The 55,708-nt window shown below is 63.2% G+C and carries 61 protein-coding genes and 1 tRNA gene (1 of these 62 cut by a window edge); 5 read left to right on the top strand and 57 right to left on the bottom strand.

Going from position 1 to position 55,708, the window contains the following annotated elements; genetic code table 11:
* Positions 1–1,038 carry the 3' portion of a diaminopimelate decarboxylase gene (lysA, locus tag AC3FJ6_RS23835; RefSeq protein ID WP_153949096.1) on the top strand. The gene continues 225 nt to the left of window position 1, outside the view, so only the last 1,038 of its 1,263 coding nucleotides appear in the window; the start codon falls outside the window, past its left edge; the stop codon is at positions 1,036–1,038.
* Between the two features lie 60 nt (positions 1,039–1,098).
* Here the strand turns inward: lysA and msrQ are convergent, their stop codons facing one another.
* The 8 genes from msrQ to AC3FJ6_RS23795 form a co-directional block, all read right to left on the bottom strand.
* Positions 1,099–1,800: a protein-methionine-sulfoxide reductase heme-binding subunit MsrQ gene (msrQ, locus tag AC3FJ6_RS23830; protein ID WP_488774000.1), complete on the bottom strand. Its 702-nt coding sequence runs from the start codon at positions 1,798–1,800 to the stop codon at positions 1,099–1,101.
* Positions 1,800–2,810: a protein-methionine-sulfoxide reductase catalytic subunit MsrP gene (msrP, locus tag AC3FJ6_RS23825; protein WP_488773999.1), complete on the bottom strand. Its 1,011-nt coding sequence runs from the start codon at positions 2,808–2,810 to the stop codon at positions 1,800–1,802. Before msrP ends, msrQ begins: the two co-directional genes overlap by 1 nt.
* Positions 2,811–2,917: 107 nt before the next feature.
* A complete protein-coding gene (locus AC3FJ6_RS23820; protein ID WP_488774059.1) occupies positions 2,918–3,748 on the bottom strand; it encodes an anti-sigma factor family protein in 831 nt (276 codons plus the stop codon).
* Entirely contained in the window at positions 3,748–4,281 is a 534-nt protein-coding gene (locus AC3FJ6_RS23815; RefSeq protein WP_488773998.1) for an RNA polymerase sigma factor, read from the bottom strand. Before AC3FJ6_RS23815 ends, AC3FJ6_RS23820 begins: the two co-directional genes overlap by 1 nt.
* 34 nt (positions 4,282–4,315) lie before the next feature.
* Entirely contained in the window at positions 4,316–4,741 is a 426-nt protein-coding gene (locus AC3FJ6_RS23810) for a COG4315 family predicted lipoprotein (RefSeq protein ID WP_400396963.1), read from the bottom strand.
* 197 nt (positions 4,742–4,938) lie between these two features.
* The gene (gene ccsB, locus AC3FJ6_RS23805) at positions 4,939–6,162 is read right to left on the bottom strand and encodes a c-type cytochrome biogenesis protein CcsB (RefSeq protein ID WP_488773997.1); all 1,224 of its coding nucleotides are present in this window, start codon (positions 6,160–6,162) and stop codon (positions 4,939–4,941) included.
* A 106-nt stretch (positions 6,163–6,268) separates the two neighbouring features.
* Positions 6,269–8,521, bottom strand: a complete 2,253-nt coding sequence (locus AC3FJ6_RS23800) for a cytochrome c biogenesis protein ResB (RefSeq protein WP_488773996.1) — start codon at positions 8,519–8,521, stop codon at positions 6,269–6,271.
* Between the two features lie 195 nt (positions 8,522–8,716).
* Entirely contained in the window at positions 8,717–9,376 is a 660-nt protein-coding gene (locus AC3FJ6_RS23795; protein ID WP_153949088.1) for a c-type cytochrome, read from the bottom strand.
* A 328-nt stretch (positions 9,377–9,704) separates the two neighbouring features.
* Here AC3FJ6_RS23795 and yihA point away from each other — a divergent pair, with 328 nt between their 5' ends.
* From yihA to AC3FJ6_RS23780, 3 genes are all read left to right on the top strand, one after another.
* Complete coding sequence (gene yihA, locus AC3FJ6_RS23790; RefSeq protein WP_400394735.1) at positions 9,705–10,388, top strand: ribosome biogenesis GTP-binding protein YihA/YsxC; 684 nt, start codon at positions 9,705–9,707, stop codon at positions 10,386–10,388.
* 286 nt (positions 10,389–10,674) lie between these two features.
* Positions 10,675–11,673 carry a porphobilinogen synthase gene (gene hemB, locus AC3FJ6_RS23785; RefSeq protein WP_153949086.1) on the top strand — a complete coding sequence of 333 codons (999 nt, stop codon included), beginning with the start codon at positions 10,675–10,677 and terminating at the stop codon, positions 11,671–11,673.
* A gap of 17 nt (positions 11,674–11,690) precedes the next feature.
* Positions 11,691–12,971: a magnesium transporter CorA family protein gene (locus AC3FJ6_RS23780; RefSeq protein ID WP_488773995.1), complete on the top strand. Its 1,281-nt coding sequence runs from the start codon at positions 11,691–11,693 to the stop codon at positions 12,969–12,971.
* 33 nt (positions 12,972–13,004) lie between these two features.
* Here AC3FJ6_RS23780 and dsbD read toward each other — a convergent pair whose 3' ends face one another.
* The 36 genes from dsbD to recQ form a co-directional block, all read right to left on the bottom strand.
* Positions 13,005–14,888, bottom strand: a complete 1,884-nt coding sequence (gene dsbD / locus AC3FJ6_RS23775; RefSeq protein ID WP_488773994.1) for a protein-disulfide reductase DsbD — start codon at positions 14,886–14,888, stop codon at positions 13,005–13,007.
* A 140-nt stretch (positions 14,889–15,028) separates the two neighbouring features.
* Positions 15,029–15,409 carry a divalent-cation tolerance protein CutA gene (gene cutA / locus AC3FJ6_RS23770; protein ID WP_488773993.1) on the bottom strand — a complete coding sequence of 127 codons (381 nt, stop codon included), beginning with the start codon at positions 15,407–15,409 and terminating at the stop codon, positions 15,029–15,031.
* A 100-nt stretch (positions 15,410–15,509) separates the two neighbouring features.
* On the bottom strand, positions 15,510–15,905 hold the full coding sequence (gene rplQ / locus AC3FJ6_RS23765) for a 50S ribosomal protein L17 (RefSeq protein ID WP_008642987.1): 396 nt from the start codon (positions 15,903–15,905) through the stop codon (positions 15,510–15,512).
* 157 nt (positions 15,906–16,062) lie between these two features.
* On the bottom strand, positions 16,063–17,043 hold the full coding sequence (locus AC3FJ6_RS23760) for a DNA-directed RNA polymerase subunit alpha (RefSeq protein WP_066731234.1): 981 nt from the start codon (positions 17,041–17,043) through the stop codon (positions 16,063–16,065).
* A 175-nt stretch (positions 17,044–17,218) separates the two neighbouring features.
* Positions 17,219–17,842, bottom strand: coding sequence for a 30S ribosomal protein S4 (gene rpsD, locus AC3FJ6_RS23755; protein ID WP_215528726.1), 624 nt, complete (start codon positions 17,840–17,842; stop codon positions 17,219–17,221).
* Positions 17,843–18,124: 282 nt separating this feature from the next.
* Positions 18,125–18,526 carry a 30S ribosomal protein S11 gene (gene rpsK, locus AC3FJ6_RS23750; protein WP_066731240.1) on the bottom strand — a complete coding sequence of 134 codons (402 nt, stop codon included), beginning with the start codon at positions 18,524–18,526 and terminating at the stop codon, positions 18,125–18,127.
* Positions 18,527–18,550: 24 nt separating this feature from the next.
* Entirely contained in the window at positions 18,551–18,916 is a 366-nt protein-coding gene (gene rpsM, locus AC3FJ6_RS23745) for a 30S ribosomal protein S13 (RefSeq protein ID WP_011299299.1), read from the bottom strand.
* Positions 18,917–18,935: 19 nt separating this feature from the next.
* Positions 18,936–19,052 (bottom strand): 50S ribosomal protein L36, encoded by a 117-nt coding sequence (rpmJ, locus tag AC3FJ6_RS23740; protein WP_008642959.1) that lies wholly within the window; start codon positions 19,050–19,052, stop codon positions 18,936–18,938.
* A gap of 31 nt (positions 19,053–19,083) precedes the next feature.
* Positions 19,084–19,302 carry a translation initiation factor IF-1 gene (infA, locus tag AC3FJ6_RS23735; protein ID WP_019451035.1) on the bottom strand — a complete coding sequence of 73 codons (219 nt, stop codon included), beginning with the start codon at positions 19,300–19,302 and terminating at the stop codon, positions 19,084–19,086.
* A 30-nt stretch (positions 19,303–19,332) separates the two neighbouring features.
* Entirely contained in the window at positions 19,333–20,676 is a 1,344-nt protein-coding gene (gene secY, locus AC3FJ6_RS23730; protein ID WP_092602192.1) for a preprotein translocase subunit SecY, read from the bottom strand.
* A 49-nt stretch (positions 20,677–20,725) separates the two neighbouring features.
* Positions 20,726–21,160, bottom strand: a complete 435-nt coding sequence (gene rplO / locus AC3FJ6_RS23725) for a 50S ribosomal protein L15 (protein ID WP_008642954.1) — start codon at positions 21,158–21,160, stop codon at positions 20,726–20,728.
* 19 nt (positions 21,161–21,179) lie between these two features.
* Complete coding sequence (gene rpmD / locus AC3FJ6_RS23720) at positions 21,180–21,362, bottom strand: 50S ribosomal protein L30 (RefSeq protein WP_008642953.1); 183 nt, start codon at positions 21,360–21,362, stop codon at positions 21,180–21,182.
* A gap of 10 nt (positions 21,363–21,372) precedes the next feature.
* Positions 21,373–21,891, bottom strand: coding sequence for a 30S ribosomal protein S5 (gene rpsE, locus AC3FJ6_RS23715; protein WP_066731242.1), 519 nt, complete (start codon positions 21,889–21,891; stop codon positions 21,373–21,375).
* A 21-nt stretch (positions 21,892–21,912) separates the two neighbouring features.
* Entirely contained in the window at positions 21,913–22,269 is a 357-nt protein-coding gene (gene rplR, locus AC3FJ6_RS23710; RefSeq protein WP_066731243.1) for a 50S ribosomal protein L18, read from the bottom strand.
* 11 nt (positions 22,270–22,280) lie between these two features.
* On the bottom strand, positions 22,281–22,814 hold the full coding sequence (gene rplF, locus AC3FJ6_RS23705) for a 50S ribosomal protein L6 (RefSeq protein WP_066731245.1): 534 nt from the start codon (positions 22,812–22,814) through the stop codon (positions 22,281–22,283).
* A 9-nt stretch (positions 22,815–22,823) separates the two neighbouring features.
* Entirely contained in the window at positions 22,824–23,219 is a 396-nt protein-coding gene (gene rpsH, locus AC3FJ6_RS23700) for a 30S ribosomal protein S8 (protein ID WP_019451029.1), read from the bottom strand.
* A gap of 27 nt (positions 23,220–23,246) precedes the next feature.
* A complete protein-coding gene (gene rpsN, locus AC3FJ6_RS23695) occupies positions 23,247–23,552 on the bottom strand; it encodes a 30S ribosomal protein S14 (protein ID WP_008642942.1) in 306 nt (101 codons plus the stop codon).
* A 9-nt stretch (positions 23,553–23,561) separates the two neighbouring features.
* Positions 23,562–24,104 (bottom strand): 50S ribosomal protein L5, encoded by a 543-nt coding sequence (gene rplE, locus AC3FJ6_RS23690; RefSeq protein ID WP_008642941.1) that lies wholly within the window; start codon positions 24,102–24,104, stop codon positions 23,562–23,564.
* 25 nt (positions 24,105–24,129) lie between these two features.
* Entirely contained in the window at positions 24,130–24,438 is a 309-nt protein-coding gene (gene rplX, locus AC3FJ6_RS23685) for a 50S ribosomal protein L24 (protein ID WP_066731247.1), read from the bottom strand.
* A gap of 9 nt (positions 24,439–24,447) precedes the next feature.
* Positions 24,448–24,816: a 50S ribosomal protein L14 gene (rplN, locus tag AC3FJ6_RS23680; protein ID WP_006576237.1), complete on the bottom strand. Its 369-nt coding sequence runs from the start codon at positions 24,814–24,816 to the stop codon at positions 24,448–24,450.
* A gap of 271 nt (positions 24,817–25,087) precedes the next feature.
* A complete protein-coding gene (gene rpsQ / locus AC3FJ6_RS23675; protein WP_066731249.1) occupies positions 25,088–25,366 on the bottom strand; it encodes a 30S ribosomal protein S17 in 279 nt (92 codons plus the stop codon).
* Complete coding sequence (rpmC, locus tag AC3FJ6_RS23670; protein ID WP_039007569.1) at positions 25,363–25,557, bottom strand: 50S ribosomal protein L29; 195 nt, start codon at positions 25,555–25,557, stop codon at positions 25,363–25,365. Before rpmC ends, rpsQ begins: the two co-directional genes overlap by 4 nt.
* Positions 25,558–25,567: 10 nt before the next feature.
* Positions 25,568–25,984, bottom strand: a complete 417-nt coding sequence (gene rplP, locus AC3FJ6_RS23665) for a 50S ribosomal protein L16 (protein WP_006576240.1) — start codon at positions 25,982–25,984, stop codon at positions 25,568–25,570.
* Positions 25,985–25,986: 2 nt separating this feature from the next.
* Complete coding sequence (gene rpsC, locus AC3FJ6_RS23660; RefSeq protein ID WP_092602196.1) at positions 25,987–26,784, bottom strand: 30S ribosomal protein S3; 798 nt, start codon at positions 26,782–26,784, stop codon at positions 25,987–25,989.
* Between the two features lie 9 nt (positions 26,785–26,793).
* A complete protein-coding gene (gene rplV, locus AC3FJ6_RS23655; protein WP_092602198.1) occupies positions 26,794–27,123 on the bottom strand; it encodes a 50S ribosomal protein L22 in 330 nt (109 codons plus the stop codon).
* Positions 27,124–27,132: 9 nt separating this feature from the next.
* Positions 27,133–27,408, bottom strand: a complete 276-nt coding sequence (rpsS, locus tag AC3FJ6_RS23650) for a 30S ribosomal protein S19 (RefSeq protein WP_092602200.1) — start codon at positions 27,406–27,408, stop codon at positions 27,133–27,135.
* 22 nt (positions 27,409–27,430) lie between these two features.
* The gene (gene rplB, locus AC3FJ6_RS23645) at positions 27,431–28,261 is read right to left on the bottom strand and encodes a 50S ribosomal protein L2 (protein ID WP_092602202.1); all 831 of its coding nucleotides are present in this window, start codon (positions 28,259–28,261) and stop codon (positions 27,431–27,433) included.
* A gap of 2 nt (positions 28,262–28,263) precedes the next feature.
* A complete protein-coding gene (gene rplW, locus AC3FJ6_RS23640; RefSeq protein ID WP_061956557.1) occupies positions 28,264–28,578 on the bottom strand; it encodes a 50S ribosomal protein L23 in 315 nt (104 codons plus the stop codon).
* A complete protein-coding gene (gene rplD, locus AC3FJ6_RS23635) occupies positions 28,575–29,195 on the bottom strand; it encodes a 50S ribosomal protein L4 (RefSeq protein ID WP_092602204.1) in 621 nt (206 codons plus the stop codon). Before rplD ends, rplW begins: the two co-directional genes overlap by 4 nt.
* Positions 29,196–29,207: 12 nt before the next feature.
* Complete coding sequence (rplC, locus tag AC3FJ6_RS23630) at positions 29,208–29,852, bottom strand: 50S ribosomal protein L3 (RefSeq protein ID WP_066731279.1); 645 nt, start codon at positions 29,850–29,852, stop codon at positions 29,208–29,210.
* 458 nt (positions 29,853–30,310) lie between these two features.
* On the bottom strand, positions 30,311–30,619 hold the full coding sequence (gene rpsJ, locus AC3FJ6_RS23625) for a 30S ribosomal protein S10 (protein ID WP_006160488.1): 309 nt from the start codon (positions 30,617–30,619) through the stop codon (positions 30,311–30,313).
* 79 nt (positions 30,620–30,698) lie between these two features.
* Positions 30,699–31,889 carry an elongation factor Tu gene (gene tuf, locus AC3FJ6_RS23620; protein ID WP_029051586.1) on the bottom strand — a complete coding sequence of 397 codons (1,191 nt, stop codon included), beginning with the start codon at positions 31,887–31,889 and terminating at the stop codon, positions 30,699–30,701.
* 78 nt (positions 31,890–31,967) lie between these two features.
* Positions 31,968–34,076 carry an elongation factor G gene (gene fusA / locus AC3FJ6_RS23615; RefSeq protein WP_400393460.1) on the bottom strand — a complete coding sequence of 703 codons (2,109 nt, stop codon included), beginning with the start codon at positions 34,074–34,076 and terminating at the stop codon, positions 31,968–31,970.
* A 118-nt stretch (positions 34,077–34,194) separates the two neighbouring features.
* Complete coding sequence (rpsG, locus tag AC3FJ6_RS23610; protein WP_066734316.1) at positions 34,195–34,665, bottom strand: 30S ribosomal protein S7; 471 nt, start codon at positions 34,663–34,665, stop codon at positions 34,195–34,197.
* A 209-nt stretch (positions 34,666–34,874) separates the two neighbouring features.
* On the bottom strand, positions 34,875–35,252 hold the full coding sequence (rpsL, locus tag AC3FJ6_RS23605) for a 30S ribosomal protein S12 (RefSeq protein WP_010810460.1): 378 nt from the start codon (positions 35,250–35,252) through the stop codon (positions 34,875–34,877).
* Between the two features lie 328 nt (positions 35,253–35,580).
* Positions 35,581–37,431, bottom strand: coding sequence for a DNA helicase RecQ (gene recQ, locus AC3FJ6_RS23600; protein WP_488773992.1), 1,851 nt, complete (start codon positions 37,429–37,431; stop codon positions 35,581–35,583).
* 202 nt (positions 37,432–37,633) lie between these two features.
* Here recQ and pdxR point away from each other — a divergent pair, with 202 nt between their 5' ends.
* Positions 37,634–39,169, top strand: coding sequence for a MocR-like pyridoxine biosynthesis transcription factor PdxR (pdxR, locus tag AC3FJ6_RS23595; protein ID WP_488773991.1), 1,536 nt, complete (start codon positions 37,634–37,636; stop codon positions 39,167–39,169).
* On the opposite strand, the gene AC3FJ6_RS23590 is transcribed toward pdxR, so the two are convergent.
* The 13 genes from AC3FJ6_RS23590 to tuf (AC3FJ6_RS23530) form a co-directional block, all read right to left on the bottom strand.
* Positions 39,166–39,540 carry a c-type cytochrome gene (locus AC3FJ6_RS23590; protein WP_488773990.1) on the bottom strand — a complete coding sequence of 125 codons (375 nt, stop codon included), beginning with the start codon at positions 39,538–39,540 and terminating at the stop codon, positions 39,166–39,168. The genes pdxR and AC3FJ6_RS23590 overlap by 4 nt on opposite strands.
* Positions 39,541–39,551: 11 nt before the next feature.
* Entirely contained in the window at positions 39,552–41,111 is a 1,560-nt protein-coding gene (locus tag AC3FJ6_RS23585; RefSeq protein ID WP_488773989.1) for a cytochrome D1 domain-containing protein, read from the bottom strand.
* Positions 41,112–41,424: 313 nt separating this feature from the next.
* The gene (locus AC3FJ6_RS23580) at positions 41,425–41,910 is read right to left on the bottom strand and encodes a hypothetical protein (RefSeq protein WP_488773988.1); all 486 of its coding nucleotides are present in this window, start codon (positions 41,908–41,910) and stop codon (positions 41,425–41,427) included.
* 25 nt (positions 41,911–41,935) lie between these two features.
* Positions 41,936–46,177 (bottom strand): DNA-directed RNA polymerase subunit beta', encoded by a 4,242-nt coding sequence (rpoC, locus tag AC3FJ6_RS23575; protein ID WP_092603747.1) that lies wholly within the window; start codon positions 46,175–46,177, stop codon positions 41,936–41,938.
* A 117-nt stretch (positions 46,178–46,294) separates the two neighbouring features.
* The gene (gene rpoB / locus AC3FJ6_RS23570; RefSeq protein ID WP_400392774.1) at positions 46,295–50,401 is read right to left on the bottom strand and encodes a DNA-directed RNA polymerase subunit beta; all 4,107 of its coding nucleotides are present in this window, start codon (positions 50,399–50,401) and stop codon (positions 46,295–46,297) included.
* A gap of 437 nt (positions 50,402–50,838) precedes the next feature.
* The gene (rplL, locus tag AC3FJ6_RS23565) at positions 50,839–51,213 is read right to left on the bottom strand and encodes a 50S ribosomal protein L7/L12 (protein WP_029051590.1); all 375 of its coding nucleotides are present in this window, start codon (positions 51,211–51,213) and stop codon (positions 50,839–50,841) included.
* 60 nt (positions 51,214–51,273) lie between these two features.
* On the bottom strand, positions 51,274–51,795 hold the full coding sequence (gene rplJ, locus AC3FJ6_RS23560) for a 50S ribosomal protein L10 (RefSeq protein ID WP_029051589.1): 522 nt from the start codon (positions 51,793–51,795) through the stop codon (positions 51,274–51,276).
* Between the two features lie 368 nt (positions 51,796–52,163).
* Positions 52,164–52,859, bottom strand: a complete 696-nt coding sequence (gene rplA, locus AC3FJ6_RS23555; protein ID WP_029051588.1) for a 50S ribosomal protein L1 — start codon at positions 52,857–52,859, stop codon at positions 52,164–52,166.
* On the bottom strand, positions 52,860–53,291 hold the full coding sequence (gene rplK, locus AC3FJ6_RS23550) for a 50S ribosomal protein L11 (protein WP_010810467.1): 432 nt from the start codon (positions 53,289–53,291) through the stop codon (positions 52,860–52,862). It abuts the gene before it with no gap.
* A 164-nt stretch (positions 53,292–53,455) separates the two neighbouring features.
* Positions 53,456–54,037, bottom strand: coding sequence for a transcription termination/antitermination protein NusG (nusG, locus tag AC3FJ6_RS23545; protein ID WP_008649197.1), 582 nt, complete (start codon positions 54,035–54,037; stop codon positions 53,456–53,458).
* A gap of 10 nt (positions 54,038–54,047) precedes the next feature.
* Positions 54,048–54,428 carry a preprotein translocase subunit SecE gene (gene secE / locus AC3FJ6_RS23540; RefSeq protein ID WP_029051587.1) on the bottom strand — a complete coding sequence of 127 codons (381 nt, stop codon included), beginning with the start codon at positions 54,426–54,428 and terminating at the stop codon, positions 54,048–54,050.
* Positions 54,429–54,487: 59 nt separating this feature from the next.
* Positions 54,488–54,563 (bottom strand) — tRNA-Trp (locus tag AC3FJ6_RS23535).
* 88 nt (positions 54,564–54,651) lie between these two features.
* Positions 54,652–55,708: elongation factor Tu (gene tuf, locus AC3FJ6_RS23530; protein ID WP_488773987.1), on the bottom strand; the 1,057-nt coding region annotated here is incomplete at its 5' end.

Genomic DNA, 55,708 nt, shown 5'->3' with positions numbered 1-55,708 from the left:
CTGGGCGCCGGCTTCGACATCGTGTCGGGCGGCGAGCTGCTGCGCGTGATTGCCGCCGGCGGCGACCCGCGCAAGGTGGTGTTTTCGGGCGTGGCCAAGAGCGAAGCCGACATGGCGCTGGCGCTCGAGCACGACGTGCGCGGCTTCAACGTGGAATCGATTCCGGAACTGGATCGCCTGAACGCGGTGGCCGGCCGCCTGGGCAAGCGCGCCCGCGTGTCCCTGCGCATCAACCCCGACGTCGACGCGAAGACCCACCCCTATATCTCAACCGGCCTCAAGGGCAACAAGTTCGGCGTGGCGTTCGAGGACGTGCTTTCCACCTACCGCGCCGCCGCCGCGCTGCCGCACCTTGAAGTGACCGGCATCGATTGCCATATCGGATCGCAGATCACCGAAGTGGCGCCATACCTGGAGGCGCTGGACAAGGTGCTCGACGTGGTGGAATCGCTCGAGGCCGAGGGCATCAAGCTCGAACATATCGACGTAGGGGGCGGCCTGGGCATCACCTATGACGACGAGACCCCGCCGGACATCACCGGCTTTGCCACGACGCTGATCGATCGCGTGGCCGCACGCGGCCACGGCCATCGCGAAGTGCTGTTCGAGCCGGGCCGTTCGCTGGTGGGCAACGCCGGCGCGCTGCTGACGCGCGTGGAATTCCTGAAGCCCGGCGCGGCCAAGAACTTCTGCATCGTCGATGCGGCAATGAACGACCTGGCCCGACCGGCCATGTACGAGGCCTACCATCGCATCGAGCCGGTGGCGCCGCGTGCCGACACTGCCGTCACGTATGACGTGGTGGGTCCGGTATGCGAATCGGGCGACTGGCTCGGCCGCGACCGCGCGCTGGCGGTGCAGCCCGGCGACCTGCTGGCCGTGATGTCGGCCGGCGCCTACGGCTTCGTGATGAGTTCGAACTACAACACGCGCGGCCGCGCGGCCGAAGTGATGGTCGATGGCGACACGGTGCACCTGGTGCGCGAGCGCGAACTGCCGGCGGACCTGTTCCGCACCGAGCGCCTGCTGAAGGATTGACCGCGCCAGCGCAAGCCGAAAAATAAGGAAAGGGCGACATCGTTGGTGTCGCCCTTTTTTCTATTGCGTGGCCACGGCGGCGGCGCGCGGCTTGCGCAACCACCACCAGATCCGCATGGCCAGCAGCACGAATACCGCGGCCGCGTAGATCGAAACTTCTCCAAAATCGTGCTTGCCGGCCTTGTGCCACCAGTAGTGCAGGATGGCCAGCACGGCGATGGCGTAGATCGACCGATGCAGCGCCTGCCAACGCTTGCCGCCAAGCCAGCGGACCATGGCATTGGTCGACGTGACGGCCAGCGGAATCATCAGCATGAACGCCGCAAACCCCATCGTGATAAATGGCCGTTTGCCGATGTCCTTGATCATGTAAGCCACGTCAAACCCGCGGTCCACGGCCAGCCAGAGCAGGAAATGCTGCACCGCGTAGAAGAACGTGAACAGACCCAGCATCCGGCGCAGGCGCAGCAGCCAGTGCCAGCCCGTGAGCCGGCGCAGCGGCGTGATGGCCAGCGTCACGCAGAGCATGACGAGCGTCCACGTCCCCGTGGACCGGGTCACGAATTCCAGTGGATTGGCGCCGAACTGCGAGGTCGCCCCGAGATACATCAGCCGCAGGAACGGCAGCAGCGCCAGCAGCCAGACCAGCCCCTTCAGCGTCTTCACGCGCGCAGGCGCAAGCATGGCAAGACCGCCGGGCCCGGGCCGGCTGCCCCGGGGCGTGCGTGCCTGCGCCGCCGCGCGCGGATCGCGCTCGGCCATCAGAAGTTCTTCCTCAAATCCATGCCCTGGTAGAGCGATGCCACCTGCGCGCCGTAGCCGTTGAACGGCAGCGTCTTGCGCTTGGGCGCGAATAGCGCGGAGAACCCGCCGCCGCCCTTGTCTTCGCCGATGCGGCGTTCGGTGGCCTGGCTCCAGCGCGCGTGATCGACGTCGGGGTTCACGTTCGAATAGAAGCCGTACTCGTTGGCGGCGGCCAGGTTCCAGCTGGTGGGCGGCTGCTTGTCGACGAAGCGGATCTTCACGATTGACTTGGCGCTCTTGAAGCCGTATTTCCACGGCAGAACCATCCGCACCGGCGCGCCGTTCTGGTTCGGCAGCACCTCGCCATAGAGGCCGAACGTCAGCAGCGCCAGCGGATGCATCGCCTCGTCCATGCGCAGGCCCTCGCTATACGGCCAGTCGAGCACGCCGCTGCTCAGGCCGGGCATCTGCTTCTTGTCCGCCAGCGTGATGAATTGCACGAACTTCGCCCCCGGCTGCGGTTCGACGCGCTTGATCAGCTCGGCCAGCGGATAGCCGATCCACGGAATCACCATCGACCAGCCTTCCACGCAGCGCAGGCGGTAGACGCGTTCTTCCATCGGCGCGATCTTCAGCAGTTCGTCCAGGTCGTACACCTTGGGATGCTTGACCAGCCCTTCCACGGCCACCTGCCACGGGCGCGGCCGCAGCGTGCCGGCGTTGCGGGCCGGGTCGGACTTGTCGGTGCCGAACTCGTAGAAGTTGTTGTAGGTCGTGACGTCCGTGTACGGCGTACGTTTTTCGGTCACGGCATAGGCGTTGTTGAGCGTGGCGGGCAGCTTCGGCAGCTTGCCTGGCGCTTCCTGGGCGAAAGCCTGGCGCGAGAACCACGGCGAAGCCAGGCCCGCTGCAGCAGCGGCACCGCCCATCGTCAGCAGGCGCCGGCGCGACCGATACAACGGTTCGGGCGTGATTTCCGACGCGGCGACATCGTCACCGCGCAACCATTTGGGGGAAGGAATCAGCATGTTTCACAGCGTTGGGTAGGACTTGCAGCATTGGACATCAAAAGCGGCGGGAAGGTGCGGAGCCGACCCGGATATCGACCGGCCAGACGGAAGGTCATGTGCCCGGGCTATCCCCGCTGGTATTGCTGGTAGACCACCTGGGCCAGTGCCAGCAGCCGATCGCGCTCCAGCGGACCCGCCAGGGCGAAGCCGAGATCGCGATCGACCCAGTAGAACGCCATGGTGGGGTGTCCGGCGGGATTTCGCGCCGGCGTGCGCGGCGGCAGCCGTTCGAGCCGGAATGCGGTGTCGGGCGTGCCCTGCGCCATGCGGCGCAGTTGCAGGGACACGCGCGTGCCAGCGTCGTCCTCGTACATCAGGATGGCCATCGGGCCGCCCTCCGAAGCGCCAAGGCGCCCCCCAATCAGCCGGAATCCCTGCGGGTGGAGGTCGGGCACCTGCAACGATGCACCGAGCCGTTTCGACAGCCAGGCAACCAGATGGGCCTCGTCGCTGGCGGGCACTTCGACGACGTGCCTGACCTCGGGCGCATAGACCACATAGCTGGCCAGCGCCTCGCGCGCAAAACGCTCCATCGGCGCGACGGCCACGGCATCGGCCCCGACATGATCGCGGGCGTACCAGCCGCCGGCGGCACCCGCCACCAGCGCACACAGGCTGGCAGCCAACGCCAGCGGCCACGCCAGGCGCGCCGTGGTCGCGCGGCCGCCCTGGCCGTGCAGTTCGCGCGGCAGCGCCGCCAGCGGCACGGCCTCGTTCAGCACGCCATCCAGTCCGGCGTGCAGCGCGGCGGCCTGCTGCCGCCAGGCTTCCACCTTGCTCGCCGCCTCGGCATCGGCCGCCAGGAAGGCCTCGACCGCGGCGCGGCGCGGACCGTGCAACTGGCCATCGGCATAGGCGTGAAGATCGGCTTCGCTCACCGGCGTCTGGGGGCTCATCATTTCACCCGTTGCAGCACATTCGGCGCCGCAACGTCCTTCGCGCCGCCGTCGAGCAGGCGGCGCATCTGTTCACGGGCACGGCTCAGGCGTGACATCACCGTGCCGGCCGGGATTTCAAGCACCTGGGCCGCTTCCGCATACGAAAACTGCTCCAGGCTGACCAGCAGCAATACGGCCCGCTGGGCCTCCGGCAAGGCGGCCAGCGCCCTGATCAGGTCGCGCCGCAGGCCGGGGTCGTCGCCGGGCGCCGCCACGTCCGGCGGTTCGTCGGTCACGCTTACCAGATCCGCGCGGCGCAGCCCGTTCAGGCGCAACCGGTGCATCAGCGTCAGCAACCAGGGCAGCAGGCCGTCGGCACCGTCGCCCCAGAGCGATCCGGGACGCAGGCGGAATCGCCAACGGTAGCGCAGGGCCCGCTCCAGCGTGTCCTGCACCAGATCGTCGGCCAGCACGGCGTCGCCGGTCAGGCCGCGCGCGTGGCGCCGCAGCCGCGGCGCCAGCGCCACCAGTTGGCGCTCGAATCCATCCATGCCCGGGTTGCCTTGCGTTCAGGCGCCCGAAAAATCAGGGCTTCGCCACGTGCCAGACGTTGTTGAGGTTGTCGCCAGTGCGGTCGCCCGGCTTGGCATCTTTGGCAAAGCGGTACAGCGGCATGCCCTTGTAGGCGTACTGGCGCGTACCGTCGTCACGCGTGATGACCGAGTAGCTGCCCGACGCCGTCTTGCCCGGCTCCGCCAGCAGCGGCGGCCAGTTGGTGGCGCACATGCCGTTGCAGACGCTCTTGCCGCCGTTGGCGGGGTCGCGATCGAACGTGTAGAGCGTCAGGCCCTGCGGATCGGTCAACACGCCGTTGGTCACCTTGACGGTCGGCGGCATTTCGCCGGCCCCACCCATGCCCATGCTGGAACAGCCGGCCAGCAGGACCGTTGCGGCGCCAGCGGCGATAACGAGCGGGCGAAGTACGGATGCAGCAGTGTGACGAGTATTCATCTTCAGGTCTCCTTCTCCGGGGCGGTGCCGACCGTCGGCACCGTGTCCCTTCAGTAAACACCGGATGTGACGTCCTTATTCCCTTTGGACCGAAAAAAAGTGGCGCCTTCTCGCTTCACGTGCAGTTTAAGCCTCATTGAAAAACAAAAAGCCTGTCGCAAGGACAGGCTTTTGGAATCCCGGAGACGGCTGGCGAATCAGAGTTCGCCGTAGCTATGCAGGCCGGACAGGAACATGTTCACCCCCAGGAACGCAAAGGTGGTGACCAGGAGGCCGACCAGCGCCCACCAGGCTGCCACCGTACCGCGCAGCCCCTTCATCAGCCGCATGTGCAGCCATGCCGCGTAGTTCAGCCAGACGATCAGCGCCCAGGTTTCCTTCGGGTCCCAGCTCCAGTAGCCGCCCCATGCCTCGGCCGCCCACAGCGCGCCAAGGATCGTGGCGATCGTGAAGAAGGCAAAACCCACGGCGATGGCCTTGTACATCACATCATCGAGCAGCTCCAGCGACGGCAGCCGCTCCGCCAGGATGCCCCGCTGCTTGAGCAGGTACGCCACGGACACCATCGCCGCCAGCGCGAACGTGCCATAGCCGATGAAGTTGGCCGGGACGTGGATCTTCATCCACCAGCTTTGCAGTGCCGGCACCAGCGGCTGGATCTCCTGCGCGTTGCGGGTGACCGTGTACCAGAGCAGGAAGCCCACCGCCGCGGACACCACCAGCATCACGAACGGCCCCAACGCCCGCGTGGCGTAGCGGCGCTCGTAGTACAGGTAGAACAGCGACGTGATCAGCGTGAAGAGAACAAAGACCTCGTAGAGGTTCGAGATAGGAATATGGCCAATATCGGCGCCGATCAGGTACGACTCGTACCAGCGCACCATCAGGCCCGTAAAGCCCAGCACCACGGCCGCCCAGCACAGCTTGCTGCCAAGGCTCGACCCGGTGTCCGACCGCGAGGCAAAGCCGACCCAGTAGAACATCGTCGACAGGAAGACCAGGGCGCTCATCCACAGGATGGCCGACTGGCTCGACAGGAAGTACTTGAGGAAGAACGCCTGCTCGGCGCGCGCCAGGTTGCCCTGGTACATCTGGATGGCAAGCAGCGACAGCACCGCGATGCCGACCATCAGCGGCCGCACTGCCTTCCAGTGCCAGCCAAGCAGCGCGAACGTGGGGACGGCGGCAATCAGCACGGCCTTGTCGTACACGTTCATCCAGTGGCCATAGCGCGTCAGCGCAAAGCCGGCGCCCAACACCAGCAGCACGGCAAACGCCCATTCAACCCAGGTCAGGCGGCGCAGAAAGGACGGTTCGAGGAAATCGGCTTCGAGCTGCACCGGGTCGTGCGACACATTGCCGGCTGCGGCATTTTGTCGCTGCCTCAGGCCCGAGGAGGCGTGGTTGAGATTGGAGGACATGGCATTCCTGCTCTGCGGTGCGATGCACCTGTAATGTCTGCGGTATCAACGTGGCGCGGCAGGCCGGGATTCTTCTACTTCCGGCCGCCGGAAAGCCCTCTTTCTACTATAGCGACGGCCTCTGCCTATCATCGGGCCCTGATGCATCGGATTGCGGTGCCGGCGGCGGCATCGGCGAGGCGCCATCCGCTGGCACCGGCGTCACTTCCGCGCCCACGGCACGGCCGACATCGTCGCGCAATGTGACGAATTCCTTCTCGAAATCCATCGTGCGGCGCTGCGTCGACATGGCCATCAGCACATGGCTGCCAGCGGAGTTTCCGGCGTCGTCAGATGGCTTGTCCTTGATCCAGATCCAGACGCGGCGTTCGCGGATATAGAACATCGCGAACACGCCCAGCACCAGCAGCAGGCAGCCAAGATACACGATGTTCTTGCCCGGCGCACGGGTCATCTGGAACACGCTGGCCTTGACCTCCTGGAAGTCGTCGAGCTGCAGAAATACGGGTGCCGCGTAGAAGAAACTGTCCGACAGCGCGTTGATGGCCTGCTGCAGGAACTGGCCGCTCTGGGCGTCGTTGGGGATCACGGGCAGCTTGTCCTGCTCGCGTGCCAGTTGCCACAGTTCCCACATCGATCCATTGAGAATCTTCAGCAGGACGTCGGCCGCCTTCTGCTGCTCGCTCTGCGGCACCGACTTTTCGAGGAAGGCCGCGATCGCGGTGAAGCCTCCGGGGGGCGCATCGGCCGACGCGCGCGTGGCGCCGGCAAACAGGTCCATGGCCCGCTGGGCGCTTTCGGCCAGTTGCTTGCGCAGCGTTGCCTTGTCGTCGCCGGGCATCGACACCGCCGCAAAGCGACGCGCCGCCTCGCCGCGCATGGCACTGCTTTGCAGCGCGGCGCGCAGGCGCATCCAGTCGGCCACGCTGCGCTGGTCGTCGGCGGGAATACGCAGGTAGCGGAACTGTTCGCTCGGCGAATCGCGCATGCCGGCCAGGAACACGGTCTGGCCGTCGAGTTGCACCGGCAGCATGTAGTTGTTGAACTCGCGCGCCTGGCCGGTGCGGTCGCGCAGCTTGTACTGGACCGACGGGCCGACATTGCGCAGGTTCTTGTCCTTGTCCAGGCTGGCCGCCGCACCCAGATGCTGCTCCAGCGCACCCAGCGACGACTTGCGCGCCACCCCGCGCACATCGGCCTTGCCCGACGCATCGGTCACGGTCTCGACGTTGATTTGCCGGAAATCGCTGAATTCGACGGTCAGGCTGTCCTGGTCGGCAGCCGTGCCGGTGCCGGTCAGCGCCACATTGCCACCCACCGTGCCCGCGATCGGGAAAGTGCCATGGCTGGTGCCCGTCATCGGATAGCCGACGAACTTCAGTTTCGAGCCGCCGTCCTCGAAGCTGGACTGGTAGATGGCCACGCCATCGACGATCAGCGGTTCGTTCACCTTGATCGTCGCCTCGGTGCGCTTGCCCGTGGCACGATCGGTCACGACCACATCCGACGCGAACAGCTTGGGCATGCCGGTGGAGTAGTAGTCGACCGTGAACTTCTTGAGCATGATCGTGAACGGCAGGTCCTGCACCAGCGCGCCATCGGCGATGTTCAGGATGGCCGTGGAGACGGTGGCTCCCTCCGGCACGAACGCATTGCCGCGGAATCCCGGGTTGGCGGGCGACAGCCGGTGCCTGGCAGGAATCTCGCTGATGATGGCGTTGCCGGCGATCGGCGTCTTGCCACCGAACCACATCTGGGCGCGGATCAGCATGTCGCCGTCCAGCAGGCCACCCACGCAGATCACGACGATGGCCGTGTGCGCCAGGATGTAGCCCAGCTTGTTGGCAGCGCCCGCCTTGGCGGCCAGCAGCGTCGCGCCGTCATGTTCCACCGGCTTGACGCGGTATCCGCGGTTGCGCAGCAGCGCACCCAGGCGGCCTGCCGCTTCCGCACGGCCGCGCGGCGCCTCATATTCGCCGCGATGATGGAACGCCCGCAGGCTGCGCTCGCGCACATGATCCTTCCACGACCGCATGTCGACGATCATCTTCGGGGCGTTGCGCGCAATACACAACGACGTGGAGATCACCAGGAATGCCAGGATCAGCAGGAACCACCACGAGCTGTACACCTTCTGCAGCGACAGCGCGTGGAACAGGTCCGCCCAGAACGGCCCGAACTGGTTCACGTAGTTCGGGTACGGTTCGTTCTGCTTGAGCACGGTGCCGATGATGCTGGCGATCGCAATCACCGTCAGCAGCGTGATCGCGAAGCGCATCGAGGACAGCAGCTCGACGGCATCGCGCAGCACGCGGTGTTGGGTCTTCAGGTGCAGCCCTGAAGTGGATGGGGTCGACATGTGCGGTAAAGCCTGAAAGCCGTGTGGCGCCAATAGGGTTGGCGCCAGGGTTGCGCGCCGATGTGACGCGATGTGGTGCCGCTCAAAATGAAAAAGGGTGGACATGCTTGGCAAGCAGGCCACCCTCTTCGATTGTTGCCCACGCGTCCGGTTCATCCCCCGAGGGATGCGCCGGACATGCAGGCCTGATACGACTTAACGGACGCCGGCGACGTAATCCGCCACCGCCTTGATCTCGGCATCCGACATCCTGGCGGTAATCGTGCTCATGACCGAATTGTTCTTTCGGGTGCCCTGGCGGAACGCCACCAGTTGCGCTTCGGTGTACTCGGAATACTGGCCTCCAATGCGCGGATACTGGGCCGGAATGCCGGCGCCGGTCGGCCCGTGGCAGCCTGCACAGGCCGGCACGCCCTTGGCGGCGATCCCCCCGCGGTAGATCTTCTGGCCTTCCTCGATCGTCGCCTTGTTCTTGGCCGTGGCAGGCTTGAGCTGCTGCTTGGCCAGGTAGGCGCCGATGTCCTTCATGTCCTGGTCGCTCAGCGCCTGGGCGTACAGCGACATGATGGGGTTGTCACGCGACTTGGCCTTGAAATCGGCGAGCTGCTTGTGAACGTAATCGCCCTGCTGGCCAGCCAGCTTGGGATTGACGGCAGCCGTGCTGTTGCCGGCGGTGCCGTGGCAGGAGAAGCATGCCGGGACATTGCGATCGGGAACACCTTGCGTGTAAAGCGTCTCGCCCTTGGCGGGATCCGCCTTGGCGGCGGCCTGCTCTGCGGCAGATACCAGCCCTGTCATTGCGCCCAGCGGAACTGCCAGCGCCATGACTCCCAAAAGTTTCGCAATGCGGTTCATCCTTACACCTTGTCAGATTTTGTTATGAACACCGTAATGCATGCCGGTCGCCTTTGTCCCCTGCCGGCGGTGAGGAAGCGCCATGGGGCAGGAGCTGGAAACGCGTATGCGCGACGTCCTATTCTTGATCGGGGACAATATTCCCGACCCAATTTCAGAGTTCGCCGATGACATCCGGCAAGGATGCCACACGTCACCCGCTCAGGAGACCGTAAACCGGGTTATTGTACAATAAATCGCTTTCCGGATTGACTTAGGTCAGTGTCTGTGGCGACGTCTGCACTGGCCCCTTGCCAGCGCCCTGTCCGCCGGCTCCAAGTAATCACGCATGTCCCTTCTACAGCAGGCCCGTTTCTTCAATACCGTCAACCATCTGCGCGACCTGCCGGCCACGGCAGTGCCCGAGGTGGCGTTCGCCGGGCGTTCCAACGCCGGCAAGTCGACGGCGATCAACACGCTGTGCAGCCAGAAACGGCTGGCATTCTCGTCCCGCACGCCGGGCCGCACGCAGCATATCAACTTCTTCACCGTGGCCCCGGTCAAGGCGCCGGACCCGCTCGGATTCCTGGTGGACCTGCCGGGCTATGGCTACGCCGAGGTCTCCGGCAGCGCCAAGTACCACTGGCAGGGCCTGCTGTCGGACTACGTCCAGAGCCGCACCCAGCTGGCCGGCCTGATCCTCATGATGGACGCGCGCCGCCCGTTTACGGACCTCGATTGCCAGATGGTCGAGTGGTTCCTGCCCACCGGCAAGCCGATCCACGTGCTGCTGACCAAGGCCGACAAGTTGACCAATAGCGAAAATGCCACGGCATTGCGCGAAACAAAGCGGATGCTGGCCGACTATGCGGCCCAGATGGACAATCCGCCGGCCATGACCGCGCAGCTGTTCTCAAGCCTGAAGCGGCGCGGCATCGAGGAAGCCCAGCGCGTGGTGGCGGGATGGCTGGCGCTGCCCGAAGCGCAGCCGCCCGAGGCACCCGAGGCGCCGGCTGGCGCCCCGCAGGCGTAGGTACGCCCGACTTCCACGCATCCGCATCCGGACCGGCCAAAAAAAAGCCCCGTTGCAAGCAACGGGGACGAACTTTCCCACCGGTTCAGGGCGGGTACCCGCTCAGGGAGGAGTAGCGGGGGACACCGCGCTGCGCGAAGCAACACAGAGTGTCCGCGAGTATGATAGCGGGCAAGCACAAAAGTTCTTTCTTCTTTTGGCGCAAGCGTTTCTTCATTGCCCGCAGCCCGCTGCGGTGACGTGTGCCACGCATCCGTCCACGACTTTCTCCTCCCCCGATTCCGCCATGTCCACGTTTCCCGAGTACCGTCCCCGCCGCATGCGTCGCGATGACTTCTCGCGCCGCATGATGCGCGAGAACCGCCTGTCGCCCGATAACCTGATTTATCCGGTGTTCATTCTGGACGGCCAGAACAGGCGCGAATCCGTGGCGTCGATGCCCGGTGTGGAGCGCGTGTCGGTGGACCTGCTGCTGCCGGTGGCCGAAGACTGCGTGAAGCTGGGCATCCCGGTGATCGCCCTGTTCCCGGTCATCGATCCGTCGCTCAAGACGCCCGATGGCATCGAGGCCACGCGCGCGGAAGGCCTGGTGCCCCGCGCCGTGCGCGCGCTGAAGGACCGCTTCCCCGAACTCGGGGTACTGACCGACGTGGCGCTCGACCCGTACACCAGCCACGGCCAGGACGGCGTGCTGGACGACAACGGCTATGTGATCAACGACATCACCGTCGACATCCTGGTCAGGCAGGCGCTGGTGCAGGCCGAAGCAGGCGTCGATATCGTCGCGCCGTCCGACATGATGGACGGCCGCATCGGCGCCGTGCGCGCCGCGCTGGAAGAGGCCAACCACATCCACACGCGCATCATGGCCTACTCGGCCAAGTACGCGTCGGCCTTCTACGGCCCGTTCCGCGATGCAGTCGGCTCGGCCGCCAATCTGGGCAAGGGCAACAAGATGACCTACCAGATGGACCCGTCCAACACCGACGAGGCGCTGCGCGAAGTCGGCCAGGACATCATGGAAGGCGCCGACATGGTGATGGTGAAGCCGGGCATGCCGTACCTGGACATCGTGCGCCGCGTGAAGGACGAGTTTCGCTACCCGACCTACGTCTACCAGGTCAGTGGCGAATACGCGATGCTGAAGGCCGCCGCCCAGAACGGCTGGCTGGACCACGACAAGGTCATGATGGAATCGCTGCTGGCATTCCGCCGCGCCGGCGCCGACGGCATCCTCACGTACTTCGCCCGCGATGCCGCGCGCCTGCTGAAGGCCGCCGGCTGACCGGCCGACGCTGCCGCATGCAACTACTGGGCTTCTCGGCCAGCCAGGTACACCCGCTCGCGACGCTCGACGCCGCACGGGACTTTCTTTCCGGCAACGCCGCCGCGCGCTTTGTCTGGGCCGACTTTGCCACCGAGGAGGTGTCGCCCGCGCCCGGCGCGTGGCGCGACCGCCTGGTGGCCCTGACCGGCGCGCCCATCCTCGACCTGCATCTGGCCGATGCCACCAACCCTGCGCATCCGTCGTTCTTCGACACGACCAATGCGTATGACATGGTGATCTTCCGCAAGCTGACCTTCGAGACCAGCCGCCAGTTTGCCGAGGCCGATGCCGCGCAGGCCGGCGGCGACACGGCCGCGCCGGGTACGATGGCCGCCACCCCGGTGGCCCCGGCTAGCGGCACCGCCACGCCGCCGCAGACCGGCCCGGAAGCGGCACCGATGCCCGCCCCGCGCAAGGCCTCGCGCAAGTACGCGCCGGGCTTCCTGCCCGCGCTGGCGCGCATCGACACGCAGCCGGTGGCCTTTTTCGTATTCGACAATGTGCTGATCACGGTGCGGCCATCGCCGTCTCGCACCATCGACCAGGTCCGGCAGCGGCTGCTGGATACCTGCGGCGCGCCGCAATCCGCGCCGGCACGCGCCAACGGCGCGGCGTCGCTGATGCATGGCGTTCGCCCGCCCACGCGCCCGGAAGACCTGATGCTGCGGCTACTGAACGCCATGGTGGACCGCTACCTCGACCTGCGAACGCCGCTGACGCGTCAGCTGGACCGCTGGCAGCGCGCCCTGCTGAGCGCCCGGCAGAGCTTCTCGAGCTGGGAAGGGCTGCTCGACGCACGTAACCAGCTGCGCCGGCTTGAAAACCTGAGCGAGGAACAGCGCGACGCGTTGCAGGAATTCCGCGACAGCCTGCTGGACAACCGCTACAGCGCTGGCGACGGCGATCCCGGCGCGGCCAGCCGCGATGAGGTGCTGCTCGTGCGGCTGACCGACCTGATGGAGCACATCATGCGGGTTCTCGCGCACGCGCGGCGGTTGGAGGATTCGATCGAATCGGCCGTGCAGATCCACTTCTCGGCCGTGGCGCACCGCACCAACCGCACCATGCGGGCGCTGACGATCATCACGGCCCTGTTTATGCCGCTCACGCTGATTACGGGCGTGTTCGGCATGAACTTCGCCCGCATGCCGTGGCTGCAGGAGCCGAACGGGTTCTGGTGGTCGATCGGCTTGATGGGCGGGGTGGTGGCCGCCATCGGTGGCATCTGGGCGCTGGGACGCTGGCTGGACCGATAGTCTCCGCCCGATCCGGCGCCCCGGGGTGCGGACTCAGGTCTGCGGCGCCTTGCCGAACGCGCGCTCCAGGCTGTCCAGGAAGCGGTTCGCCGACTGATAGCCGATCACGCGGACCGGGCGCTCGCGGCCGTCCGATCCGAACAGGATGATGCCCGGCGGGCCAAACAGGCCGAAGCGCTTGAGCAGCGCCTTGTCGTCGGCGTTATTGGCCGTCACGTCGGCCTGCAGCAGCACCACGTTGGCCAGACGCGCCCTGACCTTGGCGTCGGGGAACGTCAGCTTTTCCATCTCCTTGCAGGAGACGCACCAGTCAGCATAGAAATCCAGCAGCACCGGGCGGCCCACTGCCGCGGCCTGTGCCACGCGCGCGTCCAGTTCGGCAACGCTTCGCACGCGTTCGAAACGCACGGCTGCGTCCTTGCCGGCGGTCCCTGTCGCCGACGGCCCCGGGAAGCTGCCGAGATGGGACAGCGGCTGGAGCGGATCGCGTCCACCGGAAGCCACCCCGACGATCTGGATGGCGCCCGCCAGCGCGGCAACCAGGCCCAGGCCCTTGCCCAGGCGCAGCAACCCGCGCGGGTCAGGGCCGAGCGAGTCGAACGCGCCAAGATACACGGCCGCGACGATCAGCAGGGCCGCCCACGCGATCATCACCACCCACGCCGGCAGCACCGGGGTCACCATCCAGATCGCCACGCCAAGCAGCAGGAAGCCGAAGAATCGCTTGGTTGCCTCCATCCATTTGCCCGCGCGCGGCAGCAGGTTGCCTGCGCCGACGCCCACCAGCAACAACGGCACGCCCATGCCCAGCGCCATGGCCAGCAGCGCCGCGCCGCCGGTCAGGGCATCGCCGGTCTGGGCGATATAGGCCAGCGCGCCAGCCAGGGGGGCGGTCACGCACGGCCCGACGATCAGCGCCGAAATCGCGCCCATCGCCACGGCGCCAGCCACCTGGCCACCCTGCCTGCGGTTGGAAGACTGGGTCAGCCGGGTCTGCCAGTGCTGCGGCAGCTGCAGTTCGTAGAGACCGAACATCGACAGCGCCAGCCCGATCATCAGCAACGCGAACAGGCCCAGCACCCAGGGCGTCTGCAGCGCGGCGGACAGGCCTTCGCCGGCCAGTCCCGCAGCCACGCCCACGGCGGTATAGACCACGGCCATGCCCAGTACATAGGCCAGCGACACGACGAAAGCGCGGCCCCGGGTCACGTGCTCGCCGACCACGATGGACGACAAGATGGGCACCATCGGCAACACGCAAGGGGTGAAGGTCAGCAGCAGCCCGAGTCCGAAGAACAGCGCGCCGATCAGCGGCAGATTGCGGCTGGCCAGCGCGCCGGCAATACGGTCGTTCTCGTCGATTTGCGGACCACGAACGGCGGGTGTCTTGGGCGGCTCGCTGGCCGGACTGTCCGCCTGGGCCTCGGCGGGCGTCGACCGTGCGGGCGCGCCGCGATCGCCAAAAAGATTGCCCAACGCCGACCCGCCTACCTTGTAGACGCTTTCCATCGGCGGGTAGCACAGGCCCTTGTCCGCGCAGCCCTGCGAGGTCACCACCAGCGTCCAGCGGCCATCGGCCGGCGCCTGTTCGACAGGCACCTTGACGACGACGGCGCCGCGGTAGGTTTCCATGTCCTTGCCGAAGGTCTCGTCGAAATGCACCTTGCCCTGCGGCATGGCCGGGGTACCAAGCTTCACGCCGGCCGGCTGTGCGGCAAAGGCAAATCGCTCGCGGTACAGGTAGTAGCCGTCGGCCACCTCGAACCGGACTTCAATGGTCTGGGGATCGACCTGCCTGGCGGCAAACCTGAACGCCTGTTCTGGCGGCAGGAAGTCGTCTTCCGACGCCGCGCGGGCGCTGCCCCAGGTCACCAGACACACGAGGAAGATCAGGGCGATTGCGACGATATGTCGCAATCCCGAACGCACCGACGGACGTCCGCCCCGCGCCGCACCGGGCCGTTGTCCGATGGCTGGCGTGGCACCCTCAAGCCACGTTCCGTTCCCGCTGATCCCCGTCGTTCCCATGAGTTGTTCCGATACTTGTTGTTCTGGCTTCAAGGCTGGCTTGCGGCACCGCTGGCTTCCGCCCGGACCCAGGCCAGATAGGCGGGCAGCCCCGCCACCAGCGGCCACGCAATCAGTTCCGGCACGTCGTAGGGGTGCTCGGCTCGGATCACGGCTTCCAGCGCCGCGTACTGGCGCTGCGTGGTCTTGATCAGCAGCGGCCATTCCTGCGCCTGCTCGAGCTTGCCTTGCCACCAGTACTCGGACTGGCACGGTGCCAGCCGGTTCACGCAGGCCGCAACCCGGGCTTCCAGGACGGCCCGCGCCACCCGCGCCGCGGACGCCTCGTCGGGCAGGTTGGTCATCGCCATCCAGACCGATTCTGCCGGGTCCGGGCGCGTCGCGCTATGGGAGGAGTCTGAACTTGTCATGCGTGGATCGGGGCACAAAACAAAAGAGCCAGGCAAAAGCCTGGCTCGATTGTAGTGCCGTGTCCGATAACCCGTCAGCGGGGACGGGTTCGGTCATCACTTATTCCGCAGCTTCTTCAGCCGGGGCTTCGGTGATTTCCGGACGGTCCACCAGCTCGACCAGCGCCATCGGCGCGTTGTCGCCCTGACGGAAGCCGAACTTCAGGATACGGGTGTAGCCGCCCGGACGGGTGGCGTAACGCGGGCCCAGTTCGGTGAACAGCTTGGTGACCATGTCGCGGTCGCGCAGACGGGCGAAAGCCAGACGGCGGTTGGCAACGGTGTCCTTCTTGGCCAGCGTGATGAGCGGCTCGACAACCTTGCGCAGTTCCTTGGCCTTGGGCAGGGTGGTCTTGATCAGCTCGTGCTGGAACAGCGAGTTGGACATGTTGCGCAGCATCGCGAGACGGTGCGACGAGGTGCGGTTCAGTTTCCGCAGACCATGACGGTGACGCATGATGATTCCTTTTGATTACAGTGTTTGACCAGCTCTTCTATCGCCTTGGCCGCTGGAAGCGGGCTCGGGCGCGGGCCGGTAGTGCTACGGTGCCACGGGCGGAATTGCCTGTGGCGCGTTGACAGTGGAGCCGCCTTTCGGCAGCTCCACCCGCCAATTACTTCTCCAGACCTGCGGGCGGCCAGTTCTCGAGCTTCATGCCGAGCGTCAGGCCACGCGAAGCCAGGACTTCCTTGATCTCGTTGAGCGACTTGCGACCCAGGTTCGGGGTCTTGAGCAGTTCGTTCTCGGTACGCTGGATCAGGTCGCCGATGTAGTAGATGTTTTCGGCCTTCAGGCAGTTGGCCGAACGCACCGTCAGCTCGAGGTCGTCCACCGGGCGCAGCAGGATCGGATCGATCTGCGGAGCGCGGCTCGAAGCTGCCTCGGCGGCCGATTCGGTGCCTTCCAGCGCGGCAAACACCGACAGCTGGTCTACCAGGATACGGGCCGACTGGCGAATCGCTTCCTCCGGCGAGATCACGCCGTCGGTTTCGATGTTCATCACCAGCTTGTCCAGATCGGTACGCTGTTCCACACGCGCCGATTCCACGGCGTACGAAACGCGGCGGACCGGCGAGAACGAGGCGTCCAGCACGATGCGGCCGATCACCTTGCCCGATTCGTCGCCGAACTTGCGCACGTTGCCCGGCACATAACCACGGCCTTGCTCGACCTTGATCTGCATGTCCAGCTTGCCGCCTGCGGACAGGTGGGCAATGACGTGACCCGGGTTGATGATCTCGACATCGTGCGGCAGCTCGATATCGGCTGCCGTGACCACGCCTTCGCCATCCTTGCGCAGCGACACCGTGACTTCGTCGCGGTTGTGCAGCTTGAAGACCACGCCCTTCAGGTTGAGGAGCAGGTTGACGACGTCTTCCTGAACGCCATCGATGGTGGAATACTCGTGGACGACCCCAGCGATCGTGACTTCAGTCGGCGCATAGCCGACCATCGACGACAGCAGGACGCGACGCAGCGCGTTACCAAGCGTATGCCCGTAACCGCGTTCAAACGGCTCCATCACGACTTTGGCGTGGTGGTCGCCCAGCGGTTCGACGGCGATGATTTTTGGCTTGAGGAGTGCTGTTTGCATTAGGTTGTCCTTTTCAATACCCTCGGCTCGTTACACCGATAAGGCTGACGTTTGGAACCTGAAAAAACCCATCGTATGATGGGCAATAAGCCCGGCGCGCCGCGTGGCGCGCCGGGCTGAAAGCGAAGCCTTGTGGATAAGGCAAGCGATGAACCGTTCGAATCTCGGTCCGCGATTAACGCGAATACAGTTCGACGATCAGGCTTTCGTTGATGTCGCCCGAAATATCGGCGCGATCCGGAGCCTGCTTGAACGTGCCTTCGAACTTCTTCGAATCCACGGCCACCCAGGTCGGGAAGCCCGACTGTTCGGCCAGCGACAGGGCCTCGGCGATACGGACCTGCTTCTTCGACTGTTCGCGGATCGACACGATGTCACCAGCCTTGACCTGGGCCGACGGCACGTTCAGCGGCTGACCGTTCACCAGGATCGCCTTGTGCGAAACCAGCTGGCGCGCTTCGGCGCGGGTCGAGCCGAAGCCCATGCGGTACACGACGTTGTCCAGGCGCGATTCCAGCAGTTGCAGCAGCTTCTCGCCGGTGTTGCCCTTGCGGCGGTCGGCTTCAGCGAAGTAGCGGCGGAACTGACGCTCCAGCACGCCATAGATGCGCTTGACCTTCTGCTTTTCGCGCAGCTGGTTGCCGTAGTCGGACGTACGGGCACCCGAGGTGCGGCCGTGCTGACCCGGCTTGCTGTCCAGCTTGCACTTGTCGGCCAGCGAGCGACGGGCGCTCTTCAGGAACAGATCGGTGCCTTCGCGGCGGGAAAGTTTGGCCTTCGGGCCGGTATAACGTGCCACTTTATCTTCCTTTGATCGATCACGGCGCCATCAGGACGCGCCGCGAGTCCGTCACCTGTCGTGACGGACGGTGGGCTTATGGTTCTTCATCCGCAATGACCACGGCCACGCGGAGGCAACGCAAAAGCATGATGAATATCGTCCTCGCCGAGGCGGAAGCCTCAAGACGCGGACGCAAAACGAAAGCCCGCCGCAAAAACTTGCAGCAGGCCAACGCGGGATACTACCACACTCCGGAGATACGGGGTAAGACCCTGATCGTATCCCCGGCAAGCCTGGCGCTTAGATACGGCGGCGCTTCGGCGGACGGCAGCCGTTGTGCGGCACCGGCGTCACGTCTTCGATCACCGAAATCTTGATGCCCAGCGCGTTCAGCGCACGGACAGCCGATTCGCGACCCGGGCCCGGGCCCTTGATGCGCACTTCCAGGTTCTTGATACCCTGGTCTTGCGCAACGCGGCCGGCGTTTTCGGCGGCAACCTGGGCTGCGAACGGGGTCGACTTGCGCGAACCCTTGAAGCCCTGGCCACCAGCGGTCGCCCACGACAGGGCGTTGCCCTGACGGTCGGTGATCGTGATGATGGTGTTGTTGAACGAAGCGTGGACGTGCGCAATGCCGTCGGCAACGTTCTTCTTGACCTTCTTACGCGCGCGCTGGGCGGCGTTATTCGGACCTTTTGCCATTCGTCTATTCCTCTGCCTTCGGCTTTACTTCTTCAGTGCCACGCCGGCCTTGCGCGGACCCTTACGGGTACGGGCGTTGGTGCGGGTACGCTGGCCGCGGAGCGGCAGACCTTTGCGGTGACGCATGCCACGATAGCAACCAAGGTCCATCAGACGCTTGATGTTCATCGTGGTTTCACGACGCAGGTCACCCTCGACCGTGACCTTGCCCACTTCGTCACGAAGCTTTTCCAGGTCGGCGTCGGTCAGATCCTTGACCTTCTTGTCAAACGGTACACCGGTGGCCTCGCAAATCTTGCGGGCGCGCGAGCGGCCGACACCATAAATAGCCGTCAGGCCGATTTCGGTGTGCTTGTGGTTCGGGATGTTAACCCCTGCGATACGTGCCATTCGTCAATCCTCTTTCCGATTAGCCTTGGCGTTGCTTGTGGCGGGGATCCGACGAGCAGATCACGCGCACGACACCGTTGCGCTTGATGATTTTGCAGTTGCGGCAAATGCGCTTAACAGAAGCCAGCACTTTCATGATTTTCCTCTTCCTTCAATTCCAGTTCGCTTCACTTCGTCCGGAAGACGATACGTGCGCGAGACAGATCATATGGAGTCAGCTCAACCGTCACCTTGTCACCCGGAAGAATCCGGATGTAGTTCATTCGCATCTTGCCGGAGATGTGGCCGAGTACTACGTGGCCGTTCTCCAGTTTGATGCGGAACGTCGCGTTGGGGAGATTTTCCAGGACCTCCCCGTGCATCTGGATGACGTCGTCTTTTGCCATACCTGGTGCCCGCCCCGACCCCAGCTTTCCTTAGCGCAAGGTCAGGTTACCCTTGAAATTCGCCTTCTTCAGCAGCGACTCGTACTGCTGCGACATGACATAGGACTGTACCTGTGCCATGAAGTCCATCGTGACGACCACGATGATCAGCAGCGAGGTTCCGCCGAAATAGAACGGAACGTTCCAGCGCAGCACCAGGAATTCCGGCAACAGGCAGACCAGTGTGATGTAAATCGCACCAGCCAGCGTCAGGCGCACCAGGATCTTGTCGATATAGCGCGTCGTTTGCTCGCCCGGACGGATGCCCGGAATGAAGGCTCCACTTTTCTTCAGGTTGTCTGCCACTTCCCGGCTGTTATAGACCAGAGCCGTATAGAAGAAGCAGAAAAATACAATCGCAGTCGCATACAGCAGGATGTAGACCGGCTGGCCCGGCGACAGCGTGGCAGCCAGGTCCTTGATGAACCGGCCAACCGCACCCGTCGAGTCAGACGTGAACCAGCCTGCAATCGTCGCCGGGAACAGGATGATCGACGATGCAAAGATCGGCGGAATCACCCCTGCCATGTTCAGCTTCAGCGGCAGGTGCGACGACTGACCGCCGTACACCTTGTTGCCGACCTGACGCTTGGCATAGTTCACCAGGATCTTGCGCTGGCCACGCTCGATAAACACCACGGCGTAGGTCACACCAGCCACGATCGCCACGATCAGGATCGCCGCGATGATGCTCATGGAACCCGTACGGACCAGTTCGAACAGTCCGCCGATCGCATTGGGCAGGCCCGCCGCGATACCACCGAAGATGATGATCGAAATACCGTTGCCCAGACCGCGCTCGGTAATCTGCTCACCCAGCCACATCAGGAACATCGTGCCGGTCACCAGCGTGATTACCGCCGTGGCCCGGAACATCAGACCCGGATCGATAACCAGCCCTGGCTGCGACTCCAGCGCCACCGCAATCGACAACGCCTGGAACGTGGCCAGAACCACGGTGCCGTAGCGTGTGTACTGCGTAATCTTACGTTGCCCTGCCTGCCCTTCCTTCTTCAACGACTCCAGCTGCGGCAGCACGATCGTCAGCAATTGCATGATGATCGACGCCGAGATGTACGGCATGATGCCGAGCGCGAAGACGGTAAAGCGCGACAGCGCACCGCCCGAGAACAGGTTGAACATCCCGAGGATGCCACCCGACTGACTCTGGAAAAGCTTCGCAAGCTGATCCGGATCGATTCCCGGCACCGGAATATGTGCACCGATGCGGTAGACGATCAGGGCCAGCACCAGGAACATCAGCCGGCGCTTGAGATCGCCGTACTTCGCCGTATTCCTGGCCTGCGCGCTTGCATTGGGTTTCGCCGTGGCCAAACGATGCTCCGACTGTGACTTCGCCTATGCTGCGAATGCTACTGCGTAATTACGCTTCGATCTGGCCGCCAGCGGCTTCGATCGCAGCCTTGGCGCCAGCGGTGGCACCCAGACCCTTGATCGTCACCTTGCGGGACAGTTCACCGGCCTTGATGACCTTCGCGCTCTTGACCAGCTCGCCCACCAGGCCAGCTTGCTTCAGGACCAGCAGGTCCACTTCGGCAGCTTCCAGGCGTTCGATGTCGCGCAGGGTCACTTCAGCGGTGAAGGCCTTGGTCAGCGAGGTAAAACCACGCTTCGGCAGGCGACGATACAGCGGCATTTGACCGCCTTCGAAGCCAACCTTGTGGAAGCCGCCCGAACGCGACTTCTGACCCTTGTGACCACGACCAGCCGTCTTGCCCAGGCCGGAGCCGATACCGCGGCCGACGCGACGCTTGGCGTGCTTCGAACCGTCGGCCGGTTTCAGGTTGTTCAGTTGCATGTTGCTCTCCGAGTCCCGATCAGGCCAGAACCTTGACCAGGTACGAGACCTTGTTGATCATGCCGCGCACGGCGGGCGTGTCCTGCAGCTCCGAAACGGAGTTCAGGCGACGCAGGCCCAGGCCACGTACGGTGGCGCGATGATCCTCGCGCGTACCGATCAGGCTACGCACGAGTTGCACTTTTACGGTTTTCTGCGACATTTCGTTCACCTTAGCCGAGGATGTCTTCGACCGACTTGCCACGCTTGGCGGCGATCTCGCCCGGCGTGCTCATCTTGGTCAGACCATCGATGGTGGCGCGAACCATGTTGTACGGGTTCGTCGAACCGTGCGACTTGGTCACAACGTTCGTCACACCCATCACTTCGAAGATCGCGCGCATCGGACCACCGGCGATCACGCCGGTACCTTCCTTGGCGGGCATCATCAGCACCTTGGCGGCGCCGTGACGGCCAACAACTTCGTGCTGCAGCGTGCCGTTCTTCAGCGAGACCTTGACCATCTTGCGACGGGCTTCGTCCATTGCCTTCTGCACGGCCACCGGAACTTCCTTGGCCTTGCCCTTGCCCATGCCGATGCGGCCATCGCCGTCACCCACCACGGTCAGCGCAGCGAAACCGAGGATACGGCCACCCTTCACCACCTTGGTGACACGGTTGACCGAGATCATCTTCTCGCGGAGGCCGTCGTCGCGTTCGTCCTGTTGGACTTTTGCTTGCATCTTTGCCATGACGTATCTCTCTTTGAGCGCTTAGAACTTGAGGCCGGCTTCACGCGCGGCGTCAGCCAGGGCCTTCACGCGGCCGTGGAAGCGGAAGCCACCACGATCGAACGCGACGGTTTCCACGCCAGCTGCCTTTGCCTTCTCGGCAACGCGCTTGCCCACCAGGGTGGCGGCGGCAACGGTAGCACCGCTGCCAGTCAGTTCCTTGCGCACTTCTGCCTCGGCGGTCGAAGCCGAAGCCAGCACTTGCGTGCCGCACGGCGAGTACACCTGAGCGTAAATATGCGTATTCGTACGGAACACGGTCAGACGATTGATCTTCAATTCCGCGATTTTCGCGCGGGTCTGACGTGCACGGCGCAAACGAGCGTCTTTCTTGTTCATCTCTGGACCCCTTACTTCTTCTTGGTTTCCTTCAGGATGACGCGCTCGTCAGCGTAGCGAACGCCCTTGCCTTTGTAGGGCTCGGGCGGACGGTACGCGCGGACTTCCGCGGCAACCTGACCGACTTTCTGCTTGTCAGCACCCTTGATCACGATTTCGGTCTGCGTCGGCGTTTCGGCCTTCACGCCTTCCGGCATTTCGTGAATCACATCGTGCGAGAAACCAAGCTGGAGCTTCAGCGCGGCGCCTTGCAGTTGAGCGCGGTAACCCACGCCAACCAGCTGCAGCTTGCGCTCGAAACCGGTGGTCACGCCCTTGACCATGTTTGCCGCCAGGGCGCGCATGGTGCCTTGCAGGGCGTTTGCTTCACGCGATTCGTCAGCCGGTTCGAAAGTCAGCGTGCCATCGGCAACGTTGGCCTTCACCAGGCTGTGAATCGGCTGGGTCAGCGTACCGAGCGGGCCCTTAACGGAGAGCACGCCAGCCGCCACATTTACTTCCGCGCCTTTCGGCAGCGCGATGGGAGCCTTACCTACACGGGACATGTTTGCTCCTTACGCGACGTAGCAGAGAACTTCGCCGCCCACGCCAGTGGCACGTGCCTTGCGGTCGGTCATCAGACCCTGCGGGGTCGAGATGATCGCCACACCCAGGCCGTTCATCACTTGGGGGATGTCGCTGCGGCCCTTGTACACGCGCAGACCGGGCTTCGAAACGCGCTCGATGCGCTCGATTACCGGACGGCCGGCGTAGTACTTCAGACCAATGGTCAGTTGCGCCTTGCCGCCATCTTCCTGAACCGAGTAGTCATCGACGTAGCCTTCGTCCTTCAGGACTTTGGCGATCGCAACCTTCAGTTTGGACGAGGGCATGACCACCGACGCCTTCTGCACGCCCTGGGCGTTGCGAATGCGCGTCAGCATATCGGCGATAGGATCGCTCATGCTCATACTGTTTCTCCTGTAGCCTGTGCGTAATTACCAGCTGGCTTTCGTCAGACCCGGGATTTCGCCCTTGAAGGCGATTTCGCGGATCTTGTTACGCGCCAGGCCAAACTTGCGGAAGGTACCGCGGGGACGACCGGTGATCGCGCAGCGGTTGCGCTGGCGAGTCGGGTTAGCGTTGCGCGGGAGCTTCTGCAGCTCGAGACGCGCCAGATAACGCTCTTCTTCCGACTTTTCTTGGTCGTCAATAATGGCCTTGAGGTTTGCGCGCTTGTCGGCGTACTTCGCCACGAGCTTTGCGCGCTTCTTCTCACGTTCAATCAGAGCCAGTTTAGCCACGGTTACCCCTTAATTACGGAACGGGAACTTGAACGCGTTCAGGAGAGCCTTGGCTTCCTCGTCGTTCTTAGCCGTCGTCGTGATGCTGATGTTCAGACCACGCAGTGCGTCGATCTTGTCGTACTCGATTTCGGGGAAAATGATCTGCTCTTTCACACCGATGTTGTAGTTGCCACGACCGTCGAACGATTTGCCCGACACTCCACGGAAGTCACGCACGCGCGGCAGGGCGACGGTCACGAAACGGTCCAGGAATTCGAACATACGCTCACCGCGCAGGGTCACCATCGCGCCGATGGGGTAGCCCTGACGGATCTTGAAGCCGGCGATGGCCTTCTTGGCCTTCGTCACAACGGGCTTCTGACCGGCGATCTTGGTCAGGTCACCGACTGCCAGCTCAATGACCTTCTTGTCATTGATCGCTTCGCCCAGGCCCATGTTCAGGGTGATCTTGGTGAAACGCGGCACTTCCATGACCGACTTGTAGCCGAACTGCTTCATCAGCGCCGGCACAACCTGTTCTTTGTAAAACTCTTGCAGACGTGCTGTCATGCTCAACTCCTATCTGTGCCCAGAATCAAGCGGCCAGGACGGCACCGGTCGTCTTCAGCACGCGCACGCGCTTGCCGTCTTCGACCTTGATACCGACACGCGACGGCTTGCCATTGGCATCCACGAGCGCAACGTTGGAAATATGCAGCGGCATCAGCTTGTCGACCACGCCACCCGTGGTACCCAGCATCGGGTTCGGGCGAGCGTGCTTCTTGGCAACGTTCACGCCTTCAACCACGACCTTGTCGCCTTGCACTGCCTGGACGGCACCGCGCTTGCCCTTGTCCTTGCCGGTCAGCACGATGACTTCGTCGCCTTTGCGAATCTTGTTCATGGCGGCTCCTTACAGCACTTCCGGAGCGAGCGACACGATCTTCATGAATCGCTCGGTACGGAGTTCACGAGTCACCGGCCCGAAGATACGGGTGCCGATCGGCTCGAGCTTGTTGTTCAGCAGTACGGCGGCATTGCCGTCGAACTTGACGAGCGAACCGTCAGCGCGGCGCACGCCCTTGGCGGTACGCACGACGACTGCGTTATAGATGTCGCCCTTCTTCACGCGACCGCGCGGCGCTGCGTCCTTCACGGTCACCTTGATGATGTCGCCCACGCTCGCGTAGCGGCGCTTGGACCCACCCAGTACCTTGATGCACAGCACTTCGCGCGCACCGGTGTTATCGGCCACTTCGAGCCGGCTTTCTGTCTGAATCATGGTGTTATCTTCCCAACTTAATCCGTCAGGTCTTCGGATATGAAGCCCGTCGGTCAGTCTTGGTCCCGTCGGAGCCAGGCATTGCGCCAGCACCGCTTGGGTTGATCAACTTGGAAGTCGGTAGTGCCCGCACCCTGAATTACGGATGCCAGCCCTTGCTCGCTCAACAGGCCCGCCCGGGTGGTACTGCTAAGGCGAACGCAATAAAGCGGAAGTCCAGGATTATAGCAACATAATCCTGGACTTGCAAGTCAGCAAAGTACTGTTGTACTTAGATGACGCGCGCAGCTTCTACCAGCCGGGAAACCACCCAGGACTTGGTCCGCGACAGCGGACGCGTTTCCTGGATTTCGACCTTGTCGCCTTCCTTGTACTGGTTGGCTTCGTCGTGTGCGTGGTACTTCTTCGAACGCAGCACGTACTTGCCGTACAGAGGATGCTTGACGCGGTTTTCGATCAGGACCGTGACGGTCTTGTCCATCTTGTCGCTCACGACACGGCCCACGAGGGTCCGGTGAAGCTTTGCTTCAGTCTTCGCAGCTTCGGTCATTTCGCGTTCGCCTTCTCGTTCAGCACGGTTTGCACGCGCGCGATGTCCTTGCGCACCTTCTTCAGCTGGCTGGTGTTCTGCAGCTGTTGGGTGGCCTTTTGCATGCGCAGGCTAAATTGGGCCTTCAGCAGCTCGGAGAGCTCCTGGTTCAGGCCTGCGGCGTCCTTGCCGCGCAGTTCGGATGCTTTCATCCCAATCTCCTTACGTACCGACCTGACGCACCACGAAATTCGTGGCGATCGGCAGCTTGGCGGCGGCGAGGCGGAACGCCTCGCGTGCCAGCTCTTCGCTCACGCCATCCATTTCGTACAGCATCTTGCCCGGCTGAATTTCAGCCACGTAGTATTCCGGGTTGCCCTTACCGTTACCCATACGGACTTCGGCAGGCTTCTTCGAAATCGGCTTGTCCGGGAAAATCCGGATCCAGATGCGGCCGCCACGCTTGATGTGACGGGTCATCGCACGACGTGCCGACTCGATCTGACGAGCGGTCAGACGGCCACGGCCCATTGCCTTCAGGCCGAATTCGCCGAAAGACACGGCGTTACCACGGGTAGCCTTACCCGTGTTGCGGCCCTTCTGCTCCTTGCGATACTTCCTACGCTTCGGTTGCAGCATTCTTATTCTCCACTCTTCGCGTCTGCGCCAGGCGCAGCGCGACGACCAGCACCGGCACCACCGCGGCGGTTGCCCGACGGACGGCCTTCGCCTTCACGGCGGCGGCCTTCCGGGCGACCCGGACGACGACGACGGTCTTCTTGCGGCTCTTCCACCACAGGCGCGTCATTGCGGCCCAGGTGATCGCCCTTGTAGACCCACACCTTGACACCGATGATGCCGTAGGTGGTTTCGGCTTCCGAGAAGCCGTAGTCGATGTCGGCGCGCAGGGTGTGCAGGGGCACACGGCCTTCGCGGTACCACTCGGTACGTGCGATTTCAATACCGTTCAGACGGCCCGAGCTCATGATCTTGATGCCCTGGGCACCCAGACGCATCGCGTTCTGCATCGCGCGCTTCATGGCGCGACGGAACATGATGCGGCGCTCGAGCTGCTGCGTGATCGAATCGGCGATCAGCTGCGCATCGGTTTCCGGCTTGCGGATTTCCTCGATGTTCACGTGCACGGGCACGCCCATGCGACGTTGCAGCTCGGCCTTCAGCAGTTCGATGTCCTCACCCTTCTTGCCGATCACCACGCCCGGACGCGAGCTGTAAATGGTGATACGTGCATTACGGGCCGGACGCTCGATCACAACACGGCCAACCGATGCGTTCTTGAGCTTCTTCTTCAGGAAGTCGCGAACTTCGATGTCTTCTTTCAGCATGCCGGCGAACTTCGTGTTGTTGGCGTACCAACGCGAAGCCCAGTTACGGCTGACGGCCAGACGGAAGCCAGTCGGATGAATCTTCTGTCCCATCGTGACTCCTTAGTTGCCGAGCGTCACAGTGATGTGACAGGTTTGTTTCTCGATGCGGTTGCCGCGGCCCTTCGCCCGTGCGGTGAAGCGCTTGAGCGAGGTTGCCTTGTCGACGAAGATCGATTTGACCTTCAGTTCGTCGATGTCGGCGCCTTCGTTGTGCTCGGCGTTGGCGATGGCCGATTCGACCACCTTCTTCACGATCCCGGCAGCCTTTTTCGGGCTAAACGTCAGGATGTTGAGCGCGCGCTCGATCGGCAGACCGCGGATCTGGTCAGCGACCAGACGCGTCTTCTGGGCGGAGATACGGGCACCGCGATGAATCGCTTTCACTTCCATGATGGCACCTTACCTCTTCGCTTTCTTGTCAGCCGCGTGGCCCTTGAACGTGCGAGTGATCGCAAATTCGCCGAGCTTGTGGCCGACCATGTTTTCCGTCACGTACACCGGCACGTGTTGACGGCCGTTGTGCACGGCGATCGTCAGGCCGATGAAATCAGGCATGATCGTCGAACGGCGCGACCATGTCTTGATGGGCTTCTTGTCCTTGCCGGCTACGGCCGTTTCCACCTTCTTCAGCAGGTGGTCGTCGCAGAACGGACCCTTTTTTGCGGAACGAGTCATATCTTTAGCTCCTACCTACCGATTAGCGCTTGTGGCGGCGCTGGACGATCATGCTGTCCGTGCGCTTGTTGCTGCGGGTACGGTAACCCTTGGCCGGGGTACCCCACGGCGAAACCGGGTCGCGACCAGCAGCAGTCTTGCCTTCACCACCACCATGCGGGTGGTCCACCGGGTTCATCACCACGCCGCGAACGGTCGGGCGAATACCGCGCCAGCGCGTGGCACCGGCCTTGCCGATCACACGCAGGCTGTGCTCTTCGTTGCCCACTTCACCGATGGTGGCGCGGCATTCGATATGCACGCGACGCACTTCACCGGAGCGCAGGCGAACCTGAGCGTACAGGCCTTCACGGGCCAGCAGCACGGCGGAACCACCAGCGGCACGGGCAACTTGCGCGCCCTTGCCAGGCAGGATTTCCACGTTGTTGATCGTGGTACCAACCGGGATGTTGCGGATCGGCAGGTTGTTACCGGCCTTGATCGGGGCTTCCGAGCCATTCATCAGGGCCTGGCCAGCTACCATGCCCTTGGTGGCGATGATGTAGCGGCGCTCGCCGTCGGCGAACAGCACCAGCGCGATGTTCGCGCTGCGGTTCGGATCGTATTCCAGGCGCTCGACCTTGGCGGCGATGCCGTCCTTGTCGCTGCGCTTGAAGTCGACCACGCGGTAGTGGTGCTTATGACCACCGCCCTTGTGGCGGGTGGTGATATGACCGTTGTTGTTACGACCCGACTTCTGGAATTGCTTTTCCAGCAGCGGAGCGTGCGGGGCGCCCTTGTGAAGGTCCTTGTTGACCACCTTCACCATCGAGCGACGACCCGGGGAAGTCGGCTTGGTCTTGACGAGTGCCATGATTACTTGGCCTCCGCTTCAAAATTGATTTCCTGACCCGGCTTCAGCGCCACGTATGCCTTCTTGACGTGGTTGCGACGGCCCATGAAGCGGCCAAAGCGCTTTTGCTTGCCCTTCTGGTTCAGGATCTGAACGGACTGCACCTCGACCTTGAACAGCAGTTCGACGGCGGCCTTCACTTCTGCCTTGTTGGCATCGCGAGCCACTTCGAACACAACCTGTTCGTTCTTGTCGGCTACCAGGGTTGCCTTTTCGGAAACCACCGGCGCGAGCAGCACCTGCATCAAACGATGATCGTTCTTGGCGACTTGCGTCATTTCAGCAACTCCTCGATCTGCGCGACAGCTGCCTTCGTCACGAGCACCTTCTTGTAGTGCACCAGCGACAGCGGATCAGCGTGACGCGGCTCCACGACTGCCACGTTCGGCAGGTTGCGCGAAGCCAGGTAGAGGTTTTCGTCGAGGCTGTCGGTAATGATCAGCACCGAGTCCAGGCCCATGGCCTTGAACTTGTCGGCCAGCAGCTTGGTCTTGGGTGCGTCGACAGCGAAACCGTCCACTACGTTGATACGACCTTCACGTGCGAGCTGCGAGTAAATCGAGCGCATACCGGCACGGAACATCTTCTTGTTGACCTTCTGGCTGAAGTTCTCTTCCGGCGAATTCGGGAAGATACGGCCACCGCCACGCCACAGCGGCGAGGACGACATACCGGCACGAGCACGGCCCGTACCCTTCTGGCGCCACGGCTTCTTGGTCGTGTGCTTGACCTCTTCGCGGTCCTTCTGCTTGCGGTTACCGCTACGGGCGTTGGCCTGATAGGCAACGACGATCTGGTGAACCAGAGCTTCGTTGTAGTCACGACCGAACACTTCGGCCGAGGCTGCAACGCCTGCGCCGACTTGACCGTTGTCCTGGAGGAGCTTGAGTTCCATTACATGCGCTCCTTAAGCTTTGGCCTTGACGGCCGGGGTCACGATGACCTTGCCGCCCTTGGAACCGGGGATGGCGCCCTTGACCAGCAGCAGCTTGCGCTCTGCGTCGATCTTGGCGATCTCGAGGTTTTGCACCGTGCGGGTGACGTCACCGAGGTGACCCGTCATGCGCTTGCCCGGGAACACGCGACCCGGATCCTGCGCCATACCGATGGAACCCGGCACGTTGTGCGAACGCGAGTTACCGTGGGTGGCACGACCCGAAGCGAAGTGGTAGCGCTTGATGGTACCGGCGTAGCCCTTACCGATGGTCACGCCCTGCACGTCGATCTTCTGACCGACCTGGAACAGGTCGACCGACAGCGAACCGCCAGCTTGCAGTTCGGCAGCCTTGGCTGCATCGATGCGGAATTCTTTGATGATTTCGCCAGCTTCCACGCCGGCTTTGGCGAGATGACCCGCCAGCGGCTTGGTGACGCGGCTTGCGCGCCGGCTGCCGAAGGTGACTTGAACCGCGGTATAACCGTCGGTCTCGTCCGTCTTGATTTGCGTCACGCGGTTGTCGCCGACCTCGACCACGGTAACGGGAATCGAATCACCGTCGTCCGTGAAAATACGGGTCATGCCAACCTTGCGACCTACAAGGCCAAGGCTCATGGTTTGCTCCATTCCCAGCTGCGATTGGCCGGGGCTGATTGATACACGAAACTGTGCGATTTGCGGGTTGCGCGAAAAGGATTGCGCTGGCTAAAACGGCCCCCACTACCCGGAGAAACGGGTAGCCTTACAATATAACCCAGCGGTTTGGAAAGGGCAAGATGATTTGCCGATTTCCGCGCCTGACCGTGTGCTTGGCGACGGAATTTGGCGAAATTGCGGCGCGAAGCCGACTTGGCGCGGCGCGATGTCCGTCGAAGCAGGCAATTCAGGGGGCCACGCGGGCGAAATCGCCGCAATTGGACACCAAGGGGATGGCCGTCGGAGGCCGAAAAACCAGTCGCCGGACACTGGCGGATCGGCATTGACCCATTGTTGGCGCCCGTAAAAAGAAAAACGGCGAACCGAAGTTCGCCGTTTCTTGCTGCATCAGGCCGCCAGAGCGGTCCGAAACATACTTACACCTTGATCTCGACGTCCACGCCGGCCGGCAGGTCGAGCTTCATCAGCGCGTCGACGGTCTTGTCCGTCGGATCGACGATGTCCATCAGGCGCTGGTGAGTGCGGATCTCGAACTGATCGCGGCTGGTCTTGTTGACGTGCGGCGAACGCAGGATGTCGAAGCGCTGGATGCGGGTCGGCAGGGGCACCGGGCCCTTGACGATCGCGCCGGTACGCTTGGCGGTATCCACGATTTCGGCGGCCGACTGGTCGATCAGGCGGTAGTCGAAAGCCTTCAGGCGGATACGGATCTTCTGGTTCTGCATGATTGTTCCTTAAAAGAGCGATGGGCAGTGAGCCCGGATTATAGGGGACATGCCCGCAGGCATGTCCCAGGAAGGTTGCTTAGTCGAGGATCTTTGCCACAACGCCGGCGCCGACGGTACGGCCACCTTCGCGGATTGCGAAGCGCAGACCTTCTTCCATGGCGATCGGAGCGATCAGCTTGACGGTGATCGACACGTTGTCACCCGGCATGACCATTTCCTTGTCCTTCGGCAGCTCGATCGAGCCAGTCACGTCGGTCGTACGGAAGTAGAACTGCGGGCGGTAGTTGTTGAAGAACGGCGTGTGACGGCCACCTTCGTCCTTCGACAGGATGTAGACCTCACCCGTGAAGTGCGTGTGCGGCTTGATCGAGCCCGGCTTGCACAGGACTTGACCACGCTCCACGTCTTCGCGCTTCGTGCCGCGCAGCAGCAGACCCACGTTGTCGCCCGCTTGACCTTGGTCCAGCAGCTTGCGGAACATTTCCACGCCCGTGCAGGTCGTCTTCACCGTCGGGCGGATACCCACGATTTCGATTTCTTCACCGACCTTGACCACGCCACGCTCGATACGGCCGGTCACCACCGTGCCGCGACCCGAGATCGAGAACACGTCTTCCACCGGCATCAGGAACGTACCGTCGACGGCGCGCTCCGGCGTCGGGATGTACGAGTCCAGTGCGTCGGCCAGGTTCATGATGGCCACTTCGCCCAGCTCGCCCTTGTCGCCTTCCAGCGCCAGCTTGGCCGAACCCTTGATGATCGGGGTGTCGTCGCCCGGGAAGTCGTACTTCGACAGAAGTTCGCGCACTTCCATTTCCACCAGTTCCAGCAGCTCGGCGTCATCGACCATGTCGCACTTGTTCAGGAACACGATGATGTACGGCACGCCAACCTGACGGGCCAGCAGGATGTGCTCGCGCGTTTGCGGCATCGGGCCGTCGGCAGCCGAGCAAACCAGGATCGCGCCGTCCATCTGCGCGGCGCCCGTGATCATGTTCTTCACATAGTCAGCGTGGCCCGGGCAGTCAACGTGGGCGTAGTGGCGGTTGGCCGTCTCGTATTCCACGTGTGCGGTGTTGATCGTGATGCCGCGTGCCTTTTCTTCCGGCGCTGCGTCGATTTCGTCGTACTTCTTGGCCGCGCCGCCGAACTTCGCAGCCAGCACCGTGGCAATCGCTGCCGTCAGCGTCGTCTTGCCGTGGTCAACGTGACCAATCGTACCTACGTTCACGTGCGGCTTGGTCCGCTCGAACTTTTCCTTTGCCATGTTTCAGCTCCTAATGGAATACAGTCAGATTCAATTCTTTGCGCCGCCACGCAGGTCATGCGTGGCGGCGAAGCTTTATTACTTGCCCTTGGCCGTCATCACAGCTTCGGCGATATTCTTCGGTGCCTCGGCGTAGTGCTTGAATTCCATGGTGTACGTGGCGCGGCCTTGCGTGGCCGAGCGCAGCGCGGTGGAGTAACCGAACATTTCCGACAGCGGAACTTCGGCCTTGATGATCTTGCCGCCGCCAACCATGTCGTCCATGCCCTGCACGATGCCGCGGCGGGACGACAGATCGCCCATCACGGTACCCGTGTAGTCTTCCGGCGTTTCCACTTCCACGGCCATCATCGGCTCCAGCAGAACCGGGCTGGCCTTGCGCATGGCTTCCTTGAAAGCCATCGAGCCGGCCATGCGGAACGCGTTTTCGTTCGAGTCCACGTCGTGGTACGAACCGAACGTCAGCGTGACCTTCACGTCCACCACCGGGAAGCCAGCCAGGATACCGGCCGGCAGCGTGTCGACGATACCCTTCTCGACCGCCGGGATGTATTCGCGAGGAATCACACCGCCCTTGATGGCGTCGATGAACTCGAAACCCTTGCCCGGCTCTTGCGGTTCCAGCGTGATCACGGCGTGGCCATACTGGCCGCGGCCGCCCGACTGCTTGACGAACTTGCCTTCGACGTCCTCGGCCTTCTTGCGAATGGTTTCGCGGTAGGCCACCTGCGGCGCGCCGATGTTGGCTTCCACGCCGAATTCGCGCTTCATGCGGTCGACCAGAATTTCCAGGTGGAGCTCGCCCATACCCGAAATGATGGTCTGACCCGATTCTTCATCGGTACGCACGCGGAACGACGGATCTTCGGCGGCCAGGCGGTTCAGGGCGATACCCATCTTTTCCTGGTCAGCCTTGGTCTTCGGCTCGACAGCCTGCGAGATCACCGGCTCCGGGAACACCATGCGCTCGAGCACGATCGGGGCAGCCGGATCGCACAGCGTGTCGCCGGTGGTCGCGTCCTTCAGGCCCACGGCAGCGGCGATGTCGCCGGCCAGCACTTCCTTGATTTCTTCGCGCTGGTTGGCGTGCATCTGCAGAATACGGCCCAGACGCTCCTTCTTCTGCTTCACCGGGTTGTACACGGTGTCGCCCGAGTTGATCTTGCCCGAGTAGACGCGGAAGAAGATCAGCTGGCCGACGAACGGGTCGGTCATGATCTTGAATGCCAGCGCCGAGAACTTCTCGTTGTCGTCGGCCTTGCGCTCGAGCTTCTTCTCGTCGTCGCTTTCGTCCACGCCCTTGACCGGCGGAATGTCCACCGGCGACGGCAGGAAGTCGATCACGGCGTCCAGCATACGCTGCACGCCCTTGTTCTTGAACGCGGTGCCGCACAGCATCGGCTGGATTTCGCAGGCGATGGTACGGTCACGCAGCGCCTTGACGATCTCGGCGCGGGTCAGCTCTTCGCCGCCCAGGTACTTTTCCATCAGCTCTTCGCTGGCTTCGGCGGCGGACTCGACCATCTTCTCGCGCCATTCGTCAGCGACGGCCTGCAGTTCGCCCGGGATGTCCTGGTATTCGAACTTCACGCCCTGGCTGGCTTCGTCCCAGATGATCGCCTTCATTTCCAGCAGGTCGATCACGCCCTGGAAGCCGTCTTCAGCGCCGATAGGCACCACGACGGGCACCGGGTTGGCCTTCAGGCGGGTCTTCAGCTGGTCGTAAACCTTGAAGAAGTTCGCGCCGGTACGGTCCATCTTGTTGACGAACGCCAGACGCGGCACGCCGTACTTGTTGGCCTGACGCCAGACGGTTTCCGACTGGGGCTGCACGCCACCCACTGCGCAGTACACCATGCAGGCGCCATCCAGCACGCGCATGGAACGCTCCACCTCGATGGTGAAGTCCACGTGCCCCGGGGTGTCGATGATGTTGAAGCGGTGCTCGGGATAGTTCCCGCCCATGCCCTTCCAGAAGGCGGTGGTAGCAGCGGAGGTAATCGTGATGCCACGCTCCTGCTCCTGCTCCATCCAGTCCATGGTGGCCGCGCCATCATGCACTTCACCGATCTTGTGGTTCACACCGGTGTAGAACAGGATCCGCTCGGTCGTGGTGGTTTTACCCGCGTCAATGTGAGCCGAAATACCGATGTTACGGTAACGCTCAATGGGAGTCTTACGAGCCACTTTAATCCTCTATTCGTCCATGAGGCGCAGAAATCTCATGGTCTGCGCCTTTAACACAAACGGGCGAGATGTGTGAAAACACAGCCCGCCCGGCAACCAACAGCGTTTTTCGCGCGCTTTAGAAGCGGAAGTGCGAGAACGCCTTGTTGGCTTCGGCCATGCGGTGTACTTCGTCGCGCTTCTTCATTGCGCCGCCGCGGCCTTCTGCAGCTTCCATCAGCTCACCTGCCAGGCGCAGCGCCATCGACTTCTCGCTGCGTTTTTTCGCGGCCTCGCGCAGCCAACGCATCGCCAATGCCAAACGACGCGACGGACGGACTTCGACCGGAACCTGATAGTTGGCGCCGCCCACGCGACGGCTCTTCACTTCCACCACCGGCTTCACGTTGTTGATCGCAACGGAGAACACTTCGATGGGGGCCTTGCCTGCCTTCTTTTCGATCTGGTCGAACGCGCCGTACACGATACGTTCGGCAACCGACTTCTTGCCGTCCAGCATCAGCACGTTCATGAACTTGGCAACTTCAACGTTACCGAACTTCGGATCAGGCAAAACGTCCCGCTTGGGGACTTCACGACGACGTGGCATCTTCTTTCCTTAAGATTCAGTTGAGAGGCGGTCTGAATAATCGCGCTCTCCGGCCACCAACTAGCTTGCCAGCACACTGACTGGACAAATTCGCCGGGTGACCACTTACTCGACGGCACGGCGCACAAAAAACGCTCCGTTGTACCGCCGCCTGGTGACAGCTCCATGACGTCCTGTCATGGCTGTCGGATATTGCTTTGCGTAAAAGCTTAGGCAGCCTTCGGACGCTTCGCACCGTACTTCGAACGGGCCTGCTTGCGGTCCTTCACGCCTTGCAGATCCAGCGAACCACGGACGATGTGGTAACGCACACCCGGCAGATCCTTCACACGGCCGCCGCGGATCAGCACGACCGAGTGTTCCTGCAGGTTGTGGCCTTCACCGCCGATATACGAAATGACTTCGAAACCGTTGGTCAGGCGCACCTTGGCAACCTTACGCAGTGCCGAGTTCGGCTTCTTCGGCGTCGTGGTGTACACACGGGTGCACACGCCGCGACGCTGGGGGCAGTTCTCAAGCGCCGGGCTCTTGCTCTTGACGACTTCAGAGACGCGCGGCTTGCGAACCAGTTGGTTGATAGTTGGCATTGTTCAATCCAGCTTGGTTTTACAAAAACACCCCTTCGCCAGGCTCTGACCAAGGGGCAACTACGGGTTTTGGACGGGAAAGGTGAGCGGACGCTCTGAAGGAAGGGCTGTGAAGTGACAGACTTGCCAAAGAGCGCGAGCTCGCCCGGATCCCGCTGCCGCCTGCCTGGTTGCGCCGCTGAGGGCACAATTCCGAGGGACGTGCGAAATCCAAAGCCAAAAACTCGAATCTGGCACTCTAGCAGGGGCACTGACAACGGTCAAGGGGTATACGCGACGTATACCCTGCGTCCCCCGTGTCCCGTGTCGCCCGGGCCGCCCCGCCCGTTCAGTTGCCGCGCAGCGTTTCGAGGATTTCCTCGCCGTAGCGCTCGAGCTTGGATGCACCGATTCCGGGCACCTCGGCCAGTTCGTCTAGCGATTCCGGCGCGCTGCGTGCCAGCTCGGCCAGCGTGGCGTCGTGGAAGATCACGTAGGCCGGCACGCCGTGGGATTTGGCGGTGGCCGTGCGCCAGGCCCGCAGCGCCTCCCAGTTGGAAAGCGTATCGGCATCCATCGTCGCCGTGTGATCGGTACGCGGCCCGCCGCGCCCCGCGCGTTCGCCGGACTTGCCCGGCTTGCTGACCTGCCGGCGCAGCGTGACCGATTGCTCGCCCTTGAGCACGGCCCGCGCCGGATCGCCCAGCAGCAGCGCGCCATGGCCACCGTGATCGATCACCAGCAGGCCGTGGGCAATCAATTGCCGGAAGATGGCATGCCATTCGGCCACCGACAGATCCTTGCCGATGCCGAACGTCGACACCTTGTCATGGCCCCACTGCCGGATCTTCTCGCTGGCATTGCCGCGCAGCACGTCGATCAGGTGGGTGGCGCCAAAATGCACGCGGCTGGCCTGCGCCGTGCGGTACACGCAGGACAGCGCCATCTGCGCCTCGCGCGTGCCGTCCCAGGTGGCGGGCGGCTCCAGGCAGGTATCGCAGTTGCCGCAAGGGCCCGCCGATTCTTCAAAATAGGCCAGAATCCGCACGCGCCGGCAGCCCGCCGTTTCGCACAGACCCAGCAGCGCGTCGAGCTTGGACGATGACACGCGCTTGTGCGCGTCGTCCGCCTCCGACTCGTCGATCATGCGCTTCTGCTGGACGACATCGCCAAGCCCGTAGGCCATCCAGGCATTGGCCGGCAGGCCGTCGCGGCCGGCACGCCCGGTTTCCTGGTAATAGCCTTCCATGCTCTTGGGCAGGTCCAGATGCGCCACGAACCGCACATCGGGCTTGTCGATGCCCATGCCGAAGGCAATGGTGGCCACCATCACGATGCCCTCTTCCTCGCGGAAGCGCGCCTGATGATGCTGCCGCACCTGCGCATCCATGCCGGCGTGGTAGCCCAGCGCGTTGATGCCGTGACTGGCCAGCCATTGCGCGGTGTCTTCCACCTTCTTGCGCGACAGGCAATAGACGATGCCGCTGTCGTGCCCGCCGTCGCCATTCATATGCTCGGCCTTGATGAACGCCAGCAGCTGGTTCCGCGCGTTGTCCTTCTCGACGATGCGGTAGCGGATATTGGGACGATCGAAGCTGGAAATAAAGACGCGCGCATCGTCGAGCGCCAGCCGCTCGATGATCTCGTTACGCGTCAGCGCGTCGGCCGTGGCGGTCAGCGCAATGCGCGGCACATTCGGGAATCGCTCGTGCAGCACAGACAGCTGGATATATTCCGGCCGGAAGTCGTGGCCCCATTGCGACACGCAATGCGCCTCGTCGATAGCGAACAAACCCACGCGGGTGCGATCCAGCAGATCCAGAAAGCGCGGCGTCATCAGCCGCTCGGGCGCCACATAGAGGATGTCCAGCCGCCCGGCCAGCAGGTCGCGCTCGACCGCCGAGGCCTCGCTGCTGCTCAGCGTGGAGTTCAGCACCGCGGCGCGCACGCCGGCTTCGGTCAGCGCCGCCACCTGGTCCTGCATCAGCGCGATCAGCGGCGATACCACGATGCCCACGCCCTGGCCGGCCTGCTGGCGCAGCAACGCCGGAATCTGATAGCAAAGCGACTTGCCACCGCCGGTCGGCATCAGCACCAGGCAATCGCCGCCGTCCGCCACATGGTCGATGATCTCCGCTTGCGTGCCACGGAATGCGTGGTAGCCGAAGACTTCTTTGAGGATCGCCAGGGCGCGCGACATGGGACAGCAGCAGATCGGAAAGCCGGGAAAGGCGTAACCATACCACTCCATGCCCGATCGGACGGAATGTGTCTGCGCTGGTGTGGCACTGGCGCCAATCGCCACACGCGATTTGGCGGCGCCGCCGACAGTCTTGCGCCAGCACAAGCACCGTGCGGCACGCCGGTCATAGCATGGCAGGCGAGGTCCCCAAGATAGCAACATGCAGCGCCATTCCTTTTCCCTGCCCATCGAGATCCTGCGCGATGGATCGGAACCGTACAAGCGGCAGATCATGCGGCAGGTGGAACACATGATCCTGTCCGGCCGTCTGCAGCCGGACGATCGGCTACCGTCCATCGCCTGCCTGGTTGCCATGCTGCGTGTCTCGCGCAACACCGTGGTCGGCGCCTATGAAGGCCTGACCGACGCCGGCCTGCTGCGGGGCGAGCCGGGTCGCGGCTTCTATGTGGCGGAAGCGATCCCCCGCGCGTCACCCGCGCCACCTCCCGTCCCGGCCATCCCGGAAGCGCCAGCGGTGCCTCCCCGGTCATTGCAGGCGAGTGCCGGCATATCGCCGCCTGGCGTGCATGCCGCCCCGCCCCGCTATCCCGTGACGTTCGACTTCAAGATCGGACGTCCCGCGCCGGATGCCTTTCCGACGCGCCGCTGGGCCATGTTGTCGAACCCGCTGCTGCGCCAGATGCGGCACGCCATCAGCGAATATCCGCCGGCGGAGGGCCTCTGGGGCCTGCGCATGCAGATCGCCGACTACCTTGCCGCGACCCGCGCGCTGGCGGTCGATCCGACGCAGATCCTGATCGTCGCCGGCGTCCAGGAGGCACTGCACCTGCTTTCCGCGCATCTCGTCCACCACGGGGACCGCGTCGTGGTGGAATCGCCCGGCTATGCGGGCTTCTGCAACCTGCCCCACCTCCGGCACGCGGTACGAATCGCGGTACCCGTCGACGCGGACGGCCTGTGCACGCACGCGCTGCCGCATGAGCCGGTGCAACTGGCGTACACCACGCCGTCGCATCAGTATCCGCTCGGCTACACGATGTCGATGGACCGGCGCCGCGCGTTGCTGGATTGGGCCGCGCAAGTCGGCGCCTGCGTGATCGAAGACGACTACGACGGCGACTTCGCCTACGACAGCGCGCCGCCACCGCCGCTCATGGCGCTCGATCCATCGCGTGTGGTCTACGTCGGATCGTTCTCGAAGGTACTCGGGCCGGGCCTGCGACTCGGATTCATGGTGTGTCCGCCCTGGCTGACCGACGCCATCGCGCGTCGCAAGGCGTTGCTGAATCACGGATGTCCCTGGCTCGAGCAGGCCGTGCTGGCACGGCTGTTCGAATATGGCGATTACAGCCGGCATCTGTACCGGCTGCGCCGCCGCTATCGTGAGCAACGCGATGCCCTGCTTTCCGGCTTGCGCGACATCTGGGGCGCCCATTGCCAGATCAGCGGCACAGGCACCGGCATGCATGTAGCACTGCACTTGCCGCCCGGCACCCCGGACGCCCCCAGTATCGCGAACCGCGCCCTGGCGCAAGGCGTGAGGCTGTACACCATGGAAGAAGCCGCCTGTGCGCACATTGCTGCAGCCGGCAACCGCGTGCTACTGCTGGGCTACGCCTCGCAAAACGTTGCGCAGATTCGTGAGGCGATGGCCAGGCTAAAGCTGACGGTGGCCGGTTGCCACGCGCGGCAACCGGCTTCCAGCACATCGGTCAGCCTGGCCGTGGATGCCTAGCGCGCCCCGGGCATCGTGCCGAAATGGCGTGACAACGCGTCGATGGCGGCGTCGTCCAGCGGCTCCGCCATCGGTCGCATCACGGCATCATCTCGCCGCGCGGCCTTGAAGTCGCGCAGTTGCTTGGCCAGGTATTCCGGCTTCTGTCCGGCAAGATTGGGATACAGGGCGACGCTACTGATGCCATCGACCCCATGGCACGACGCGCACAGCGGCAGGATGGCCGCCACCTGATCGGGCAGCTTCTGCGCTGCCGGCGCAGTCGGTGCGGACGGCGCCGCGGCTGTGGCAGGCGTCGCCGCATGCAAGGTCATGGCCGCCGTCATCAGGGCGAGCAGCGCGGCCGGCTTGTTCCATCGAGACTTGATCATGGCCACTCTCCTCAGTTCTTCCGCGTCGCCGGCAAACCCACCGAGATCCACTGCGTGCGCGCACGCGAGAAGATGCCGGCAGGGCTTTCCATCTTGTGTTCGGCCACCAGGGCAAGCGTCTTGCTGTCGTACACGCGCAGGCGATCGCCGTAGTAGCCGGCGCTGACGTACAGATACTGGCCATTCCGGGTGTATTCCGGGAAGAACGCATGGCCGCCGGCATCGAGCGTGCGCACGACTTCGAGCGATTGCTTGTCGATCAGCTGGATGTGCGCGGCCTTCTTGTCCTTCGAGACGATATCCACGGCCACGTACGGTGCGTCGGGATGCGCGGCTGGCGATTCCGTTGGGCCATCCACCTTGATGTTCTTCACCACCGAGAAGTCGCTCGTGTCCCACACCGTCACGACATCGCCCTTGTCGCATTTGCCGATATTCGTGCCGAACGCCAGCATCCGGCCACCCACCGGGGTCACGGCACCGGAGCCCACATGGGGCTGGCAGCCGGCCGGAATATCGCGCGCCACCTTGTTCTCCTTGAGGTCGATGGCCACGATCTTGTTGTCGCCGTAGGACGCCACCATCGAGTAGCGCCCATCGGGCGTCAGGAATGTGTCGTGCAGCATGCGGCCCACGCCTTCCAGCTTCGTCACCGGCATGCCTTCGCGGTCCGGATCGACGATCCAGATCTGGCCGGCCTGACGCAGCGTCAGCGCAAACTTGTTATTGATGCGGCTGCCGATGACCGGGCCACCCGCCGACTGGATGAACTTGCCGTCGGGGTCCTTGCCTTCGAGCCGCAGGTACTTCACGGGCTCCAGCGTGTCCGCCTTCAGAATCACCACCAGGTTCGGCACGAAAGAACTGGCCGCCAGCCATTTGCCGTCCATGGACACGGCGATACCGGGCCCGGTCAACCCTGTCTTGACCTTGCGCACGACCTTGAGCGAGTAGAGGTCGATCTTGTAGACGTGGCCGTCATCGCTCTTCAGCCAGGCCCATCGCTCGTTGACGGGGCTGAACTCCATGATGTGCGGTGCGATCGGCGTAGCAATTTCGCCAACTACCTGGTTGGTCGTGCCGTCCAGGAAGACCGTCTTCGCGTTGTCGTTGCCCGTACCGCGCCCGTAGCGACCGCGCGCCATGACCACCATCAGGTCATAGACCGAGCCGATCTGATATGTGGGCTTGGACGGGAGCGTGGATTCATCCACCAGCACTTCGAGGCTGTCGCGAATCTGCTGCATCGACCATTCCGGCTTGCCCACGGGCTGGGTCCGGATGTACTCGGCCACCAGCCGGATGTCCTCATCGGACATGCGCGAATGGAACGGCGGCATCAGCGTATCGGGGATGCCGGTCATGATCGCGCCACGCAGCGCGGCATCGCTCTGCACCAGCCTGTCCTTGTGCAGGGCGGGCCCGACGTAGCCGCCCCGGCTGGCGGAATGGCAGACCGCGCAATTGGCCTGGTAAAGGTCGTCAGCGCGTTTCAGCGCGTCTGCCGTCATGGCGTACAACGCGCCAGACACACTGGCGAGCATGGCGGCAACTAAAGTCCTGGCAAGCATCGTCCGGATCCTCCGTGGGTAGTTTGAGTAGTAACGATGCGATCAATGTGCCATCGCGTTTCCTCCACGCCTGGGGGATGCAACGGGAATTCCGATGGGTACGGTTTCGCCGATGTCGCGGATCGGCATCACTCCCCGGACTTACGCCCGAGCAATGCTGACGAATTTGCGATAGCGCAAGCGTGGGCCTGCCGACGCGGACTACGATCCGACGATCTACGCCCTTGCCATTCGTATGCCCGGCCTCGAGTCACTCGGGCAAGCCGGCATCGTCGGCGGGTGCCTGACGCGTGGATACGCTAATGCAGTGGCCTTACCGAAGGCCACCGGGCAGCGGGATGCCCCGCCCGGACAGCGGATCGGGATCGACGGGACGAGGCATGGCGGCCGGCGATGTGTCCCGACGCACGGCATCGATTTGCTGCTGCCGCGCCTGCTGCTCGAGCATGGCGCACAGATTCGCATCGCCCTTGCCGGCGGCGCAATCGTGCTGCTGCGTGAAGCGCAGTTGGCGCTCGTCTTCGATGGTCTGCGGCGGCTTTGGGGATAGGTCCAGCTGAAACGCGTGGGCCATCGACGCCGTGGCGATCATGGCACCGCATCCGGCCGCGCTCAGCAGCCGACAAACCCAACGTGCAGGCGTCTGTAGCGTCATGATCGAAGCGCTGCCGGGCGAGCGGAATGAAAGATCCCACACCGTAGCGCCACTGCCGACCTGCCGGTTTGATTCATACCAAGCGATCGAACCGATCGGCGCGAGACGAAAAAAAACCCGGCTCGATCGAGCCGGGTTCTTCATTGCTGCGTAACTGCGAGGATCGCGATCAGACTGCGTCGCCGTCGCCCTCGGTGGCTTGCACCACCGGCGGCTCGATGAAGAGCGATTGCTCTTCGTCGCTGATCGCCTGGGCGCGTTCGCGCTCGGCTGCCTCGCGTGCCTTGCGGGCACGGTGGTAGGCCAGGCCAGTACCGGCCGGGATCAGACGACCCACGATCACGTTTTCCTTCAGACCACGCAGGTCGTCGGTCTTGCCCATGATCGCGGCTTCGGTCAGCACGCGCGTCGTTTCCTGGAACGATGCCGCCGAGATGAAGCTGTCGGTCGACAGCGACGCCTTGGTAATACCCAGCAGCAGGTTCTCGTGGATGGCCGGACGCTTGCCTTCGGCGATCACGCGATCGTTTTCGTCCAGCAGTTCCGAACGCTCCACCTGTTCACCCGGGATGAACTTGGTATCGCCCACGTCCTGGATCTGCACGCGGCGCAGCATCTGACGAACAATCACTTCGATGTGCTTGTCGTTGATCTTCACGCCCTGCAGACGGTACACGTCCTGCACTTCGTCCACGATGTAGTGCGCCAGCTCTTCGATGCCCTTCAGGCGCAGGATGTCGTGCGGGTCCGCCGGACCTTCCACGATCATTTCGCCCTTGTTCACCACCTGGCCGTCGTGCACCAGCACCTGCTTTTCCTTCGCGATCAGGAACTCGTGGGCGTTGCCGTCCAGGTCCGTGATCACCAGGCGCTGCTTGCCCTTCGTGTCCTTGCCGAACGACACCGTACCGGTGACTTCCGCCAGCACGGCGGCGTCCTTCGGCGAACGGGCTTCGAACAGCTCGGCCACTCGCGGCAGACCACCGGTAATGTCACGGGTCTTCTGCGATTCGGTCGGGATACGTGCCAGCACTTCACCCACGTGCACCTGCTGACCATCCTTCACGGTAATCAGCGCGCCCACCTGGAAGCCGATGGTCACGGAGTGGTCCGTGCCCGGAATCTTGACTTCCTGGTTGTTCGCGTCGAGCAGCTTCACCTGCGGGCGCAGGCCCTTGGTGGCAGCCGTACGGCGCTTGGCGTCGATCACCACGAGGGTCGACAGGCCCGTGACTTCGTCCATCTGCTTGGCAACGGTCACGCCTTCTTCCACGTTCTCGAACTTGATCGTGCCCGAGTATTCGGAAACGATCGGACGAGTCAGTGCGTCCCACGTGGCCAGCTGCGTACCGGCCTTGATGGCCTGGCCGTCCTGCACCAGCAGCGTGGCGCCGTACGGGATCTTGTGGCGCTCGCGCTCGCGGCCGTGGTCGTCCGTGATCAGTGCCTCGCCCGAACGCGAGATCACGATCAGTTCGCCCTTGGCGTTCGTCACGTAGCGCATGGTCGCCGTGAAGCGCACCGTACCGGTGGCCTTGGCTTCCACGCTCGATGCCACTGCCGCACGCGATGCCGCACCACCGATGTGGAACGTACGCATGGTCAGCTGGGTACCCGGCTCGCCAATCGACTGTGCAGCGATCACGCCCACCGCTTCGCCCGAGTTCACCAGCACGCCGCGGCCGAGGTCGCGGCCGTAGCACTTGGCGCACAGGCCGTAGCGCGTGTCGCACGACAGCGGCGTGCGGACCTTGACTTCGTCCACGCCGATGTTGTCGATCAGCTCGACCAGGTCTTCGTCCAGCAGCGTGCCGTTTTCGATCGCGGTTTCCTGGGTTTCAGGATTCACCACGTCGCCCACCGTCACACGGCCCAGAATACGGTCGCGCAGGGCTTCGATCACTTCACCGCCTTCGACCAGGGCCTTCATGGCCACGCCGTTGGTCGTGCCGCAATCGTCTTCCACCACGACCAGATCCTGCGTCACATCGACCAGACGACGGGTCAGGTAACCCGAGTTTGCGGTCTTCAGTGCCGTATCGGCCAGGCCCTTACGCGCGCCGTGGGTCGAGATGAAGTACTGCAGAACGTTCAGGCCTTCACGGAAGTTCGCCGTAATCGGCGTTTCAATGATCGAGCCATCCGGCTTGGCCATCAGGCCACGCATACCGGCCAGCTGACGAATCTGGGCCGCGCTACCGCGAGCACCCGAGTCCGCCATCATGTAGATCGAGTTGAACGATTCCTGCTTGACGGTATTGCCGTTCCGATCGACCGTATCTTCGTGCTGGAGCTGCTCCATCATCGCCTTGCCCACCTGGTCGCCAGCGGCGCCCCAGATGTCCACGACGTTGTTGTAACGCTCCTGGTCCGTCACCAGACCCGACATGTACTGCTTGTCGTATTCCTTCACCTTGGCGGCCGCGTCGGAGATGATCTTCTCCTTCTGCGGCGGCACCAGCATGTCGTCGATGGCGATCGAGATACCGGCGCGCGTTGCCAGGCGGAAGCCCGACTGCAGCAGCTTGTCGGCGAAGATCACGGTCTCGCGCAGACCGCACTTGCGGAATGCCGTGTTGATCAGGCGCGAGATTTCCTTCTTCTTCAGGGGCTTGTTCAGCACCGAGAACGGCAGGCCTTTCGGCAGGATCTCGGACAGGATCGCGCGGCCGACCGTGGTGGCCTGCAGCGTGATCTTGGGTGCGAAACGTGCGTCGCCGTCGGCGTCCTTGTTCACCACTTCATACTCGGTGATACGGACGTTCACGCGCGATGCGAGCTCGACTTCCTTGTTTTCGTAGGCACGGATGACTTCGCTGATGTCAGCAAACGTCATGCCTTCGCCCTTGCCGTTGATCTTGTCGCGGGTCGTGTAGTACAGACCCAGCACAACGTCCTGCGACGGCACGATCGACGGATCGCCGTTGGCCGGGAACAGCACGTTGTTCGACGCCAGCATCAGCGTGCGGGCTTCCATCTGGGCTTCCAGCGACAGCGGCACGTGAACGGCCATCTGGTCACCGTCGAAGTCGGCGTTGAATGCCGCGCAGACCAGCGGGTGCAGCTGGATGGCCTTGCCTTCGATCAGCACCGGCTCGAACGCCTGGATACCCAGGCGGTGCAGCGTCGGCGCGCGGTTCAGCATCACCGGGTGCTCGCGGATCACCTCTTCGAGGATGTCCCACACCACCGGCGTCTGGCTTTCCACTTCCTTCTTCGCCGCCTTGATGGTGGTGGCGATGCCCATCGTTTCCAGCTTGTGGAAGATGAACGGCTTGAACAGCTCCAGCGCCATCAGCTTGGGCAGACCGCACTGATGCAGCTTCAGCGTCGGGCCCACCACGATGACCGAACGGCCAGAGTAGTCCACGCGCTTGCCCAGCAGGTTCTGACGGAAACGACCGCCCTTACCCTTGATCATCTCGGCCAGCGACTTCAGCGGACGCTTGTTGGCGCCCGTCATGGCCTTGCCGCGACGGCCGTTGTCCAGCAGCGAGTCGACGGCTTCCTGCAGCATGCGCTTTTCGTTGCGCACGATGATTTCAGGGGCCTTCAGCTCCAGCAGGCGCTTCAGACGGTTGTTACGGTTGATGACGCGGCGATACAGGTCGTTCAGGTCCGACGTGGCGAAACGGCCACCATCGAGCGGCACCAGCGGACGCAGTTCCGGCGGCAGCACCGGCAGCACTTCCAGGATCATCCACTCGGGCTTGATGCCCGAACGCTGGAACGCCTCCAGCACCTTCAGGCGCTTGGCGAACTTCTTGATCTTGGCTTCGGAACCGGTGGCCTGCAGCTCGGCGCGGATCTGTTCGATCTGCTTCTCGATGTCGATGCCGCGCAGCAGTTCACGGATGCCCTCGGCACCCATCATGGCCACGAACTCGCCCTCGCCGTACTCGTCGCACTTGGCCAGGTAGTCGTCTTCCGACATGATCTGGCTCTTCTTGAGCGGGGTCATGCCGGGTTCCAGCACCACGAACGCTTCGAAGTACAGCACGCGCTCGATGTCGCGCAGCGTCATGTCGAGCACCATGCCCAGACGCGACGGCAGCGACTTCAGGAACCAGATGTGCGCGGTCGGCGCGGCCAGTTCGATGTGGCCCATGCGCTCGCGGCGCACCTTGGCCAGCGTCACTTCGACACCGCACTTCTCGCAGATCACGCCACGGTGCTTCAGGCGCTTGTACTTGCCGCACAGGCACTCGTAGTCCTTGATCGGGCCAAAGATCTTGGCGCAGAACAGACCATCGCGTTCCGGCTTGAACGTACGGTAGTTGATCGTTTCCGGCTTCTTCACTTCGCCGTACGACCACGAACGGATCTTCTCCGGCGAGGCCAGACCGATCTTGATCGCGTCGAACTGCTCTTCCTGCTGAACCTGCTTAAAGAGATCGAGCAATGCTTTCATTGCAACTCCTTGTTTCGCCGCCGGTCCGGAGTCTGTCCGGAGCAGCGGCATTCAATCCTGTGGGAAACCTGCGCTGGTGGGTGCCCGCCGTGGCCGGCACCCGCATCAATCGGCGAATCAGTAGCGATCCAGATCGATGTCGATACCCAGCGAGCGGATTTCCTTCACCAGCACGTTGAACGATTCCGGCATGCCGGCATCGATCGAGTGCTCGCCCTTGACGATGTTTTCGTACACCTTGGTACGGCCGTTCACGTCATCGGACTTGACCGTCAGCATTTCCTGCAGCACGTACGATGCGCCGTAGGCTTCCAGTGCCCACACTTCCATCTCACCGAAACGCTGGCCACCGAACTGGGCCTTACCGCCCAGCGGCTGCTGCGTCACCAGCGAGTACGGGCCGGTGGAACGGGCGTGCATCTTGTCGTCCACCAGGTGATGCAGCTTCAGCATGTGCATCACACCCAGCGTGACCGGACGCTCGAACGCTTCGCCGGTGCGGCCGTCGTACAGCGTGACCTGCTGCTTCGATGCCGTGAGGCCCTTCTCCCGGGCGATCTCGTCCGGGTAGGCCAGGTCGAGCATGCGGCGGATTTCGGCTTCGTGCGCACCATCGAACACCGGCGTGGCGAACGGCACACCCTTCTTCAGGTTGCCTGCCAGCTCCAGCACTTCGGCATCGCTCAGGCTGTCCAGGTCTTCCGCCTTGCCGCTCTCGTTGTAGATCTGCGCGAGCAGCGGACGGAGTTCCTGCGCCTTGGCCGACGCCTTGAGCATGTCGCCGATGCGCTGGCCCAGACCGCGCGCGGCCCAGCCCAGGTGGGTTTCCAGAATCTGGCCCACGTTCATCCGCGACGGCACGCCCAGCGGGTTCAGCACGATGTCCGCCGGCGTACCGTCGGCCATGTACGGCATGTCTTCGATCGGGACGATCTTCGACACGACACCCTTGTTACCGTGACGGCCGGCCATCTTGTCGCCCGGCTGCAGGCGGCGCTTGACGGCCAGATACACCTTGACCATCTTGATCACGCCCGGCGGCAGTTCGTCGCCCTGCGTCAGCTTCTTGCGCTTCTCTTCGAAGGCCAGGTCGAACTCGTGACGCTTCTGCTCGATGGCTTCCTTCACGGCTTCCAGCTGGGCAGCCACTTCCTCGTCGGCCGGACGGATGTCGAACCAGTGGTACTTGTCCAGGTCGGCCAGGTACTCGCGGGTCAGCTTGGCGCCCTTGGCCAGCTTCTTCGGACCGCCGTTGACGGTCTTGTCGAGCAGCAGGCGCTCCAGACGCTGGAAGGCATCGCCTTCCACGATACGCAGCTGGTCGTTCAGGTCCAGGCGGTAACGCTTCAGTTCGTCGTCGATGATCGACTGGGCGCGCTTGTCGCGCGTCACGCCTTCACGCGTGAAGACCTGCACGTCGATCACGATACCGCTCATGCCCGACGGCACGCGCAGCGACGTGTCCTTCACGTCCGAAGCCTTCTCGCCGAAGATTGCGCGCAGCAGCTTCTCTTCCGGCGTCAGCTGGGTCTCGCCCTTCGGCGTGACCTTGCCCACCAGCACGTCGCCGGCTTCCACTTCGGCGCCGATGTACGTGATGCCCGACTCGTCCAGACGCGCCAGTTGCGCTTCGGCCAGGTTCGAGATGTCGCGCGTGATTTCTTCGGGTCCCAGCTTCGTGTCGCGGGCCACGACCGACAGTTCCTCGATGTGGATCGAGGTGTAGCGGTCTTCGGCAACCACACGCTCCGAGATCAGGATCGAATCCTCGAAGTTGTAGCCGTTCCACGGCATGAACGCCACCAGCATGTTCTGGCCCAGTGCCAGCTCGCCCAGGTCGGTCGAGGCGCCGTCAGCGATCACGTCGCCGCGGGCAACGATATCGCCAACCTTCACCATCGGACGCTGGTTGATGTTGGTGTTCTGGTTCGAACGCGTGTACTTGATCAGGTTGTAGATGTCCACGCCAACTTCGCCGGCCACGGCTTCGTCGTCGTTCACACGAATCACCACACGCATGGCGTCGACGTAGTCCACCACGCCGCCACGCATCGCCTGCACGGCCGTACCCGAGTCAACGGCCACGGTGCGCTCGATGCCGGTACCCACCAGCGGCTTGTCCGGACGCAGGCAAGGCACGGCCTGACGCTGCATGTTCGCGCCCATCAGTGCACGGTTCGCGTCATCGTGTTCCAGGAACGGCACTAGCGATGCGGCGGCCGACACGATCTGCGACGGCGCCACGTCGATGTACTGCACGCGGTCCGGCGTGACCATACGCGTTTCACGCTCGGAACCTTCACGTGCCGACACCAGTTCGTCGGTCAGGTTGCCGTCGGCGTCAACGGTCGCGTTGGCCTGCGCCACCACGTACTTGCCTTCCTCGATGGCCGACAGGTAATCCACCTGGTCGGTCAGCTTGCTGTTTTCCACCTTGCGGTACGGCGTTTCCAGGAAGCCGTATTCGTTCAGGCGGGCATACAGTGCCAGCGAGTTGATCAGACCGATGTTCGGGCCTTCCGGCGTTTCGATCGGGCACACGCGGCCATAGTGGGTCGGGTGCACGTCACGGACTTCAAAGCCGGCGCGCTCGCGCGTCAGACCGCCCGGGCCAAGGGCCGAAACACGGCGCTTGTGGGTGATTTCCGACAGCGGGTTGGTCTGGTCCATGAACTGCGACAGCTGCGACGAACCGAAGAACTCGCGAATCGCCGACGAAATCGGCTTCGAGTTGATCAGGTCGTGCGGCATCAGGTTCTCGGTCTCGGCCTGGCCCAGACGTTCCTTGACGGCACGCTCCACGCGCGACAGGCCGGCGCGGAACTGGTTCTCGGCCAGCTCGCCGACGCAACGCACGCGACGATTGCCCAGGTGGTCGATATCATCGACTTCGCCCTTGCCGTTACGCAGGTTCACCAGGATCTTGATCGTCTCGAGGATGTCCTCGTCCTGCAGCACCATGCTGCCCTCGCCGCTCGGGCGCGACAGACGGCTGTTGACCTTCATGCGGCCAACGCGCGACAGGTCGTACGACTCTTCGCTGTAGAACAGGCGCTGGAACAGGGCTTCCACGGCGTCCTCGGTGGGCGGCTCGCCCGGACGCATCATGCGGTAGATGGCAATACGCGCGGCCGTCTGGTCGGCGGTATCGTCCACGCGCAGCGTCTGCGAGATGTACGGACCCTGGTCGAGATCGTTCGTGTACAGCGTCTGGATCTGCTTGACACCGGCTTCGCGCAGGTTTTCCAGCAGCGTCTCGGTCAGCTCGTCGTTGGCGTTGGCAATCACCTCGCCGGTATCCGGGTCGATGATGTTCTTGGCCAGCACGCGGCCCAGCAGGTAGTCCTCGGGCACGCTGATCAGCTTGGTGCCGGCGGAATCCAGGTCACGGATGTGCTTGGCGTTGATACGCTTGTCCTTCTCCACGACGACGCGGCCGTTCTTGTCGGCGATGTCGAAGCGCGCGACTTCACCGCGCAGACGCTCGGGCACGAATTCGAGTTGCGCGCCTTCGCCCTGCAGCGTGAAGTTGTCGAACACGAAGAAGTGCGCCAGGATCTGTTCCGGCGTCAGGCCGATCGACTTCAGCAGGATCGTCACCGGCATCTTGCGGCGGCGGTCGACGCGGAAGTACAGGATGTCTTTCGGATCGAATTCGAAGTCGAGCCACGAGCCACGGTACGGGATGATCCGCGCCGAGAACAGCAGCTTGCCCGAGCTGTGCGTCTTGCCCTTGTCGTGCTCGAAGAACACGCCAGGCGAGCGGTGCAGCTGGCTAACGATGACACGCTCGGTGCCGTTAATCACGAAAGAACCGGTCGACGTCATGAGCGGAATTTCGCCCATGTAGACTTCCTGCTCCTTCACTTCCTTCACCTTGCCCGGATTTTCGCGATCGTTGATGATCAGGCGAACCTTGGCGCGCAGCGCCGAGTGGAACGTCAGGCCACGCTGCTGGCATTCCTTGACGTCGAACGGCGGGTTGGACAGGTGATACGAGACAAACTCCATACGGGCAAGCCCGTTATGGGAGGAGATTGGGAAAATCGCGTTGAAAGCGGCCTGCAGACCCTCGCTTTTGCGACGCGCGGTCGGCGTTTCCGCTTGCAAGAACTGGGTGTAGGATTCAATCTGTGTGGCAAGCAGGAATGGAACCTGATGAACCGTCGCGCGCTTCGCAAAGGATTTGCGAATGCGCTTCTTTTCGGTGAAGCTGTACGCCATGGGATCTCCGAATCATCGCAGGGCTGGCTGGACCTGGCCGGCACCTGAGGTGTTCAGCGACTGGGAGGGGATTTGGCGGTTGGCCGCTACCAACCTCTGGCTGACGGTGCCCGCACGCTGCGGACGGTGTGGTCATTGCACGGCGCAATGCCTGCACACGTCCGGGGGACACCCGACCAAACTTGTCTTCTGCAGTCGGTTCAGAAGACAAACATCAGCAACCACCTAGTGTGCCACTGATGTTTGGCTTCTGCTGAGGCAGCGATGGATTATCGCCTGCCAAGCATAGCTTAATTCACATTTCACCCATCCGGGCCGGTTTGCGCCGCTTCTCGGGTGACGGATCGAACACCTCCGCAGAAGCGCAAAAAGGCTGGCGCCGGGAATTTCCCTTTGCCAGCCCCTGCCGCGTGCCACAGAGGCACGCGCGGTACCACTTACTTGACGTCGACCTTGGCGCCGGCGTCTTCCAGCTTCTTCTTGGCTTCGTCGGCAGCGGCCTTGTCCACGCCTTCCTTCACGGGCTTCGGTGCGCCATCGACCAGGTCCTTGGCTTCCTTCAGGCCCAGACCGGTGATTTCGCGCACGGCCTTGATCACGCCAACCTTGTTGGCGCCGACTTCGGCCAGGATCACGTTGAACTCGGTCTTTTCCTCAGCAGCGGCAGCACCGCCAGCGCCCGGGGCAGCAGCCACAGCCATGGCAGCAGCCGACACGCCAAACTTCTCTTCGAACGCCTTGACCAGGTCGTTCAGTTCCATCACGGACATCGCGCCAACGGCTTCCAGGATGTCGTCTTTAGTGATTGCCATTTGGATTACTCCTACTAGATTTGATTCGGGATCGGTATTGCGATCTGTCTATGCGGCAGCTCAGGCGGCCGGGGCTTCCGCTTCCGCGGGAGCGCCTTCGGCGTTCTTGGCAGCCAGTGCGGCCAGCAGGCGGGCGAAGCCCGACACCGGCGCCTGCATCACGCCAAGCAGCTGCGAGATCAGTTCTTCACGGCTCGGGATCGAAGCCAGGGCCTTCACGGCACCAGCGTCGAGCACCTTGCCGTCGTACGACCCAGCGCGCAGGACCAGCTTGTCGTTGGTCTTGGCAAAGTCGTTCAGAACCTTGGCCGAGGCCACTGCATCTTCGGAAATACCGTAGATCAGCGGACCGGTCATCTGCTCTGCGAGGGCTGCAAACGGCGTACCTTCGACGGCACGGCGCGCCAGCGTGTTCTTCAGAACGCGCAGGTACACGCCTTGCTGACGAGCGTTGGCACGCAGCTTGGTCAGATCGCCAACCGCAATGCCGCGATATTCGGCCACGACGATAGTCTGGGCCTTGGCGACTTGCGCCGAGACCTCAGCAACGACGGCCTTCTTATCTTCAATATTGAGTGGCACGGTTAAGCTCCAAAACGATGCGTATTCGACGGTTGCCCGCCAAACGGCGCATCAGTCCAAACGAACGGCGTCCGATTGGCCCGAATCCACCGGATTGCTCCGGCGTCATCAATCCCTTCGGGTGCGCCATCTGCGCTGGCGGGCCGGCTGCCATCGGGGCAAGCCCCGCATGTGCCGACCGATTAAGTCCACGCTGCCAGAGGCGGTGTGAACACCAGCGGTCTTTGATAACCAGCAGCACCTGCCGCGCGCCGTGCGCGCCGCTGATGCCACTGCCCAAAGCCTTGCGACGATCGCGGCACTGCCACGATCCTCAATTCCTGCCCTGGCCGGTGTTATCGGGATCCGGTCAGAGGATTGCCGTCAGCTCAGGCGGACAGCGAGGTCTGTTCGACGCGAACACCAACGCCCATCGTCGACGACACGGCCACCTTGCGCAGGTACACACCCTTGCTGGTTGCCGGCTTGGCCTTGACCAGGGCGTCCAGCAGGGCGCTCAGGTTGCTCTTCAGAGCGGCGTCGTCGAACGAACGGCGACCGATGGTGGCGTGGATGATACCGGCCTTGTCGACACGGAATTGCACCTGACCAGCCTTGGCGTTCTTCACGGCCTGGGCCACGTCCGGCGTCACGGTGCCAACCTTCGGGTTCGGCATCAGGCCGCGCGGGCCGAGGATCTGACCCAGCGTACCGACGATACGCATCGTGTCCGGCGAAGCGATCACGACGTCGAAGTTCAGGTTACCGGCCTTGACTTGCTCGGCCAGGTCTTCCATGCCGACCACTTCGGCGCCAGCAGCCTTGGCGGCCTCGGCCTTTTCGCCCTGGGCGAACACGGCCACACGGACGCTCTTGCCGGTACCAGCCGGCAGCACGACGGAACCACGAACAACCTGGTCCGACTTCTTGGCGTCGATGCCCAGTTGCACGGACACGTCGATCGACTCGTCGAACTTCGCCGAGGCGCAGCTCTTCACCAGGCCCAGGGCCTCGTCGATCGGGTAAAACTTGGTGCGCTCGATCTTCGCCTTGTTGGCGGCGACGCGCTTCGAAACCTTAGCCATTTACAGACCCTCCACGGTGATGCCCATCGAACGCGCCGAACCAGCGATCGTACGCACGGCGGCGTCGAGGTCGGCGGCGGTGAGGTCAGCGTTCTTGGCCTTGGCGATTTCTTCAGCCTGGGCGCGGGTAATCTTGCCAACCTTGTCGGTATGGGGCTTCGGCGAACCCTTGGTGATGCCTGCTGCCTTCTTGATCAGCACGGTCGCCGGGGGCGACTTCATCACGAACGTGAAGCTCTTGTCGGCGAAGGCGGTAATCACCACCGGCACCGGCAGACCGGGTTCCATACCCTGGGTCTGGGCGTTGAACGCCTTGCAGAACTCCATGATGTTCAGACCACGCTGACCCAGTGCGGGACCAACGGGCGGGGAGGGATTTGCCTTACCAGCCGGAATCTGCAGCTTGATAAAGCCAATGATCTTCTTGGCCATCTTTACTCCAATCCGGATCCGTTCCTGTTGCGGAAATCAGATCCTGTTGAGTCGTAACGCGCTATCGCCATGCCGGGGCAGGACCTCACGCTCCTCTTCGGGCCGGCCTTCCGGCCGCCCTATCCTTCCGCTGCCACCCTTGCGGGCCGCAGCGGAGAAAATCCTCAAACCTTTTCGACCTGGCCGAACTCGAGCTCGACCGGCGTTGCGCGTCCGAAGATCGTGACCGTCACGCGCAGGCGCGACTTTTCGTAGTTCACTTCTTCGACGTTGCCGTTGAAGTCGGTGAACGGGCCGTCCTTGACGCGCACCATTTCGCCCACTTCGAACAGCGTCTTGGGACGCGGCTTCTCGACCCCCTCCTGCATCTGGGTCATGATCTTGTCGACTTCCCGCTGGGAAATCGGGCTCGGACGGTTACGTGCACCGCCCACGAAGCCGGTCACCTTGCTGGTGTTCTTCACCAGGTGCCAGGTTTCGTCGGTCATTTCCATTTCCACCAGGACGTAGCCGGGGAAGAAACGACGCTCGGTCACCGACTTGTGACCGCCCTTGATTTCTACCACTTCTTCCGAAGGCACCAGGATGCGACCGAACTTGTCTTGCATCTCGGCGCGCTCGATGCGCTCCTGCAGCGCGCGCTGCACGCTCTTTTCCATGCCGGAGTAGGCGTGCACCACGTACCAGCGCTTCTTCGACGAAGGCGATTCTGCGGCCGTGGTTTCCTGCTGAGCGTTATCCGTCATGTGCTACCTCTTATTTCCAGCCCAGGACAAGGGAGAAGATCACCCACTCGATGAGCTTGTCGGCCGACCACAGGAACAGCGCCATGATCACCACAAAGGCAAACACGAGGCCCGTCATCTGACCGGCTTCCTTGCGCGTCGGCCAAACGACCTTGCGAACTTCCCGGTACGATTCACGTGCGAATCCCACAAAGTCCTTGCCCGGCGCGGAGACCAGCGCCACGACGACGCCCAGGGCGAGGCCGGCAAAAAGCGCGGCGCCACGTACGTACGACGGCTGCTGAGCCAGCGCGTAGAAACCGATGACTCCGGCAACCACCAGGAGCACCGCAGCGACGAGCATCCACTTGCCGCTCGAGGCGCCTACGGTTTCGACATTGGGATTAGCCATGTTTCGCAAACGAGACTAAGCCGCGTCACAAGTCTTACTCGCGACGCGGCTGATTGATTTGGCAGGGGCAGAGGGAATCGAACCCCCAACCTTCGGTTTTGGAGACCGACGCTCTGCCAGTTGAGCTATACCCCTAAAACAACTTTGGGGCCGGCTTCAAGCCAACCCCTCTGGCAAACGAACGCGACAGGTTGGTATCGCGCTCGCCAGTTCGACCAATTGCTTAGTCGAGGATCTTTGCCACAACGCCGGCGCCGACGGTACGGCCACCTTCGCGGATTGCGAAGCGCAGACCTTCTTCCATGGCGATCGGAGCGATCAGCTTGACGGTGATCGACACGTTGTCACCCGGCATGACCATTTCCTTGTCCTTCGGCAGCTCGATCGAGCCAGTCACGTCGGTCGTACGGAAGTAGAACTGCGGGCGGTAGTTGTTGAAGAACGGCGTGTGACGGCCACCTTCGTCCTTCGACAGGATGTAGACCTCACCCGTGAAGTGCGTGTGCGGCTTGATCGAGCCCGGCTTGCACAGGACTTGACCACGCTCCACGTCTTCGCGCTTCGTGCCGCGCAGCAGCAGACCCACGTTGTCGCCCGCTTGACCTTGGTCCAGCAGCTTGCGGAACATTTCCACGCCCGTGCAGGTCGTCTTCACCGTCGGGCGGATACCCACGATTTCGATTTCTTCACCGACCTTGACCACGCCACGCTCGATACGGCCGGTCACCACCGTGCCGCGACCCGAGATCGAGAACACGTCTTCCACCGGCATCAGGAACGTACCGTCGACGGCGCGCTCCGGCGTCGGGATGTACGAGTCCAGTGCGTCGGCCAGGTTCATGATGGCCACTTCGCCCAGCTCGCCCTTGTCGCCTTCCAGCGCCAGCTTGGCCGAACCCTTGATGATCGGGGTGTCGTCGCCCGGGAAGTCGTACTTCGACAGAAGTTCGCGCACTTCCATTTCCACCAGTTCCAGCAGCTCGGCGTCATCGACCATGTCGCACTTGTTCAGGAACACGATGATGTACGGCACGCCAACCTGACGGGCCAGCAGGATGTGCTCGCGCGTTTGCGGCATCGGGCCGTCGGCAGCCGAGCAAACCAGGATCGCGCCGTCCATCTGCGCGGCGCCCGTGATCATGTTCTTCACATAGTCAGCGTGGCCCGGGCAGTCAACGTGGGCGTAGTGGCGGTTGGCCGTCTCGTATTCCACGTGTGCGGTGTTGATCGTGATGCCGCGTGCCTTTTCTTCCGGCGCTGCGTCGATTTCGTCGTACTTC

Source organism: Cupriavidus sp. 94F1 (assembly GCF_057798875.1).
This window is presented reverse-complemented; position numbering and strand designations above follow the sequence as displayed.

Coding starts and splice junctions, on each gene's coding strand:
- rplK (WP_010810467.1), bottom strand. CDS start 53,291: ATGGCCAAGAAGATCATTGGCTTTATCAAGCTGCAGATTCCGGCTGGT.
- AC3FJ6_RS23820 (WP_488774059.1), bottom strand. CDS start 3,748: ATGAGCCCCCAGACGCCGGTGAGCGAAGCCGATCTTCACGCCTATGCC.
- rplO (WP_008642954.1), bottom strand. CDS start 21,160: ATGCAACTGAACAACCTGAAACCGGCCGACGGTTCGAAGCACGCCAAG.
- nusG (WP_008649197.1), bottom strand. CDS start 54,037: ATGACGGATAACGCTCAGCAGGAAACCACGGCCGCAGAATCGCCTTCG.
- AC3FJ6_RS23590 (WP_488773990.1), bottom strand. CDS start 39,540: ATGATCAAGTCTCGATGGAACAAGCCGGCCGCGCTGCTCGCCCTGATG.
- rpsM (WP_011299299.1), bottom strand. CDS start 18,916: ATGGCACGTATCGCAGGGGTTAACATCCCGAACCACAAGCACACCGAA.
- rplE (WP_008642941.1), bottom strand. CDS start 24,104: ATGACAGCACGTCTGCAAGAGTTTTACAAAGAACAGGTTGTGCCGGCG.
- tuf (WP_029051586.1), bottom strand. CDS start 31,889: ATGGCAAAGGAAAAGTTCGAGCGGACCAAGCCGCACGTGAACGTAGGT.
- rpoB (WP_400392774.1), bottom strand. CDS start 50,401: ATGGCGTACAGCTTCACCGAAAAGAAGCGCATTCGCAAATCCTTTGCG.
- secE (WP_029051587.1), bottom strand. CDS start 54,428: ATGGCTAATCCCAATGTCGAAACCGTAGGCGCCTCGAGCGGCAAGTGG.
- rplC (WP_066731279.1), bottom strand. CDS start 29,852: ATGAGCCTTGGCCTTGTAGGTCGCAAGGTTGGCATGACCCGTATTTTC.
- AC3FJ6_RS23815 (WP_488773998.1), bottom strand. CDS start 4,281: ATGGATGGATTCGAGCGCCAACTGGTGGCGCTGGCGCCGCGGCTGCGG.
- AC3FJ6_RS23795 (WP_153949088.1), bottom strand. CDS start 9,376: ATGAACCGCATTGCGAAACTTTTGGGAGTCATGGCGCTGGCAGTTCCG.
- rpmD (WP_008642953.1), bottom strand. CDS start 21,362: ATGTCGCAGAAAACCGTAAAAGTGCAACTCGTGCGTAGCCTGATCGGT.
- AC3FJ6_RS23585 (WP_488773989.1), bottom strand. CDS start 41,111: ATGCTTGCCAGGACTTTAGTTGCCGCCATGCTCGCCAGTGTGTCTGGC.
- rplP (WP_006576240.1), bottom strand. CDS start 25,984: ATGCTGCAACCGAAGCGTAGGAAGTATCGCAAGGAGCAGAAGGGCCGC.
- rpsQ (WP_066731249.1), bottom strand. CDS start 25,366: ATGACCGAAGCTGCGAAGACTGAAGCAAAGCTTCACCGGACCCTCGTG.
- cutA (WP_488773993.1), bottom strand. CDS start 15,409: ATGACAAGTTCAGACTCCTCCCATAGCGCGACGCGCCCGGACCCGGCA.
- AC3FJ6_RS23810 (WP_400396963.1), bottom strand. CDS start 4,741: ATGAATACTCGTCACACTGCTGCATCCGTACTTCGCCCGCTCGTTATC.
- AC3FJ6_RS23780 (WP_488773995.1), top strand. CDS start 11,691: ATGCAACTACTGGGCTTCTCGGCCAGCCAGGTACACCCGCTCGCGACG.
- rplN (WP_006576237.1), bottom strand. CDS start 24,816: ATGATTCAGACAGAAAGCCGGCTCGAAGTGGCCGATAACACCGGTGCG.
- rplL (WP_029051590.1), bottom strand. CDS start 51,213: ATGGCAATCACTAAAGACGACATCCTGGAAGCCGTTGGCGCGATGTCC.
- rpsK (WP_066731240.1), bottom strand. CDS start 18,526: ATGGCAAAAGGTCCGAATAACGCCGCCCAGCGCGCGCGTAAGAAGGTC.
- rplF (WP_066731245.1), bottom strand. CDS start 22,814: ATGTCCCGTGTAGGTAAGGCTCCCATCGCGCTGCCGAAAGGCGCGGAA.
- rpsH (WP_019451029.1), bottom strand. CDS start 23,219: ATGAGCATGAGCGATCCTATCGCCGATATGCTGACGCGCATTCGCAAC.
- ccsB (WP_488773997.1), bottom strand. CDS start 6,162: ATGTCCTCCAATCTCAACCACGCCTCCTCGGGCCTGAGGCAGCGACAA.
- rplV (WP_092602198.1), bottom strand. CDS start 27,123: ATGGAAGTGAAAGCGATTCATCGCGGTGCCCGTATCTCCGCCCAGAAG.
- rplD (WP_092602204.1), bottom strand. CDS start 29,195: ATGGAACTCAAGCTCCTCCAGGACAACGGTCAAGTCGGCGCAGGCGTT.
- rpmC (WP_039007569.1), bottom strand. CDS start 25,557: ATGAAAGCATCCGAACTGCGCGGCAAGGACGCCGCAGGCCTGAACCAG.
- AC3FJ6_RS23580 (WP_488773988.1), bottom strand. CDS start 41,910: ATGAAGAACCCGGCTCGATCGAGCCGGGTTTTTTTTCGTCTCGCGCCG.
- rplX (WP_066731247.1), bottom strand. CDS start 24,438: ATGAACAAGATTCGCAAAGGCGACGAAGTCATCGTGCTGACCGGCAAG.
- recQ (WP_488773992.1), bottom strand. CDS start 37,431: ATGTCGCGCGCCCTGGCGATCCTCAAAGAAGTCTTCGGCTACCACGCA.
- rpsJ (WP_006160488.1), bottom strand. CDS start 30,619: ATGCAGAACCAGAAGATCCGTATCCGCCTGAAGGCTTTCGACTACCGC.
- rplB (WP_092602202.1), bottom strand. CDS start 28,261: ATGGCACTCGTCAAGACCAAGCCGACTTCCCCGGGTCGTCGCTCGATG.
- yihA (WP_400394735.1), top strand. CDS start 9,705: ATGTCCCTTCTACAGCAGGCCCGTTTCTTCAATACCGTCAACCATCTG.
- AC3FJ6_RS23760 (WP_066731234.1), bottom strand. CDS start 17,043: ATGCAAACAGCACTCCTCAAGCCAAAAATCATCGCCGTCGAACCGCTG.
- rpsC (WP_092602196.1), bottom strand. CDS start 26,784: ATGGGACAGAAGATTCATCCGACTGGCTTCCGTCTGGCCGTCAGCCGT.
- rplR (WP_066731243.1), bottom strand. CDS start 22,269: ATGAACAAGAAAGACGCTCGTTTGCGCCGTGCACGTCAGACCCGCGCG.
- hemB (WP_153949086.1), top strand. CDS start 10,675: ATGTCCACGTTTCCCGAGTACCGTCCCCGCCGCATGCGTCGCGATGAC.
- AC3FJ6_RS23800 (WP_488773996.1), bottom strand. CDS start 8,521: ATGTCGACCCCATCCACTTCAGGGCTGCACCTGAAGACCCAACACCGC.
- rpsG (WP_066734316.1), bottom strand. CDS start 34,665: ATGCCACGTCGTCGTGAAGTCCCCAAGCGGGACGTTTTGCCTGATCCG.
- rpmJ (WP_008642959.1), bottom strand. CDS start 19,052: ATGAAAGTGCTGGCTTCTGTTAAGCGCATTTGCCGCAACTGCAAAATC.
- infA (WP_019451035.1), bottom strand. CDS start 19,302: ATGGCAAAAGACGACGTCATCCAGATGCACGGGGAGGTCCTGGAAAAT.
- rplA (WP_029051588.1), bottom strand. CDS start 52,859: ATGGCTAAGGTTTCGAAGCGCGTCGCCGCCAACAAGGCGAAGATCGAG.
- rpsL (WP_010810460.1), bottom strand. CDS start 35,252: ATGCCAACTATCAACCAACTGGTTCGCAAGCCGCGCGTCTCTGAAGTC.
- rpsE (WP_066731242.1), bottom strand. CDS start 21,891: ATGGCAAAGATGCAAGCAAAAGTCCAACAGGACGAACGCGACGACGGC.
- rpoC (WP_092603747.1), bottom strand. CDS start 46,177: ATGAAAGCATTGCTCGATCTCTTTAAGCAGGTTCAGCAGGAAGAGCAG.
- msrQ (WP_488774000.1), bottom strand. CDS start 1,800: ATGGCCGAGCGCGATCCGCGCGCGGCGGCGCAGGCACGCACGCCCCGG.
- rplW (WP_061956557.1), bottom strand. CDS start 28,578: ATGACGCAAGTCGCCAAGAACGATCATCGTTTGATGCAGGTGCTGCTC.
- pdxR (WP_488773991.1), top strand. CDS start 37,634: ATGCAGCGCCATTCCTTTTCCCTGCCCATCGAGATCCTGCGCGATGGA.
- rpsS (WP_092602200.1), bottom strand. CDS start 27,408: ATGACTCGTTCCGCAAAAAAGGGTCCGTTCTGCGACGACCACCTGCTG.
- rplQ (WP_008642987.1), bottom strand. CDS start 15,905: ATGCGTCACCGTCATGGTCTGCGGAAACTGAACCGCACCTCGTCGCAC.
- msrP (WP_488773999.1), bottom strand. CDS start 2,810: ATGCTGATTCCTTCCCCCAAATGGTTGCGCGGTGACGATGTCGCCGCG.